Source organism: Pseudomonas putida (assembly GCF_016406145.1).
GTDB lineage: Bacteria > Pseudomonadota > Gammaproteobacteria > Pseudomonadales > Pseudomonadaceae > Aquipseudomonas > Aquipseudomonas putida_E.
Window position 1 is genome coordinate 1 of the sequence record NZ_CP066307.1, and the last position, 52,852, is coordinate 52,852.

The window sequence follows — 52,852 nt, forward strand, 5'->3', positions numbered from 1 at the left end:
TGCTGCGTAACATCGTTGCTGCTCCATAACATCAAACATCGACCCACGGCGTAACGCGCTTGCTGCTTGGATGCCCGAGGCATAGACTGTACAAAAAAACAGTCATAACAAGCCATGAAAACCGCCACTGCGCCGTTACCACCGCTGCGTTCGGTCAAGGTTCTGGACCAGTTGCGTGAGCGCATACGCTACTTGCATTACAGCTTACGAACCGAACAGGCTTATGTCCACTGGGTTCGTGCCTTCATCCGTTTCCACGGTGTGCGTCACCCGGCAACCTTGGGCAGCAGCGAAGTCGAGGCATTTCTGTCCTGGCTGGCGAACGAGCGCAAGGTTTCGGTCTCCACGCATCGTCAGGCATTGGCGGCCTTGCTGTTCTTCTACGGCAAGGTGCTGTGCACGGATCTGCCCTGGCTTCAGGAGATCGGAAGACCTCGGCCGTCGCGGCGCTTGCCGGTGGTGCTGACCCCGGATGAAGTGGTTCGCATCCTCGGTTTTCTGGAAGGCGAGCATCGTTTGTTCGCCCAGCTTCTGTATGGAACGGGCATGCGGATCAGTGAGGGTTTGCAACTGCGGGTCAAGGATCTGGATTTCGATCACGGCACGATCATCGTGCGGGAGGGCAAGGGCTCCAAGGATCGGGCCTTGATGTTACCCGAGAGCTTGGCACCCAGCCTGCGCGAGCAGCTGTCGCGTGCACGGGCATGGTGGCTGAAGGACCAGGCCGAGGGCCGCAGCGGCGTTGCGCTTCCCGACGCCCTTGAGCGGAAGTATCCGCGCGCCGGGCATTCCTGGCCGTGGTTCTGGGTTTTTGCGCAGCACACGCATTCGACCGATCCACGGAGCGGTGTCGTGCGTCGCCATCACATGTATGACCAGACCTTTCAGCGCGCCTTCAAACGTGCCGTAGAACAAGCAGGCATCACGAAGCCCGCCACACCGCACACCCTCCGCCACTCGTTCGCGACGGCCTTGCTCCGCAGCGGTTACGACATTCGAACCGTGCAGGATCTGCTCGGCCATTCCGACGTCTCTACGACGATGATTTACACGCATGTGCTGAAAGTTGGCGGTGCCGGAGTGCGCTCACCGCTTGATGCGCTGCCGCCCCTCACTAGTGAGAGGTAGGGCAGCGCAAGTCAATCCTGGCGGATTCACTACCCCTGCGCGAAGGCCATCGGTGCCGCATCGAACGGCCGGTTGCGGAAAGTCCTCCCTGCGTCCGCTGATGGCCGGCAGCAGCCCGTCGTTGCCTGATGGATCCAACCCCTCCGCTGCTATAGTGCAGTCGGCTTCTGACGTTCAGTGCAGCCGTCTTCTGAAAACGACAATCTTTGCAACGCTCGTTATAACCTTCGTCGGGGCAAGGCAAGGTTATATCGACGCAGCGGAATACCCGGTTGACGGCACTATCGCGCTGATCGTGGCATTCATCTTCGTTGCGGCCGGGAGTCGAGTTGCGCGGGACTTACTCCCAACACCGAAGGACTCTCAATAACGGTCGTTTGCGAGAATCCAAACGCCATGTAGAAATGTCATTTTCAGAAGACGACTGCACCAGTTGATTGGGCGTAATGGCTGTTGTGCAGCCAGCTCCTGACAGTTCAATATCAGAAGTGATCTGCACCAATCTCGACTATGCTCAATACTCGTGTGCACCAAAGCGAGGTGAGCATGGCGACGGAGGCTCTGTTGCAAAGATTGGCGGCAGTCAGAGGTAGGCTGTCGCTCTGCGCCGATCAGGCGGCTGCTGCGAAATGGTGGTTGAGCATGCCCATGGCCTCCGTCAGCGCCGAGGGCCCAATGCCAAAAGCTCTCTCCACAAGGCGCACCTCGCCCCTGATGCCGGGCTGCAGGCACCAGGGGCGAGCCTGTCCTTTGCGCAGGGCTCGCATGACTTCGAATCCCTTGATCGTGGCATAGGCCGTGGGGATCGATTTGAAACCGCGCACCGGCTTGATCAGTATCTTGAGCTTTCCGTGATCGGCCTCGATCACGTTATTGAGATACTTCACCTGCCGGTGGGCCGTCTCCCGGTCCAGCTTTCCTTCGCGCTTCAATTCGGTGATCGCTGCACCATAGCTCGGCGCTTTGTCGGTATTGAGCGTGGCAGGCTTTTCCCGGTGCTTCAGGCCTCGCAGGGCCTTGCCCAGGAACCGCTTCGCTGCCTTGGCGCTGCGGGTCGGCGACAGGTAGAAATCGATCGTGTCGCCCCGCTTGTCGACTGCCCGGTACAGGTAGGTCCACTTGCCCCGCACCTTGACGTAGGTTTCATCCAGGCGCCAGCTCGGATCAAAGCCACGCCGCCAGAACCAGCGCAGCCGCTTCTCCATCTCCGGGGCGTAGCACTGGACCCAGCGATAGATCGTCGTATGGTCGACCGAAATGCCGCGTTCCGCCAGCATTTCCTCAAGGTCGCGATAGCTGATCGGATAGCGACAATACCAGCGCACCGCCCACAGGATCACATCACCCTGGAAATGGCGCCACTTGAAATCCGTCATCGTTCCGTCCGTCCAATCTCCGCCAAGCATGCTCAAGCTTCACGATTTTTGCAACAGAGCCCACACGAGTATTGAGCATAGTCGAGATTGGTGCAGATCACTTCTGATATTGAACTGTCAGGAGCTGGCTGCACAACAGCCATTACGCCCAATCAACTGGTGCAGTCGTCTTCTGAAAATGACATTTGGTATCTCTCATAAACGGATGTTTTTGAGAGAACTATCTTCGGCCTTCACACGCACGAAAGGCGGCGAAGCTCCGCCGTTAATCCGTCCGCCGGAGATCTCGCCCAGGCAGGCTGAAGGCCGAGCAAGCCTGACAGGCCCGAAAAGCCCGGCACGGGCGTCGGCGGCGATGACGGCGGCGGCATTATCCAGGGTTGATGATGGAAGTGGAGGATATCGACAACCTCTCGCGCAACCAAGACATCGCGGTCGGACTGCAAGTGATCTTGAAGCCACGGGCCCGTCCCACCCCGACATGGACCTCGATGCCCGAACGGACGTTAGATTTCGAGTTCTAGGCGTTCTGCGATGAAGGTTGGATCCCAGCCGGGATTGAAAGTGTCGACGTGGGTGAATCCGAGCCGCTCGTATAGGCCACGCAGGTTCGGGTGGCAGTCGAGCCGCAGCTTGGCGCACCCCTGCGTTCGCGCGGCATGGCGGCAAGCCTCGATCAGCGCGGAGCTGACACCCCGGCCCGCATGTGTCCGTCGCACCGCGAGCTTGTGCAGATATGCGGCCTCCCCCTTGAGGGCGTCGGGCCAGAACTCGGGATCCTCGGCCGACAAGGTGCAACAGCCGACGATGCCGTCGCTGCAACTCGCGACTAGGAGCTCGGATCTCAGGACGAAGGTCTCCGCGAATGTCCGGTCGATCCGCGCGACGTCCCAGGCGGGCGTTCCCTTGGCGGACATCCACGCCGCAGCGTCGTGCATCAGCCGCACAACCTCGTCGATATCACCCGAGCAGGCGACCCGAACGTTCGGAGGCTCCTCGCTGTCCATTCGCTCCCCTGGCGCGGTATGAACCGCCGCCTCATAGTGCAGTTTGATCCTGACGAGCCCAGCATGTCTGCGCCCACCTTCGCGGAACCTGACCAGGGTCCGCTAGCGGGCGGCCGGAAGGTGAATGCTAGGCATGATCTAACCCTCGGTCTCTGGCGTCGCGACTGCGAAATTTCGCGAGGGTTTCCGAGAAGGTGATTGCGCTTCGCAGATCTCCAGGCGCGTGGGTGCGGACGTAGTCAGCGCCATTGCCGATCGCGTGAAGTTCCGCCGCAAGGCTCGCTGGACCCAGATCCTTTACAGGAAGGCCAACGGTGGCGCCCAAGAAGGATTTCCGCGACACCGAGACCAATAGCGGAAGCCCCAACGCCGACTTCAGCTTTTGAAGGTTCGACAGCACGTGCAGCGATGTTTCCGGTGCGGGGCTCAAGAAAAATCCCATCCCCGGATCGAGGATGAGCCGGTCGGCAGCGACCCCGCTCCGTCGCAAGGCGGAAACCCGCGCCTCGAAGAACCGCACAATCTCGTCGAGCGCGTCTTCGGGTCGAAGGTGACCGGTGCGGGTGGCGATGCCATCCCGCTGCGCTGAGTGCATAACCACCAGCCTGCAGTCCGCCTCAGCAATATCGGGATAGAGCGCAGGGTCAGGAAATCCTTGGATATCGTTCAGGTAGCCCACGCCGCGCTTGAGCGCATAGCGCTGGGTTTCCGGTTGGAAGCTGTCGATTGAAACACGGTGCATCTGATCGGACAGGGCGTCTAAGAGCGGCGCAATACGTCTGATCTCATCGGCCGGCGATACAGGCCTCGCGTCCGGATGGCTGGCGGCCGGTCCGACATCCACGACGTCTGATCCGACTCGCAGCATTTCGATCGCCGCGGTGACAGCGCCGGCGGGGTCTAGCCGCCGGCTCTCATCGAAGAAGGAGTCCTCGGTGAGATTCAGAATGCCGAACACCGTCACCCAACTTTGTTTTAGGGCGACTGCCCTGCTGCGTAACATCGTTGCTGCTCCATAACATCAAACATCGACCCACGGCGTAACGCGCTTGCTGCTTGGATGCCCGAGGCATAGACTGTACAAAAAAACAGTCATAACAAGCCATGAAAACCGCCACTGCGCCGTTACCACCGCTGCGTTCGGTCAAGGTTCTGGACCAGTTGCGTGAGCGCATACGCTACTTGCATTACAGCTTACGAACCGAACAGGCTTATGTCCACTGGGTTCGTGCCTTCATCCGTTTCCACGGTGTGCGTCACCCGGCAACCTTGGGCAGCAGCGAAGTCGAGGCATTTCTGTCCTGGCTGGCGAACGAGCGCAAGGTTTCGGTCTCCACGCATCGTCAGGCATTGGCGGCCTTGCTGTTCTTCTACGGCAAGGTGCTGTGCACGGATCTGCCCTGGCTTCAGGAGATCGGAAGACCTCGGCCGTCGCGGCGCTTGCCGGTGGTGCTGACCCCGGATGAAGTGGTTCGCATCCTCGGTTTTCTGGAAGGCGAGCATCGTTTGTTCGCCCAGCTTCTGTATGGAACGGGCATGCGGATCAGTGAGGGTTTGCAACTGCGGGTCAAGGATCTGGATTTCGATCACGGCACGATCATCGTGCGGGAGGGCAAGGGCTCCAAGGATCGGGCCTTGATGTTACCCGAGAGCTTGGCACCCAGCCTGCGCGAGCAGCTGTCGCGTGCACGGGCATGGTGGCTGAAGGACCAGGCCGAGGGCCGCAGCGGCGTTGCGCTTCCCGACGCCCTTGAGCGGAAGTATCCGCGCGCCGGGCATTCCTGGCCGTGGTTCTGGGTTTTTGCGCAGCACACGCATTCGACCGATCCACGGAGCGGTGTCGTGCGTCGCCATCACATGTATGACCAGACCTTTCAGCGCGCCTTCAAACGTGCCGTAGAACAAGCAGGCATCACGAAGCCCGCCACACCGCACACCCTCCGCCACTCGTTCGCGACGGCCTTGCTCCGCAGCGGTTACGACATTCGAACCGTGCAGGATCTGCTCGGCCATTCCGACGTCTCTACGACGATGATTTACACGCATGTGCTGAAAGTTGGCGGTGCCGGAGTGCGCTCACCGCTTGATGCGCTGCCGCCCCTCACTAGTGAGAGGTAGGGCAGCGCAAGTCAATCCTGGCGGATTCACTACCCCTGCGCGAAGGCCATCGGTGCCGCATCGAACGGCCGGTTGCGGAAAGTCCTCCCTGCGTCCGCTGATGGCCGGCAGCAGCCCGTCGTTGCCTGATGGATCCAACCCCTCCGCTGCTATAGTGCAGTCGGCTTCTGACGTTCAGTGCAGCCGTCTTCTGAAAACGACAAATCGGCTGGTTAACCTACCTGCGCTACGGTTCAAATAACTGGTACGCTTAATCAAAGTTCAACTATTACTAACGTAGTCGAGTAAACGGTACTTTTGATGAAGATCGGTTATGCGCGGGTGAGCACTCGGGATCAGAACGCCGACCTCCAGGTCGATGCCCTGAAACAGGCCGGGTGCGAACGCATCTATCAAGACATCGCCAGCGGCGCGAAAAGCGCCCGGCCGGAGTTGGACAAGTTGCTAGCCCATGTTCGAGCGGGCGACACCGTGGTGATCTGGAAGCTGGATCGCCTCGGGCGCTCCCTCAAACACCTGGTCGAGCTGGTCGGCGAGCTGGCAGAGCGCAAGGTCGGCTTGCAGAGCCTGAATGACCCAATCGACACCACCCACGCCCAAGGTCGCTTGGTGTTCAACCTGTTTGCCTCGCTGGCCGAGTTCGAGCGCGAGCTGATCCGCGAGCGGACTCAGGCGGGTTTGTCGGCCGCGCGGGCGCGGGGCCGGATCGGTGGCCGTCCCAAGGGCCTCCCAGCCAAGGCCGAGGCCACCTCCATGGCGGCCGAGACGCTGTACCGCGAGGGCCGCCTGAGCGTCAGCGCCATCGGCGAGAAGTTACACATCTCCAAGAGCACGCTGTACAGCTACCTGCGCCATCGTGGTGTTGAGATCGGCGCACACCAGAAGAGCGCCCAGCCGCGAGGTCAGCAACGCAATGTCGCGTCGCCGGCAGAGCCCGCCGCCGAGCAGGTGGCCACCGTCACGCTGCGCCTGGCGGTGGTGAACAACAGCAAGTTCGTTCGCGGCCGGAAACGGGCCAAGGAAAATATCGAGCGCTACTGCTTGGAGCCCTACAGTATGAAACGGCTGGAGTCGGGCAACTACGAACTGGCCATTCCGTATCGGAGCGACGATGAGCTGGACAAGACCGTGCATGACTTGCTGACCGAGATCAGCCAGGAAGCCGACATGCGCAACTGCTTTATCGAAGCCGATGCCTGGGAAGAAGGCTCTGAACGGCGCTGGTAGGGCTTAAGTGCACTTTCTGTTCCATTGCTCCCCAAACCCCAATATCGCTGGCCAAAGCCTTAGCGTAGGATTCCGCCCCTTCCCGCAAACGACCCCACGAGGCCGGCGCGCGGACCCGCGCCACGGCCCACGAGCGGACGCCGCAGCAGGAGCGCCAGAAGGCCGCCAGAGAGGCCGAGCGCGGCCGTGAGGCTTGGACGCTAGGGCAGGGCATGAAAAAGCCCGTAGCGGGCTGCTACGGGCGTCTGACGCGGTGGAAAGGGGGAGGGGATGTTGTCTACATGGCTCTGCTGTAGTGAGTGGGTTGCGCTCCGGCAGCGGTCCTGATCAATCGTCACCCTTTCTCGGTCCTTCAACGTTCCTGACAACGAGCCTCCTTTTCGCCAATCCATCGACAATCACCGCGAGTCCCTGCTCGAACGCTGCGTCCGGACCGGCTTCGTCGAAGGCGTCTATCGCGGCCCGCAACAGCGGCGAGAGCGGAGCCTGTTCAACGGTGCCGCCGCGCTCGCCGGCATCGCTGTCGCCGGCCTGCTCCTCAAGCACGGCCCCAACAGTGAAGTAGCTGATTGTCATCAGCGCATTGACGGCGTCCCCGGCCGAAAAACCCGCCTCGCAGAGGAAGCGAAGCTGCGCGTCGGCCGTTTCCATCTGCGGTGCGCCCGGTCGCGTGCCGGCATGGATGCGCGCGCCATCGCGGTAGGCGAGCAGCGCCTGCCTGAAGCTGCGGGCATTCCCGATCAGAAATGAGCGCCAGTCGTCGTCGGCTCTCGGCACCGAATGCGTATGATTCTCCGCCAGCATGGCTTCGGCCAGTGCGTCGAGCAGCGCCCGCTTGTTCCTGAAGTGCCAGTAAAGCGCCGGCTGCTGAACCCCCAACCGTTCCGCCAGTTTGCGTGTCGTCAGACCGTCTACGCCGACCTCGTTCAACAGGTCCAGGGCGGCACGGATCACTGTATTCGGCTGCAACTTTGTCATGCTTGACACTTTATCACTGATAAACATAATATGTCCACCAACTTATCAGTGATAAAGAATCCGCGCGTTCAATCGGACCAGCGGAGGCTGGTCCGGAGGCCAGACGTGAAACCCAACAGACCCCTGATCGTAATTCTGAGCACTGTCGCGCTCGACGCTGTCGGCATCGGCCTGATTATGCCGGTGCTGCCGGGCCTCCTGCGCGATCTGGTTCACTCGAACGACGTCACCGCCCACTATGGCATTCTGCTGGCGCTGTATGCGTTGGTGCAATTTGCCTGCGCACCTGTGCTGGGCGCGCTGTCGGATCGTTTCGGGCGGCGGCCAATCTTGCTCGTCTCGCTGGCCGGCGCCACTGTCGACTACGCCATCATGGCGACAGCGCCTTTCCTTTGGGTTCTCTATATCGGGCGGATCGTGGCCGGCATCACCGGGGCGACTGGGGCGGTAGCCGGCGCTTATATTGCCGATATCACTGATGGCGATGAGCGCGCGCGGCACTTCGGCTTCATGAGCGCCTGTTTCGGGTTCGGGATGGTCGCGGGACCTGTGCTCGGTGGGCTGATGGGCGGTTTCTCCCCCCACGCTCCGTTCTTCGCCGCGGCAGCCTTGAACGGCCTCAATTTCCTGACGGGCTGTTTCCTTTTGCCGGAGTCGCACAAAGGCGAACGCCGGCCGTTACGCCGGGAGGCTCTCAACCCGCTCGCTTCGTTCCGGTGGGCCCGGGGCATGACCGTCGTCGCCGCCCTGATGGCGGTCTTCTTCATCATGCAACTTGTCGGACAGGTGCCGGCCGCGCTTTGGGTCATTTTCGGCGAGGATCGCTTTCACTGGGACGCGACCACGATCGGCATTTCGCTTGCCGCATTTGGCATTCTGCATTCACTCGCCCAGGCAATGATCACCGGCCCTGTAGCCGCCCGGCTCGGCGAAAGGCGGGCACTCATGCTCGGAATGATTGCCGACGGCACAGGCTACATCCTGCTTGCCTTCGCGACACGGGGATGGATGGCGTTCCCGATCATGGTCCTGCTTGCTTCGGGTGGCATCGGAATGCCGGCGCTGCAAACAATGTTGTCCAGGCAGGTGGATGAGGAACGTCAGGGGCAGCTGCAAGGCTCACTGGCGGCGCTCACCAGCCTGACCTCGATCGTCGGACCCCTCCTCTTCACGGCGATCTATGCGGCTTCTATAACAACGTGGAACGGGTGGGCATGGATTGCAGGCGCTGCCCTCTACTTGCTCTGCCTGCCGGCGCTGCGTCGCGGGCTTTGGAGCGGCGCAGGGCAACGAGCCGATCGCTGATCGTGGAAACGATAGGCCTATGCCATGCGGGTCAAGGCGACTTCCGGCAAGCTATACGCGCCCTAGGAGTGCGGTTGGAACGTTGGCCCAGCCAGATACTCCCGATCACGAGCAGGACGCCGATGATTTGAAGCGCACTCAGCGTCTGATCCAAGAACAACCATCCTAGCAACACGGCGGTCCCCGGGCTGAGAAAGCCCAGTAAGGAAACAACTGTAGGTTCGAGTCGCGAGATCCCCCGGAACCAAAGGAAGTAGGTTAAACCCGCTCCGATCAGGCCGAGCCACGCCAGGCCGAGAACATTGGTTCCTGTAGGCATCGGGATTGGCGGATCAAACACTAAAGCTACTGGAACGAGCAGAAGTCCTCCGGCCGCCAGTTGCCAGGCGGTAAAGGTGAGCAGAGGCACGGGAGGTTGCCACTTGCGGGTCAGCACGGTTCCGAACGCCATGGAAACCGCCCCCGCCAGGCCCGCTGCGACGCCGACAGGATCTAGCGCTGCGTTTGGTGTCAACACCAACAGCGCCACGCCCGCAGTTCCGCAAATAGCCCCCAGGACCGCCATCAATCGTATCGGGCTACCTAGCAGAGCGGCAGAGATGAACACGACCATCAGCGGCTGCACAGCGCCTACCGTCGCCGCGACCCCGCCCGGCAGGCGGTAGACCGAAATAAACAACAAGCTCCAGAATAGCGAAATATTAAGTGCGCCGAGGATGAAGATGCGCATCCACCAGATTCCCGTTGGAATCTGTCGGACGATCATCACGAGCAATAAACCCGCCGGCAACGCCCGCAGCATCGCGACCGTCATCGGTGAGAAGTTCGGCAGGTATTGGGTGGTGACAATGTAGGTGCTGCCCCAAATGGCAGGTGCTATCGCTGTGAACAATAAATCGGGCGTGCGTAATGACATGCGATTACAAGACCTCCGCTACGGCGATGGGTTTTTGAGAGTTGCAGGCGCCGCGATGACCGCACCCTGACTTGGACTGGCCCTGCCTCGCACCAATCCACCTGCGGCTATGGCCGCGATCATGCGAGGCCCGAAAATTACACGACCTGTACACGTCCGCCGAACCCGGAACGCAACAGAGCTTCGTGGGCATCCCGATCCGGGTCGTAGCAGCAGTCCTGGCCGCCACATGAGGCATGTTCCGCGTCCTTGCAATACTGTGTTTACATACAGTCTATCGCTTAGCGGAAAGTTCTTTTACCCTCAGCCGAAATGCCTGCCGTTGCTAGACATTGCCAGCCAGTGCCCGTCACTCCCGTACTAACTGTCACGAACCCCTGCAATAACTGTCACGCGGGGTGTGGACGACGACCAGCGCCGGTTCTTCGTCCGCTTCGGTGTGAGCAAGGCCAACTATGGCGCACCGTTCGCTGATCGGTGGTTCAGGCGGCATGACGGCGGGGTGCTCAAGCCCGCCGTGCTGGAGAGGCAGCGCAAGAGCAAGGGGTGCCCCGTGGTGAAGCCTAAGAACAAGCACAGCCTCAGCCACGTCCGGCACGACCCGGCGCACTGTCTGGCCCCCGGCCTGTTCCGTGCCCTCAAGCGGGGCGAGCGCAAGCGCAGCAAGCTGGACGTGACGTATGACTACGGCGACGGCAAGCGGATCGAGTTCAGCGGCCCGGAGCCGCTGGGCGCTGATGATCTGCGCATCCTGCAAGGGCTGGTGGCCATGGCTGGGCCTAATGGCCTAGTGCTTGGCCCGGAACCCAAGACCGAAGGCGGACGGCAGCTCCGGCTGTTCCTGGAACCCAAGTGGGAGGCCGTCACCGCTGATGCCATGGTGGTCAAAGGTAGCTATCGGGCGCTGGCAAAGGAAATCGGGGCAGAGGTCGATAGTGGTGGGGCGCTCAAGCACATACAGGACTGCATCGAGCGCCTTTGGAAGGTATCCATCATCGCCCAGAATGGCCGCAAGCGGCAGGGGTTTCGGCTGCTGTCGGAGTACGCCAGCGACGAGGCGGACGGGCGCCTGTACGTGGCCCTGAACCCCTTGATCGCGCAGGCCGTCATGGGTGGCGGCCAGCATGTGCGCATCAGCATGGACGAGGTGCGGGCGCTGGACAGCGAAACCGCCCGCCTGCTGCACCAGCGGCTGTGTGGCTGGATCGACCCCGGCAAAACCGGCAAGGCTTCCATAGATACCTTGTGCGGCTATGTCTGGCCGTCAGAGGCCAGTGGTTCGACCATGCGCAAGCGCCGCCAGCGGGTGCGCGAGGCGTTGCCGGAGCTGGTCGCGCTGGGCTGGACGGTAACCGAGTTCGCGGCGGGCAAGTACGACATCACCCGGCCCAAGGCGGCAGGCTGACCCCCCCCACTCTATTGTAAACAAGACATTTTTATCTTTTATATTCAATGGCTTATTTTCCTGCTAATTGGTAATACCATGAAAAATACCATGCTCAGAAAAGGCTTAACAATATTTTGAAAAATTGCCTACTGAGCGCTGCCGCACAGCTCCATAGGCCGCTTTCCTGGCTTTGCTTCCAGATGTATGCTCTTCTGCTCCTGCAGCTAATGGATCACCGCAAACAGGTTACTCGCCTGGGGATTCCCTTTCGACCCGAGCATCCGTATGAGACTCATGCTCGATTATTATTATTATAGAAGCCCCCATGAATAAATCGCTCATCATTTTCGGCATCGTCAACATAACCTCGGACAGTTTCTCCGATGGAGGCCGGTATCTGGCGCCAGACGCAGCCATTGCGCAGGCGCGTAAGCTGATGGCCGAGGGGGCAGATGTGATCGACCTCGGTCCGGCATCCAGCAACCCCGACGCCGCGCCTGTTTCGTCCGACACAGAAATCGAGCGTATCGCGCCGGTGCTGGACGCGCTCAAGGCAGATGGCATTCCCGTCTCGCTCGACAGTTATCAACCCGCGACGCAAGCCTATGCCTTGTCGCGTGGTGTGGCCTATCTCAATGATATTCGCGGTTTTCCAGACGCTGCGTTCTATCCGCAATTGGCGAAATCATCTGCCAAACTCGTCGTTATGCATTCGGTGCAAGACGGGCAGGCAGATCGGCGCGAGGCACCCGCTGGCGACATCATGGATCACATTGCGGCGTTCTTTGACGCGCGCATCGCGGCGCTGACGGGTGCCGGTATCAAACGCAACCGCCTTGTCCTTGATCCCGGCATGGGGTTTTTTCTGGGGGCTGCTCCCGAAACCTCGCTCTCGGTGCTGGCGCGGTTCGATGAATTGCGGCTGCGCTTCGATTTGCCGGTGCTTCTGTCTGTTTCGCGCAAATCCTTTCTGCGCGCGCTCACAGGCCGTGGTCCGGGGGATGTCGGGGCCGCGACACTCGCTGCAGAGCTTGCCGCCGCCGCAGGTGGAGCTGACTTCATCCGCACACACGAGCCGCGCCCCTTGCGCGACGGGCTGGCGGTATTGGCGGCGCTAAAAGAAACCGCAAGAATTCGTTAACTGCACATTCGGGATATTTCTCTATATTCGCGCTTCATCAGAAAACTGAAGGAACCTCCATTGAATCGAACTAATATTTTTTTTGGTGAATCGCATTCTGACTGGTTGCCTGTCAGAGGCGGAGAATCTGGTGATTTTGTTTTTCGACGTGGTGACGGGCATGCCTTGCGAAAATCGCACCTGCTTCCCGCCGCGGTGAGCTCGCTGGAGAGCGTGACCGCCTCATTTGGCTCAAAGGTCGAGGTGTGGCTTGCCCCGAGGTCTGGGGTCGTTTGCGGGAAGGGGCGGAATCCTACGCTAAGGCTTTGGCCAGCGATATTCTCCGGTGAGATTGATGTGTTCCCAGGGGATAGGAGAAGTCGCTTGATATCTAGTATGACGTCTGTCGCACCTGCTTGATCGCGGCCGCGATAGCTAGATCGCGTTGCTCCTCTTCTCCATCCGCGTTCCAAGCTGCGGAAAGGCACCCATAAGCGTACGCCTGGTCGAGCAGGCGACGCGGATCGACGTCCAGCGCACGAGAGAATGCGTCCGCCATCTGTGCAATGCGTCTAGGATCGAGACAAAGGTCGTCTCTGTCAGCCGGATCGTAGAACATATTGGCGGCGCCAAAGCCCACTTCACCGACCAGACCGACGGGATCTATCACCAGCCAGCCGCGACTGGAGAACATGATGTTTTCATGATGCAGATCGCCATGTAGCCCACGCAGTTCCGAGGCATTGCTCATCATTTGATCGGCTATAATCGCCGCGTGGACGTAGTCAGTTTGACAACCTGCGTTTTGATCATCGCGCGCCCGCTGAAACAAAGCTGCAAAGCGATCCCGGATCGGGAGAAGGGCAGAAGGCAGGGGTTCCTCAGATGCGGCATACAGCTTCGCCATTAGTTCCGCTGCAATTTCGGTCGCCTGGTAGTCGCCGTGCTCGGCAACGATGTGAGAGAGCATTCGCTCCCCGGCATATTCGAGCAACATCAGATTGTTCTCACGACCGAGCAACCGGACTGCTCCCCTCCCATTGCGCCATACCAGATAGTCGGCCCCGCGCAGTTCATCAGCAATGTCTTCTATAGGTTTCAATCCCTTGACGATTGCAGGAGTCCCGTCTGGCAATGAAACTTTCCAAACGAGGCTGGAAAAGGTGTCCGCAATGAGAACAGGTTGCGAAACGTGCCAATGAGCAGGAAAAACAGGCGGCATGAACATCAACCCCAAGTCAGAGGGTCCAATCGCAGATAGAAGGCAAGGCGTTCGCGGTCGGGGGCTTCGATCCCCAATACATTGAATAGGACAGCGAAGGCGCGCTCTGCTTCATCTGGCGCTGCCCAGTTCTCTTCGGCGTTAGCAATCATGAGTGCCAAATCGGCATAGCGATCTGCTGTTCCGAGCCGCCCAAGGTCGATCAGACCCGTGCATTGAAGAGTTTTAGGGTCCACCATGAAGTTCGGCATGCAGGGATCACCATGGCAAACAACCATATCGGTGCGCTCTTGGTCGAGCCGCACCGGTAGCTCTCGTTCGACACGAGCCAAAAGATCGAGCTGCGGCGTACTCTTGTCCTCGTCCGGTAAGAAGTCGGGATTGACGGCATTGCGGGACACCACATCAACGGCGCGTCCGAACATTCGCGACAGCCTGCGCTCAAACGGACATTGATCAACCGATAGGCTGTGAACAGCGCCAAGTTGCTGCCCCATTGACGGCCACGCTTTGAGCAAATCCGCTCCAGACAGATCAGCCGCCGGTACTCCCGGAATTGCCGTTATCACCAAGCATGCACCCTCCTGTTCCTCCTGCCAGTTGATCACCTCGGGGCAAGCCACACCTCGACCTTTGAGCCAAATGAGGCGGTCACGCTCTCCAGCGAGCTCACCGCGGCGGGAAGCAGGTGCGATTTTCGCGAAGGCATGCCCGTCACCACGTCGAAAAACAAAATCACCAGATTCTCCGCCTCTGACAGGCAACCAGTCAGAATGCGATTCACCAAAAAAAATATTAGTTCGATTCAATGGAGGTTCCTTCAGTTTTCTGATGAAGCGCGGAGGTGGCTCAACCTGCGAAAAGAAACGAGTTGCTACGTAAGTCCGAGAACATGCTTTCCATGGTCTCTGAGCTCGCCTTTGGGACCGACATATCGGTAGAGAGTGACGCGCTCGATGCCGAGTTCCTTGCAGAGATCGGAAACTGAAGTATCGCGCTGGGCCATGGCGGCTTGCGCGAGACGCACCTGAGCTTTGGTGAGCGCGAATTTTCGTCCGCCCTTGCGACCGCGCGCTCTCGCGGAGGCGAGACCCGCCATGGTGCGCTCTCGGATCAGATCCCGCTCGAACTCGGCCAAGGTGGCGAAGATTCCGAACACCATGCGACCGGACGCAGTCGTGGTGTCGATCTGAGCGGGCACTGTTGCAAAGTTAGCGATGAGGCAGCCTTTTGTCTTATTCAAAGGCCTTACATTTCAAAAACTCTGCTTACCAGGCGCATTTCGCCCAGGGGATCACCATAATAAAATGCTGAGGCCTGGCCTTTGCGTAGTGCACGCATCACCTCAATACCTTTGATGGTGGCGTAAGCCGTCTTCATGGATTTAAATCCCAGCGTGGCGCCGATTATCCGTTTCAGTTTGCCATGATCGCATTCAATCACGTTGTTCCGGTACTTAATCTGTCGGTGTTCAACGTCAGACGGGCACCGGCCTTCGCGTTTGAGCAGAGCAAGCGCGCGACCATAGGCGGGCGCTTTATCCGTGTTGATGAATCGCGGGATCTGCCACTTCTTCACGTTGTTGAGGATTTTACCCAGAAACCGGTATGCAGCTTTGCTGTTACGACGGGAGGAGAGATAAAAATCGACAGTGCGGCCCCGGCTGTCGACGGCCCGGTACAGATACGCCCAGCGGCCATTGACCTTCACGTAGGTTTCATCCATGTGCCACGGGCAAAGATCGGAAGGGTTACGCCAGTACCAGCGCAGCCGTTTTTCCATTTCAGGCGCATAACGCTGAACCCAGCGGTAAATCGTGGAGTGATCGACATTCACTCCGCGTTCAGCCAGCATCTCCTGCAGCTCACGGTAACTGATGCCGTATTTGCAGTACCAGCGTACGGCCCACAGAATGATGTCACGCTGAAAATGCCGGCCTTTGAATGGGTTCATGTGCAGCTCCATCAGCAAAAGGGGATGATAAGTTTATCACCACCGACTATTTGCAACAGTGCCCCGTCCGGATACTGCCAGATATCGGCGTCCAGGGAGATGTCCTGAAGCGCGGTGTCCGGAATTTCAGGTTTGTGTCTCTACAAAGACTAACTATCAGAAAAACTCATCGAGCATCAAATGAAACTGCAATTTATTCATATCAGGATTATCAATACCATATTTTTGAAAAAGCCGTTTCTGTAATGAAGGAGAAAACTCACCGAGGCAGTTCCATAGGATGGCAAGATCCTGGTATCGGTCTGCGATTCCGACTCGTCCAACATCAATACAACCTATTAATTTCCCCTCGTCAAAAATAAGGTTATCAAGTGAGAAATCACCATGAGTGACGACTGAATCCGGTGAGAATGGCAAAAGCTTATGCATTTCTTTCCAGACTTGTTCAACAGGCCAGCCATTACGCTCGTCATCAAAATCACTAGCATCAACCAAACCGTTATTCATTCGTGATTGCGCCTGAGCGAGACGAAATACGCGATCGCTGTTAAAAGGACAATTACAAACAGGAATCGAATGCAACCGGCGCAGGAACACTGCCAGCGCATCAACAATATTTTCACCTGAATCAGGATATTCTTCTAATACCTGGAATGCTGTTTTCCCGGGGATCGCAGTGGTGAGTAACCATGCATCATCAGGAGTACGGATAAAATGCTTGATGGTCGGAAGAGGCATAAATGCCGTCAGCCAGTTTAGTCTGACCATCTCATCTGTAACATCATTGGCAACGCTACCTTTGCCATGTTTCAGAAACAACTCTGGCGCATTGGGCTTCCCATACAATCGATAGATTGTCGCACCTGATTGCCCGACATTATCGCGAGCCCATCTATACCCATATAAATCAGCATCCAGGTTGGAATTTAATCGCGGCCTCGAGCAAGACGTTTCCCGTTGAATATGGCTCATAACACCCCTTGTATTACTGTTTATGTAAGCAGACAGTTTTATTGTTCATGATGATATATTTTTATCTTGTGCAATATAACATGGGTTGGCACTGTTGCAAATAGTCGGTGGTGATAAACTTATCATCCCCTTTTGCTGATGGAGCTGCACATGAACCCATTCAAAGGCCGGCATTTTCAGCGTGACATCATTCTGTGGGCCGTACGCTGGTACTGCAAATACGGCATCAGTTACCGTGAGCTGCAGGAGATGCTGGCTGAACGCGGAGTGAATGTCGATCACTCCACGATTTACCGCTGGGTTCAGCGTTATGCGCCTGAAATGGGGTTGTAAGCCGGAAACCCAGAAATTTCCGTCAGCCGATCAACATGGCTTGTCTCGCGCTTGGTCGATGAGTTCCTGCATCGCCCGCATGACTTCTTCGTGGGTGTACGACTTGGCGTTGGGGTCGTCGGCCTCTCGGAGAGCTTCCTCGACCTCGCGGGTCATCCGCGCATATTCTTCCGGCCACAGCGCTTGCTCCATGCGCAGCGACGCCTGCCCAAGCAGGTGCAGCAGGCCGAACAGCCGCATGTCATTGGTGGCGACGACGTGCTCTCGAATCCGCTCCTGGATCACCTCGCAGGCCCGATGCGCCTCTGGCGTCGCCGTGCCCTCGTAGCCGGCTGGGAGTTCTGCTTCTTCAGCGATTCGCGCCCAAGCGATAGCCGGTGGACAGGTTCATTTGCTCATCCACTTGCGCAGCAGACGCTTTTTCAGGGAGGCGCGCTCTTGCGGATTGCGTCCCTTGTGGTTGGCAATGCGATCCGCCGTGGCGGCCTGGCGCTTGATGGGCCAGTAGGAGCGGCCATCCTTACCCATCGACCAGACGTTGCTGACCTGGTTTTCCAGTAGAGGCAGATGGGCGCATAGAGCTTCCGGCGACGCGCTGGCCAGCGCGGTGCGCTCGTGAGTTCGCCAGCGCTGATGCCAGAGTTTCTTGTCCTCGCGCTCGCTACGGCAGGTCGTGTGCCCAACGATGGGCGTTTTGCGGCGGCTGCGGCTCATGATGTGGTTGTCTCCAAGAACATTCAGGACAGGCTTTCTGGGTAGAGCGCCGTCAACCGGGACAGGGTTTCTTGCACTTGTTCCAGCGAGGTCATCAGATGATCAACCTGATCCTGAAGATCCACGGCGAGATCAAATAGCTCAGCCACTCGGCTGCGTGATCCCTCGTTGAACGCGGCCATTGCCAGTTGATGCAGCTTCAACAGGTCGGTGCGCAGTTGCGGAGGTGCGCCGTCTGCGCTGTCATTCAAATCGCCGCGCAGCACGTCCACGGCATCGACTGCACGCAGCAGTGCCGTGGTATCGAAATTCTCGGGAGTCAGTTCGTCCCATTCGTCGTCGGTGATGCGGGCTGCCATCAGGAGGGCTCCGATTAAGCGGTTGCGAGCGTTAGATGCCCGATCGGCTCGGCTGCTGGCCGTACCTTGATTTCGATGTCGTAGCCGAGGCGATTCAGACAATCCATCAGCTTGCGTTCGGATAGATTGGTGAAGTCGCCGCGCATCATGCCCGACACCTTCGGTTGCGGGATGCCCATGCGTTTGGCCGCCGCTTGTTGAGTCAGCCCAAGGGCGCGCATGGCCCTCCTGATCTCGACCACCAGGCCGGTCTTGATCTTGAGCTTTTCAGCGTCAGGCAGTCCAAGGTCGGCAAAGACGTTGCCCGAGCTGCGCTGAACCTCGACGCCTTCAATGATTCGTTTTTGCATTTCGTAGCTCCTGTGCCAATACCTCGGCCACCTTCAGCCGAGCGCGGATGATGTCCATGTCGGCCTTTGGCGTGGCGATTCCGCTCTTGCTCTTCTTCTGGAAGCAGTGCAGGACGAACACCGCTTCCGCAAACTTGACCGTGTATACCGCTCGATAGGTGCCGCCGGCATCGTCTTCGACGACCTCCAGCACGCCGGCACCACCGAACCCCTTGAGCACCTTTGCTGCGTCATCCTGATCGCCTATCTGCGCCAACGAGAGCGCGTAACCGAAACGGCGACGCACGTCGGACGGCAACGCCATCAAATCCTTGTGGCTGCTCGCGATCCATTCGAGCGGTTTTTCTTTGTTTGTCATGACGGAATTTTATACCTGTTCAGGTAATGATGTAAACGCGGCAACCTCAAGGAGGTGTCGTAAAACATTTGTTTTGCGACAGGCTGTCAGCCGCCGCTGTGCTACCTGTGCAACACCCCCTCAAAAATGTACGGAAAACTCTATCGCTATTCACTATTATGCGGAAACCTGTTTTTGATGGTTATCCGCCTATGTTGGTTGGCTACATGCGCGTGTCGTCGGACTCCGACCGCCAGAGCACGGACTTGCAGCGCGACGCGCTGCTCGCCGCCGGCGTCGATCCGCGTCACCTGTTTGAGGATCGTGCCTCTGGCGCGAAGGATGACCGTGCCGGCTTGGCGCGGGCGCTTGAGTTCGTTCGAGCCGGCGATGTGCTGGTGGTGTGGAAACTCGACCGGCTCGGTCGCTCGCTGTCGCACCTGCTCGCCATTGTGACTTCGCTCAAGGACAAGCGGGTGGCGTTCCGCTCGCTGACAGAGAACCTGGACACTACGACGCCCTCGGGCGAATTCCTGTTCCAGGTGTTCGGTGCGCTCGCGCAGTACGAGCGCGCCTTGATTCAGGAGCGCGTCGTCGCGGGCTTGGCCGCCGCACGCAAACGCGGCCGGATCGGCGGCCGGCCGCAGGCGATCACTGGTGAGAAGCTGGACGCCATCGTCGCCGCGCTCGATGGCGGCATGTCTAAGGCGGCGGTGTGCCGCAACTTCAATGTCAAGCGCACTACGTTGATCGAAACATTGACGCGAGCAGGTTGGCGTGGTGCGGGAAGGACGGTCGATGAGCAACAAGAATAAGCTACTCACCGTCTTTTCTGACGCAGAGCAGGAAGCCTTGTACGGCCTACCGGACTTCGACGATGCTCAGCGGCTGGAATACCTGGCGTTGACCGAATCTGAACTGGCGTTCGCCAGCAGCCGGCCTAGCCTGCAGGCCCAAGTCTATTGCGTCTTGCAGATCGGCTACTTCAAGGCCAAGCATGCTTTCTTCCGCTTCGATTGGCATGAGGTCGAGGACGATTGCGCCTTCGTGCTGAGTCGCTATTTCCACGGCGAAGCGTTCGAACGCAAGGCGATCACCAAGCATGAGCACTACAGCCAGAGGGGTCAGATCGCCGAACTGTTCGGCTACCGGTCGTGGGCGGCTAGCTTCCTGCCGCAACTGGCACAGCAGGCTGAACAGATCGTGCGGCGCGACGTAATGCCAGGATTCGTGGCCGCCGAACTGATCGTTTGGCTCAGCGAGCACAAAATCATCCGGCCCGGCCACACCACCTTACAAGAGCTGGTCAGTGAAGCCCTGTCCACCGAACGCAGGCGCTTGGGCGGCTTGCTGGCAGAAGTGTTGGACGAATCGGCCAAAGCTGCGCTGGGCCAGCTCCTGGTGCGTGACGACACCCTGTCTCAACTGGCAGCGCTCAAGCAGGACGCTAAAGATTTCGGCTGGCGTCAGATGGCAGGGGAGCGCGAGAAGCGCGCCACGCTGAAGTCCTTGCACGGGATCGCCAAGGCGCTGCTGCCCAAGCTCGGCATCTCGCAGCAGAACCTGCTGTACTACGCGAGCCTGGCGAACTTCTATACCGTCCATGACCTGCGCCACCTGAAGGCGGAGCAGACCCGGCTCTACCTGCTGTGCTATGCCTGGGTACGTTACCGGCAGCTCACCGACAACCTGGTCGACGCGATGGCCTTCCACATGAAAAAACTTGAGGACGAGAGCCGCACGGGTGCGAAACAGTCCTTTGTCGCCGAACAGCTGCGACGCCATCAGGAAACGCCGCAGGTTGGCCGCCTGCTGTCGCTGTACGTGGACGACAGCGTGGCCGATCCGACGCCGTTCGGCGAGGTGCGCCAACGCGCCTACAAAATCATGTCCAGGGAATTGCTGCAAAACACGGCGCAGCGCATGAGCGTCAAGCCACTGAACAAACTGGCGCTGCACTGGCAGGCGGTGGACGGCCTGGCCGAACGCATTCGACGCCATCTACGGCCGCTGTACGTCGCGCTCGACTTCGCCGGCACGGCCCCCGATAACCCATGGCTCGCGGCGCTGACTTGGGCCAAGAGCGTGTTCGCCAAGCAGCAGCGCCTATCACAACGGCCACTCGACGAATGTCCGGCGGCAACGCTGCCGAAACGCTTGCGTCCGTACCTGCTGATGTTCGATGCCGAAGGCACGCCGACAGGCCTGCATGCCGATCGTTACGAATTCTGGCTTTACCGTCAGGTCAGGAAACGCTTCCAGGCGGGCGAGCTCTACATTGACGACAGCTTGCAGCACCGGCATTTGTCCGACGAGTTGGTTTCGATGGACGAGAAAGCCGCCGTGCTCGCGCAGATGGACATCCCCTTCCTGCGGCAGCCGGTCAGTGCCCAGCTCGATGCACTGGCGGCCGAGTTGCGTGCGCAATGGGTGGCGTTCAATCGCGAGCTGAAACAGGGCAAGCTGACGCACCTGGAATACGACAAGGACACGCAGAGACTGACCTGGCGCAAGCCCAAGGGGGAGAACCAGAAGGCGCGCGAGCAAGCTCTCTACGAGCAACTGCCATACTGCGATGTCGCCGACGTGTTTCGCTTCGTCAACGGCCAGTGCCAGTTCCTGTCGGCGCTGACACCATTGCAGCCACGCTATGCGAAGAAGGTAGCCGACGCCGACAGTCTGATGGCGGTGATCATTGCCCAAGCCATGAACCACGGCAACCAGGTTATGGCACGTACCAGCGACATCCCGTACCACGTCCTGGAGAGTACCTACCAGCAGTACCTGCGCCAGGCGACGCTACATGTGGCCAACGATTGCATCAGCAACGCCATCGCCGCACTGCCGATCTTCCCGCATTACTCGTTCGACCTCGATTCGTTGTACGGTGCCGTTGATGGGCAGAAATTCGGCGTCGAGCGACCAACTGTGAAGGCGCGCTACTCGCGCAAATATTTCGGCCGCGGCAAGGGCGTCGTCGCCTACACGCTGCTGTGCAATCACGTGCCGTTGAACGGCTACCTGATAGGCGCACACGAGTACGAGGCTCACCACGTGTTCGACATCTGGTACCGCAACACGTCGGACATCGTGCCGAGCGCGATCACCGGCGACATGCACAGCATCAACAAGGCCAACTTCGCCATCCTGCACTGGTTCGGACTTCGTTTCGAGCCGCGCTTCACCGACCTCGACGACCAGTTGCAGGAGCTGTATTGCGCCGATGATCTGGCATTGTACGAGAAATGCCTGATCCGGCCGGCTGGCCAGATCGACCGGCAACTCATCGTCGGTGAGAAGGCGAACATCGACCGAATCGTCGCCACACTGGGCCTGAAGGAAATGACGCAGGGCACGCTGATCCGCAAGCTGTGCACCTATACGGCGCCGAACCCGACGCGGCGCGCAATCTTCGAGTTCGACAAGCTCATCCGCAGTATCTACACACTGCGCTACCTGCGCGACCCGCAACTGGAGCGTAATGTTCACCGCTCGCAGAACCGCATTGAGTCCTATCACCAGCTACGCTCGACCATCGCCCAAGTCGGTGGGAAGAAGGAATTGACCGGCCGCACCGACATCGAAATCGAGATCAGCAACCAGTGCGCCAGGCTGATCGGCAACGCGATCATCTTCTACAACTCGGCGATCCTGTCCCTGCTGCTGACGAAGTACGAGGCAGCTGGCAATGCCAAGGCGCTGGCGTTGATCACGCAGATGTCGCCAGCGGCCTGGCGGCACATCCTGCTGAACGGGCATTACACCTTCCAGACTGACGGCAAGTTCATCGACCTGGATGCGCTCGTGGCGGGACTGGAGCTGGGCTGACGGAAATTTCTGGGATTCCGGCGTACAACCCCTGGAAGCGAAGGCAAACCGCCCTGCCCCAGCTCCTGCCCGTGGCTGCCTGCTGGGCGGTCAGATCTACTCACCAGGCGCAGTAGTCGCGGGTCGGATTTGCGAAGACACACGCGGTATTCGCATCAGCGATCAACCACCAGTGTACGGCTGGGGCCTGCACACCAACCCACGGCGATAAGCCTCCACAGAAGCCCGCGCAAGCGGGCTTTTTCTTGCCCATGCGAAACCTTGGCCACGGCTTTCCTACTGCGCACCTGGCCCGCCAGGCGCTGCGCGCTCCGCTTGCCCTCCGGCCTGTCGGCCTGCGCGGCGGCCTGCTGGCCACCTTGCCGCCCCTGCGCGTCCTGGGTGTGCTCATCACCCTCCGGCTGGCCGCTATCAGCCCTATTCGCCTACCCTCCGCTGGGCCTATGCCGTCAAGGGGCTTTCGCGGCATATGCTCACTCCCTCCGGTCGCTCCGCTATTCCACGGTCCCCATGACGGCGGCCCAGCTCCGGGTAGTCGGGGCTTACCGCGACCAACCGAAGGCTGACGAGCAGATCCACCGGGGGAGACTTACGCTCCAGGGCAAAAGCGGGGCTGCACCCGCTTCGCGGGCGCGCTTTATGTTTACCTCCCGCTCCCACCTCGGCATCTAAGCAGCTCCGAAAAGCGCGCCGCGTCAAGTCAATTATTCGTCAAAGATTATTTGACCAACAGTTGACGACAGGGCCGCGATTTGAGATACTAACCACGTCGAAGCAATACCGCTTCAACACCCCGGAAACCAGCGGCGGCAACCGCTCCGGGGAATCTGCGAAGGAGTTTCCATGAGCGCTTATATCCTGAATCGTTTTCACATCTCCGCCATTCTCATGTTCACCTGCACCGGCAAGCCGGATGCGACCACCTACCAGATCCTTGCGGATCAAGGCCAGCAACTGCTTGACGAAAACATTCGCTCCGTGCGCACCCGCTACCCTGGCGAAACCTTCAAGGGCGAGCTGTTCGGCCTGGATGAAACTGTGCGCAAACCTACCCCGCTCGAAGCCCTCAAACTCATCCAGTGCTTGGAGTATCAGTCCAACCAAAACCCCGACTATTACGCTACCCAGGCATTCCGCACCCTGCATGAAATTCGCCGCATAGCTCAGTCCAAGCTGCCGGGCTGGGACCAGACAAGTTGGGATTTTGTCTGATGGCTGCGAATGCCCATCACGTAGCGCCGCCCATGTGGCGCTACTCCCTTCGATGGTGCCTGCCGCACCAGCCCTGCCCTGGCGACTTTGAGTTGCTGGTGATCGAGGCCCCAGCGGGGACGCGGATGCCGGAAGAAATGCACCAGGCATGGCAGCGCCGCCCCGTGGGTTACGGTGTTTGCCTGGACTTCCCCCAGTCCCGCGCCGTCAAGCGCTGGAGTGCCGAGGCCAAAGACCGGGTACGCAAGCAGAAGATGGCCAAGCGCATCGAGAAGGCCGCGCCGCTGTTCGCTGACGAGTTGATCGCCCGCGAGCTGGAGCAGCGCCCCGACTACTTCAAGGGGGAGTGAACCATGCTCAGTACGCAGATCCGCCCAGCACAGCCTGGGCTATTCACCGCCCAGGCCCTGGGCGTTGACGACTTCGAGCTAAGCCAGATCACCGCCGAGTTCAGCGCCATTAGCTCGGGCGAGCTGGAGCACCACTTGTTCGACGCGCCTAGGCCGTCCGAGATCGTGCGCCTGGCCGACAAGGTGGCCCGCCACACCCGGTCACACGGCTGGCTTGACCAGGCCGCCGCCCAAGCCCGCATTGCCGAATGGAAGCGCCACGCCTTCGCCCAGGGCGAAGGGCGGGCCAATGCCGACAAGGTAGTGCTGTCGCTGTTCGACCATACCGGGCAGTGGTCGCAGCCGTGGGAGGATGCCGGCTACCAGGTCCTGCGCTTCGACATACAGGACAACCCCGTTACCGGCGACGTAAACGAGTTCGGCGCCGGCTTCTTCGGTGACTGGTTTGGCGATTTCGACGGCCTGGATATCTACGCCATCCTCGCCGCGTGCCCGTGCACAGAATTCGCCACCAGTGGCGCCCGACACTTCGCAGCCAAAGATGCAGACGGGCGCACGGTTGCCGCCGTGCAGCTCGTTCACCAGACATTGCGCACCATTGAATATTTCCGGCCTGCCGTATGGGCCATCGAGAACCCGGTAGGTCGGATCGAAAAGCTGGGCGGCCTGCCGCCGTGGCGCCTAGCCTTCGACCCGCACCACCTGGGCGACCCGTACACGAAGAAAACCCTGCTTTGGGGCCGCTTCAATGCAAACCTGCCCATTGCCCCGGTCGAGGCCTCGGACGGCTCGAAGATGCACCGCAAGTTCGGCGGCAACCGCCTCGCCACCAAGAACGCCCGCAGCGCAACCCCGGAAGGGTTTTCCTACGGGTTCTTCATGGCCAACAACGCCCAGGACAACCCGGCGCTGGCCATAGCCTACAAATACGACCGACTCGACGCCGGCCTGCTACGCGCCGCGCTCGATGCTAATGTGAGCGCCCGCGAGATCGACGAGCTGGTGGCGGATGCTTACTACATGGACATGGACGATAGCGCTGCCGAGTCAGCGCTACGCCAAGCGATCTCTACACAGAACCCACCTACATAGGACTGCCGTTATGCCGAAACCGAAGCGCCCAAATATGACCCTGCGCGAGCAGGAGGATGCAGCCAAGATCCAGTGTTACGACTGGAACGCCCAGTACAAAGAAGGCGTGACAGTGACCTATGAAGAGTTGCTTGGCTCGGGCGAGTCGATCCAGACCAAAACCTGCGGTCGAGCATTCGTCATGTGCTGCGAACCGGTCATCATGGTGGAGGATGTTTCGGGCGCAGTGTCCCTGGACCACTGCACCGTTGTCGCAGAGGAAGCCGCGTAGATCCCGGCAAATGCCTGTGCAGTAAACGGTGGTTTTCTGGACAGGTCTGCAGGGTTTCGCTTTTGTCATTTTCAGAAGACGACTGCACCAGTTGATTGGGCGTAATGGCTGTTGTGCAGCCAGCTCCTGACAGTTCAATATCAGAAGTGATCTGCACCAATCTCGACTATGCTCAATACTCGTGTGCACCAAAGCGAGGTGAGCATGGCGACGGACACCCCACGGATTCCAGAACAAGGCGTGGCCACTCTGCCTGATGAGGCTTGGGAGCGTGCGCGCCGTCGTGCGGAGATCATCAGTCCGTTGGCGCAGTCGGAGACGGTCGGGCACGAAGCGGCCGATATGGCGGCTCAGGCGCTGGGCTTGTCTCGGCGCCAGGTATACGTTCTGATCCGGCGTGCCCGGCAAGGCAGCGGCCTCGTGACGGATCTGGTGCCCGGCCAGTCCGGTGGAGGTAAAGGTAAGGGGCGCTTGCCGGAACCGGTCGAGCGCGTCATCCACGAGCTACTGCAAAAGCGGTTCCTGACCAAGCAGAAGCGCAGCCTAGCGGCCTTTCACCGCGAAGTCACTCAGGTGTGCAAGGCTCAAAAACTGCGAGTGCCGGCGCGCAATACCGTGGCCTTACGGATCGCTAGCCTTGACCCGCGCAAGGTCATCCGCCGGCGGGAAGGCCAGGATGCCGCTCGTGACCTACAAGGTGTGGGCGGCGAGCCTCCTGCCGTGACCGCGCCGCTGGAGCAGGTGCAGATAGACCATACGGTCATCGACCTGATCGTGGTCGATGACCGCGACCGGCAACCTATTGGCCGCCCGTACCTGACCCTCGCCATCGACGTGTTCACCCGCTGCGTGCTCGGCATGGTCGTCACGCTGGAAGCGCCGTCTGCCGTTTCGGTTGGCCTGTGCCTCGTGCATGTCGCCTGCGACAAGCGCCCTTGGCTGGAAGGACTGAACGTGGAAATGGATTGGCAGATGAGCGGCAAGCCCTTGCTGCTCTACCTAGACAACGCGGCCGAGTTCAAGAGCGAGGCCCTGCGCCGGGGTTGCGAGCAGCATGGCATCCGGCTGGACTATCGCCCGCTGGGACAGCCGCACTATGGCGGCATCGTGGAACGGATCATCGGCACGGCGATGCAGATGATTCACGACGAACTGCCGGGAACGACCTTCTCCAACCCTGACCAGCGCGGCGACTACGATTCCGAAAACAAGGCCGCCCTGACGCTGCGCGAGCTAGAGCGCTGGCTCACATTGGCGGTCGGCACCTACCACGGTTCGGTGCACAACGGCCTGCTCCAACCGCCGGCCGCGCGCTGGGCCGAGGCCGTGGCGCGTGTCGGCGTACCGGCCGTCGTCACACGCGCTACTTCGTTCCTGGTCGATTTTCTGCCGATCCTCCGGCGCACGCTGACCCGCACCGGCTTTGTCATCGACCACATCCACTACTACGCCGATGCGCTCAAGCCGTGGATTGCGCGGCGTGAACGCTGGCCGTCCTTTCTGATCCGGCGCGATCCGCGCGACATCAGCCGTATCTGGGTCCTGGAACCGGAGGGACAGCATTACCTGGAAATTCCCTACCGTACCTTGTCGCATCCGGCTGTCACCCTCTGGGAACAACGGCAGGCGCTGGCGAAACTGCGGCAGCAAGGGCGCGAACAGGTGGATGAGTCGGCGCTGTTCCGCATGATCGGCCAGATGCGTGAGATTGTGACCAGCGCGCAGAAGGCCACACGCAAGGCGCGGCGTGACGCGGATCGCCGCCAGCACCTCAAGACATCAGCTCGGCCGGACAAGCCCGTTCCGCCGGATACGGATATTGCCGACCCGCAGGCAGACAACTTGCCACCCGCCAAACCGTTCGACCAGATTGAGGAGTGGTAGCCGTGGACGAATATCCCATCATCGACCTGTCCCACCTGCTGCCGGCGGCCCAGGGCTTGGCCCGTCTTCCGGCGGACGAGCGCATCCAGCGCCTTCGCGCCGACCGCTGGATCGGCTATCCGCGCGCAGTCGAGGCGCTGAACCGGCTGGAAGCCCTTTATGCGTGGCCAAACAAGCAACGCATGCCCAACCTGCTGCTGGTTGGCCCGACCAACAATGGCAAGTCGATGATCGTCGAGAAGTTCCGCCGCACCCACCCGGCCAGCTCCGACGCCGACCAGGAGCACATCCCGGTGTTGGTCGTGCAGATGCCGTCCGAGCCGTCCGTGATCCGCTTCTACGTCGCGCTGCTCGCCGCGATGGGCGCGCCGCTGCGCCCACGCCCACGGTTGCCGGAAATGGAGCAACTGGCTCTGGCACTGCTGCGCAAGGTCGGCGTGCGCATGCTGGTGATCGACGAGCTGCACAACGTGCTGGCCGGCAACAGCGTCAACCGCCGGGAATTCCTCAACCTGCTGCGCTTCCTCGGCAACGAACTGCGCATCCCGTTGGTTGGGGTAGGCACGCGCGACGCCTACCTAGCCATCCGCTCCGATGACCAGTTGGAAAATCGCTTCGAGCCGATGATGCTGCCGGTATGGGAGGCCAACGACGATTGCTGCTCACTGCTGGCCAGCTTCGCCGCTTCGCTCCCGCTGCGCCGGCCTTCCCCAATTGCCACGCTGGACATGGCTCGCTACCTGCTCACACGCAGCGAGGGCACCATAGGGGAACTGGCGCACTTGCTGATGGCGGCGGCCATCGTCGCCGTGGAGAGCGGCGAGGAAGCGATCAACCATCGCACACTCAGCATATCGACAACCTCTCGCGCAACCAAGACATCGCGGTCGGACTGCAAGTGATCTTGAAGCCACGGGCCCGTCCCACCCCGACATGGACCTCGATGCCCGAACGGACGTTAGATTTCGAGTTCTAGGCGTTCTGCGATGAAGGTTGGATCCCAGCCGGGATTGAAAGTGTCGACGTGGGTGAATCCGAGCCGCTCGTATAGGCCACGCAGGTTCGGGTGGCAGTCGAGCCGCAGCTTGGCGCACCCCTGCGTTCGCGCGGCATGGCGGCAAGCCTCGATCAGCGCGGAGCTGACACCCCGGCCCGCATGTGTCCGTCGCACCGCGAGCTTGTGCAGATATGCGGCCTCCCCCTTGAGGGCGTCGGGCCAGAACTCGGGATCCTCGGCCGACAAGGTGCAACAGCCGACGATGCCGTCGCTGCAACTCGCGACTAGGAGCTCGGATCTCAGGACGAAGGTCTCCGCGAATGTCCGGTCGATCCGCGCGACGTCCCAGGCGGGCGTTCCCTTGGCGGACATCCACGCCGCAGCGTCGTGCATCAGCCGCACAACCTCGTCGATATCACCCGAGCAGGCGACCCGAACGTTCGGAGGCTCCTCGCTGTCCATTCGCTCCCCTGGCGCGGTATGAACCGCCGCCTCATAGTGCAGTTTGATCCTGACGAGCCCAGCATGTCTGCGCCCACCTTCGCGGAACCTGACCAGGGTCCGCTAGCGGGCGGCCGGAAGGTGAATGCTAGGCATGATCTAACCCTCGGTCTCTGGCGTCGCGACTGCGAAATTTCGCGAGGGTTTCCGAGAAGGTGATTGCGCTTCGCAGATCTCCAGGCGCGTGGGTGCGGACGTAGTCAGCGCCATTGCCGATCGCGTGAAGTTCCGCCGCAAGGCTCGCTGGACCCAGATCCTTTACAGGAAGGCCAACGGTGGCGCCCAAGAAGGATTTCCGCGACACCGAGACCAATAGCGGAAGCCCCAACGCCGACTTCAGCTTTTGAAGGTTCGACAGCACGTGCAGCGATGTTTCCGGTGCGGGGCTCAAGAAAAATCCCATCCCCGGATCGAGGATGAGCCGGTCGGCAGCGACCCCGCTCCGTCGCAAGGCGGAAACCCGCGCCTCGAAGAACCGCACAATCTCGTCGAGCGCGTCTTCGGGTCGAAGGTGACCGGTGCGGGTGGCGATGCCATCCCGCTGCGCTGAGTGCATAACCACCAGCCTGCAGTCCGCCTCAGCAATATCGGGATAGAGCGCAGGGTCAGGAAATCCTTGGATATCGTTCAGGTAGCCCACGCCGCGCTTGAGCGCATAGCGCTGGGTTTCCGGTTGGAAGCTGTCGATTGAAACACGGTGCATCTGATCGGACAGGGCGTCTAAGAGCGGCGCAATACGTCTGATCTCATCGGCCGGCGATACAGGCCTCGCGTCCGGATGGCTGGCGGCCGGTCCGACATCCACGACGTCTGATCCGACTCGCAGCATTTCGATCGCCGCGGTGACAGCGCCGGCGGGGTCTAGCCGCCGGCTCTCATCGAAGAAGGAGTCCTCGGTGAGATTCAGAATGCCGAACACCGTCACCATGGCGTCGGCCTCCGCAGCGACTTCCACGATGGGGATCGGGCGAGCAAAAAGGCAGCAATTATGAGCCCCATACCTACAAAGCCCCACGCATCAAGCTTTTGCCCATGAAGCAACCAGGCAATGGCTGTAATTATGACGACGCCGAGTCCCGACCAGACTGCATAAGCAACACCGACAGGGATGGATTTCAGAACCAGAGAAAGAAAATAAAATGCGATGCCATAACCGATTATGACAACGGCGGAAGGGGCAAGCTTAGTAAAGCCCTCGCTAGATTTTAATGCGGATGTTGCGATTACTTCGCCAACTATTGCGATAACAAGAAAAAGCCAGCCTTTCATGATATATCTCCCAATTTGTGTAGGGCTTATTATGCACGCTTAAAAATAATAAAAGCAGACTTGACCTGATAGTTTGGCTGTGAGCAATTATGTGCTTAGTGCATCTAACGCCTGAGCTCAGCCGACCGAAACCGCGTAGCGGTTTTGGGTCGGCTGCAGCGATTTGTTGGGCGATAGCTTGCCACATTCTCTCAACGATTGGGATTTGATGTACTTTCCGCACTTTGTAGCGCGACCACATCATGCTCCCCCTGGCCGCGAGAGCCCTTCACTCGGGAAACACAAGACAGACCGAGCACGACTGTTGCAAGGGTCAAACAGTACACGACAACCGGCCAAGCCGTGTTGCGCGGCAACAGCGAAATGATCAACGTTCCGATGCTTCCTAGCAGTACACCGCCCAAGCAGAAGTAGACTGCCGTGACCGTTCCAGCAACATGGTCGAATCCTCGAAGAGCGCCATTGGGCGACACAGATACCGCTGTGGCGACACCAATACCCACTAGCCACATTGGAGCAATAAAGCCTAACACGGACTGCGAAGCCCATATTTCGGTGATGGCAAGCAATACTGCTCCAGCTATCAGGCATCCCATTCCCATTCGCAAGACACTTGGGCTGCCCCACTTGGGTATCACACGCCCCATAAAACGAGCCGTAAACACCATGGCAATTGCCACTGTGGCGAACAGCAGGCTGAAGCCAAGCTGAGACACACCTTGCCTGCCCATCATTAGTCCGGGCGCAATGGAGAAAAAGACGAAGAAGCTACCCATTCCAGCGGCGTAACACAACGTGTACAACCAGAAGTTCAGGCACTTAACGGGGAGTAGCAGCTGCGACCATTGCAAGCCCGCAACTCGTTGCACCCGGGTTTCAGGCCAGAATCGCCACGCTGCTGCAGATGCAGCGATCATGCCCAAACCTAGAAACGCAAAGATAGCCCGCCACCCAAGCCACATGTCGACGAGCGCTCCGAGCAATGGGCCTACCGCCGGGACCATGGCCAGCATGGATCCGAGTATGCCGTAAATGACATTACTTTCCTCGCGACCTGCGTAAATGTCACGTACTGTTGCAAATGTGGAAACAAGGCACGCCGAGGCACCACAAGCCTGAAGAATCCGAAGCCCCAGAAAGACTTCAGCCGATGACGTAAGAGCGAGGCCCATTGACGCCACAACGTAGGCGAGGCCACCTCCCAGTAGAACGGGGCGGCGCCCCAGTCGGTCCGATAGCGGTCCAAACAAGAGCTGACCGGCACCAATCATGACCAAGTACGTTGTCAGCGTAAGCTGAATTGTGCTCGCTGTCGTACCAAGCGCGTTTGGCATAAACGGCACTGCTGGCAAGTACATGTCCATGCCGAGTGATGCCAATAAATCGAACGGTGATAACAACAACACCGTGGCGGCAAGGGAGTACCGCCAACTAAAGTTTTTTGAGCGCACGAAACCATCTCCTTGAACAAAGGATTTGGCGGCGCTCCCGTAGAGCAAAAGGATTCATGAGAACGCCGCAACAACCGAAAAATGAAGGTTGCTGCGGCTTACTTGTCTGCGTTCTTGGAAGTGCTCATCTGCTGACTATCTCATGATTGAATTTGAATCGTAACAACTTTCAAGCAACTCTGCGAGGAGCCTTATTGTGCGCCCAACGCTTGAGTTAGACATTATTTGCCGACTACCTTGGTGATCTCGCCTTTCACGTAGTGAACAAATTCTTCCAACTGATCTGCGCGCGAGGCCAAGCGATCTTCTTCTTGTCCAAGATAAGCCTGTCTAGCTTCAAGTATGACGGGCTGATACTGGGCCGGCAGGCGCTCCATTGCCCAGTCGGCAGCGACATCCTTCGGCGCGATTCTGCCGGTTACTGCGCTGTACCAAATGCGGGACAACGTAAGCACTACATTTCGCTCATCGCCAGCCCAGTCGGGCGGCGAGTTCCATAGCGTTAAGGTTTCATTTAGCGCCTCAAATAGATCCTGTTCAGGAACCGGATCAAAGAGTTCCTCCGCCGCTGGACCTACCAAGGCAACGCTATGTTCTCTTGCTTTTGTCAGCAAGATAGCCAGATCAATGTCGATCGTGGCTGGCTCGAAGATACCTGCAAGAATGTCATTGCGCTGCCATTCTCCAAATTGCAGTTCGCGCTTAGCTGGATAACGCCACGGAATGATGTCGTCGTGCACAACAATGGTGACTTCTACAGCGCGGAGAATCTCGCTCTCTCCAGGGGAAGCCGAAGTTTCCAAAAGGTCGTTGATCAAAGCTCGCCGCGTTGTTTCATCAAGCCTTACGGTCACCGTAACCAGCAAATCAATATCACTGTGTGGCTTCAGGCCGCCATCCACTGCGGAGCCGTACAAATGTACGGCCAGCAACGTCGGTTCGAGATGGCGCTCGATGACGCCAACTACCTCTGATAGTTGAGTCGATACTTCGGCGATCACCGCTTCCCTCATGATGTTTAACGTTTGACATGAGGGGCGGCCAAGGGCGCCAGCCCTTGGACGTCCCCCTCGATGGAAGGGTTAGGCATCACTGCGTGTTCGCTCGAATGCCTGGCGTGTTTGAACCATGTACACGGCTGGACCATCTGGGGTGGTTACGGTACCTTGCCTCTCAAACCCCGCTTTCTCGTAGCATCGGATCGCTCGCAAGTTGCTCGGCGACGGGTCCGTTTGGATCTTGGTGACCTCGGGATCATTGAACAGCAACTCAACCAGTGCTCGAACCAGCTTGGTTCCCAAGCCTTTGCCCAGTTGTGATGCATTCGCCAGTGACTGGTCTATTCCGCGTACTCCTGGATCGGTTTCTTCTTCCCACCATCCGTCCCCGCTTCCAAGAGCAACGTACGACTGGGCATACCCAATCGGCTCTCCATTCAGCATTGCAATGTATGGAGTGACGGACTCTTGCGCTAAAACGCTTGGCAAGTACTGTTCCTGTACGTCAGCAAGTGTCGGGCGTGCTTCTTCTCCGCCCCACCACTCGACGATATGAGATCGATTTAGCCACTCATAGAGCATCGCAAGGTCATGCTCAGTCATGAGGCGCAGTGTGACGGAATCGTTGCTGTTGGTCACGATGCTGTACTTTGTGATGCCTAACGCCTGAGTTGAGGGGCTTTTGCGGAGTAGGCGCAGCCTGCGTAGCAAAAGTCCCGCTCCAACGATTTGTTATGCCGCATCTGCTACTCGGCGACTGAGCGATTTTTGTGTGCTTTGACAACGTTCGCTGTGTGCTGGAGCAAGTCTAGACCGCCCGGTAGACCGTGCCCGGGAATGACGACCTCTGCTTCCGGGTAGTGTTTTTGAATCCGCTCAACGGAGGTGGGCCATTCAGCCAGATCGGCATCGGCCACGTTCCCCGCAGACGTGCTTGACAACTCATGAACGGCACAACCACCGTATAGCACGTTCGCTGACGGGACGTATACAACCAGATTGTCGGTCGAATGCGCAGCACCAGGATAGAAGAGCTCTACTGGACCGAAGCGCACTGCGTCCCCGCTCGATGAGAGTCCTTCTAGAGAATGCGTGGGAATCTCGTTCCCCTCTGCCTCGGCTAGCCGGCGTGTCGACGGTGATGCGTACGTTGCCACCCCAGCCGCCCGAAGGACATCAACGCCGCCGACGCGGTCGTCATGAAAGTGCGTGGAGACTGCACGCGTTACGGGAAGTCCAATTTGCTTTTCAATCTCCGCGAGAAGTGCCGCTGTGTTTTTCGCACCCCACGCTGTATCAATCAAAAGCAACTCATCACCATCACGGACAATGAGACCATTGGACGGGTAGACCGCGCCATCAAACGACTGCGTTGCGATATGCGACCAAACACCATCGGCAATCTGGTAAAGTCGGACCTCTCCGACCGGAATTTCGTTGACTGTCGGATACTCACCACTCGGCTCCCCGGAATGGGCTAACGGACTTGCGACAGCCATGACAGACGCGGTCATGTAGACCAATAAACTACTAATAACTTTTAACATCAAGACTCCATAGGGGTGGGTGCGGCATAACTTTGTTTTAGGGCGACTGCCCTGCTGCGTAACATCGTTGCTGCTCCATAACATCAAACATCGACCCACGGCGTAACGCGCTTGCTGCTTGGATGCCCGAGGCATAGACTGTACAAAAAAACAGTCATAACAAGCCATGAAAACCGCCACTGCGCCGTTACCACCGCTGCGTTCGGTCAAGGTTCTGGACCAGTTGCGTGAGCGCATACGCTACTTGCATTACAGCTTACGAACCGAACAGGCTTATGTCCACTGGGTTCGTGCCTTCATCCGTTTCCACGGTGTGCGTCACCCGGCAACCTTGGGCAGCAGCGAAGTCGAGGCATTTCTGTCCTGGCTGGCGAACGAGCGCAAGGTTTCGGTCTCCACGCATCGTCAGGCATTGGCGGCCTTGCTGTTCTTCTACGGCAAGGTGCTGTGCACGGATCTGCCCTGGCTTCAGGAGATCGGAAGACCTCGGCCGTCGCGGCGCTTGCCGGTGGTGCTGACCCCGGATGAAGTGGTTCGCATCCTCGGTTTTCTGGAAGGCGAGCATCGTTTGTTCGCCCAGCTTCTGTATGGAACGGGCATGCGGATCAGTGAGGGTTTGCAACTGCGGGTCAAGGATCTGGATTTCGATCACGGCACGATCATCGTGCGGGAGGGCAAGGGCTCCAAGGATCGGGCCTTGATGTTACCCGAGAGCTTGGCACCCAGCCTGCGCGAGCAGCTGTCGCGTGCACGGGCATGGTGGCTGAAGGACCAGGCCGAGGGCCGCAGCGGCGTTGCGCTTCCCGACGCCCTTGAGCGGAAGTATCCGCGCGCCGGGCATTCCTGGCCGTGGTTCTGGGTTTTTGCGCAGCACACGCATTCGACCGATCCACGGAGCGGTGTCGTGCGTCGCCATCACATGTATGACCAGACCTTTCAGCGCGCCTTCAAACGTGCCGTAGAACAAGCAGGCATCACGAAGCCCGCCACACCGCACACCCTCCGCCACTCGTTCGCGACGGCCTTGCTCCGCAGCGGTTACGACATTCGAACCGTGCAGGATCTGCTCGGCCATTCCGACGTCTCTACGACGATGATTTACACGCATGTGCTGAAAGTTGGCGGTGCCGGAGTGCGCTCACCGCTTGATGCGCTGCCGCCCCTCACTAGTGAGAGGTAGGGCAGCGCAAGTCAATCCTGGCGGATTCACTACCCCTGCGCGAAGGCCATCGGTGCCGCATCGAACGGCCGGTTGCGGAAAGTCCTCCCTGCGTCCGCTGATGGCCGGCAGCAGCCCGTCGTTGCCTGATGGATCCAACCCCTCCGCTGCTATAGTGCAGTCGGCTTCTGACGTTCAGTGCAGCCGTCTTCTGAAAACGACATGTCGCACAAGTCCTAAGTTACGCGACAGGCTGCCGCTGTCGTTTTCAGAAGGCGACTGCACCAGTTCACTGGGCTGGCCGCCGTGTGTGCATAGAACTTCTGACCGGGAACGGTCAGAAGTTCTATGCACGAAGCGCCGCGAGAGATCGGAATTGCTCAGAACTCTTGTGCACGGCGCGACAAAGCCGGAACCGCCGAAAATTCCGGCGATCAACCGGCAAGCTGCTTGATGCGCTCGGCCAGGCGGCCGAAAGCCTCGTTCACGTATTCCAGCACCTTGGGTTCTGCGCCCTGCGTGCGCAGCGAGTCTTTGAAGGCTTCCAGGTCGGACAGCCATTGCCGATGCAGGCGGCCCAGCTCGTCGAGCTGAGGCCGGAAGTCTTGGAGACTGCCGCTCGCACGAAACGCCTGGTAGCCACGCTCAAGCGTGGCCGCCGTGGTCAGCAGTTGCGCGCCCATTTGCTTGTGCTGTTCGGAGAACTCGGCCATGCCGTCATAGGGCCGCGAAGCCTTGCGGCGCTCGGCTTCGGATGCCTCTTCCATGATGCGGGCGTAGCGGTAGAACCCTGGGAACTCGCGGGACAGCGCCATGAGCTGCTGATCGGATGTGCCGACCCAAATCCTGTGCAGGTCAGGCCCGTACCCCATCATGCGATTGATGATGGCATGGGCCTCGCTGACACCCTGGGCGGCAAGCTGCTGCATGTGTTGGTCGATCTTCGCGGCCAGTCGGCGGAATTCGTTCATGCTCATGTCCGTCACAAAAGGCGCGTTGATTGCCCTTGCGCCGTGAGAAGTGCCACCGCCTTCTTATCGAAGGAAACGAAGGTTTCCCCGCCAAGCCAGTTGCCTTCGTAGGCAATGACGCCATCGGCAAAGTCTCCGCCCGCGTCGAGCACCAGCAAGCCAGCCTCCACGGCAGGCCGGTTCACTTCCACATTCGCGGCGGCCAGTAGTGCCCGGATCGCGCTGGCCGCGTCGGCTTGCTGGAAGCCGTAGACACGCAGCAGCACCCAAACAAATTCGCATAGGCACGGCAGCGCGACCGCGATCAACTCGGCGTCGGTCAAGACTGCGGCGGCAACGTCCGCTTGTGCGGGATCGTCACGCACAACCGCACGCACAAGGACGTTGGTATCGACTGCGACCTTCATTGCTTACCTGCCCAGCCTTGCGCCGCCGCCTCGTTGATTTCTTCGATGGTGGCAACCTTCTGCGTCTTGCCCGCGAGCAGGCCGACAAAGCTGGCTATCGTCCCTGCGGGCCGTGCCGCCTTGAGCACGCCCCGACCGTCTGGCAACAAGTCCAGCTCGATCTTGTCGCCTGGCCTGATGCCGAGGTGTTGCAGTACGTCCTTCCGAAACGTCACTTGTCCCCGTGCGGTAACGGTCAATGTGGTCATGGTGGTTTGCCCTCGCAATCAAGGTTGATGCTTCACATAGTAATGCAAAAATGCCTTACCGTCAATGTCCGTCAAACGATCATTAGTCGGCCATGCCGGACACTGTCCAGCAAAGTTATTGCACAACGGGTTGTCGGACATTAAGATAGGCGGACGGAATGACGGACAAGAGAGGCGGCAAATGGCACTGATCGGCTATGCGCGGGTATCGACGGCGGAACAGGACACCGCCTTGCAGACGGATGCGCTACGCAAGGCAGGCTGCGAGCGCGTTTTCGAGGACACGGCTTCCGGGGCCAAGGCCGACCGCCCCGGCTTGGCTGATGCGCTGGCCTACCTGCGCGACGGCGACGTGCTGGCCGTCTGGCGGCTGGATCGGCTCGGGCGCTCTATGCCGCACCTAATCGAAACGATAGGCGCGCTGGAAGCGCGAGGCGTCGGCTTCCGTTCTCTGACGGAAGCCATCGACACCACCACGCCAGGCGGGCGGCTCATCTTCCACGTGTTCGGCGCGCTGGGCCAGTTCGAGCGCGACTTGATCCGCGAGCGCACCAAGGCCGGGTTGACTGCCGCCGCCGCTCGTGGGAGGAAGGGCGGGCGAAAGCCGGTTGTCACCGCCGACAAGTTGCAGCGAGCGCGGGAGCACATCGCCAACGGGCTTAATGTCCGAGAGGCCGCTACACGGCTCAAGGTGAGCAAGACGGCCCTGTACACCGCGCTGCAATCCACCAGTGCAGCCGACTCCTGATATTCCGTGCAGTCGTCTTCTGAAAATGACAATAACTGTTAACTTTCTCGTAAACTTTTCAGTGTCTACATTAGGTGTACGGAAATTGCCATGATGAGCAAACCCATCCCGACCACGCTGTACGTGTACCGTTGCACCGCATGCGGCCATGCTGGCCAGCTACACCTGGCCGAAACCGCTGCCGAGTTGACGACCGCTTGTACATGTTGCGGGGCCGAGGTCGTGGCCGAGTGGGATGGCGGCGTGGTGCTATCGACCGACAAACCAGGCCAACCACATGGAGGTGACCATGCGTAACGGCAAAGACTCTTCAACCCTGGACATATTGACCGGAGGCCTGCGCATTGGGTACGCCCGAACCAGCAAGCAGGACCAGAACCTGGACCTACAGCGAGACGCGCTTGTCGCCGCTGGTTGTACGCGGATCTATGAGGAACAGATCAGCGGGGCCAGGGCCAACCGGCCCGAGCTGGAGCAGATGCTAAAAGCACTCCGCCCAGGGGATACCGTTGTCGTGTGGCAGCTTTCCCGCTTCGGTCGCAGCCTCTCCCACCTGCTCCAGCTCATGGCGCAACTGGAAGCCATGCAGGTTCGCTTTGAATCGCTCACCGAGCACATCGACACCAGCACGGCGGGCGGACGGATGCAGTTGAACGTCTTCGCCACCCTGGCGGAGTACGAACGCGAGCTAAACCGCGAACGGACCATGGCCGGCCTGGAGGCCGCCCGCGCACGTGGGCGCAAAGGGGGTCGCAAGCCGACGCTTGGAGCGAAGGAGATCCGCGATATCAAGATCCTGCTGGCCGATCCCTTGACGACCGTCAGCGACGTGGCCGCCAGGTTCAAAGTCAGCAGAACCACCATCTACAAGTATCTGAGCAAGGAGGCCCAGCATGTCGTCCAATGAGTTGTTTGATATCGATCCCGACCTGGCCACCTCGCCACTGCCGAAACGTCGCTCTGCGGCCAAAGCCCCCTTGGTCGGGCAGGACGCAATCAACATCGACAAGTGGCGCAAGCGCATTGAGGCCGAAGCCCGGCCAGGCGAAACCTACCAGCAGGCGGCGGAGCGGCTGAAACGCGAAGAGGCGAAGCAGCCGAAGGACAAGACACCAGGGCGCGAGGCGGTGAAGGCCTCAGCGGGCCGCAAGCAAGTTGTGGTGCTCGAAACGCAGCTCGATTTCTGGATTGCGACCGGCCTGCCGGCGATCCCCAAGGACGAGCGGCCTACAATGGAGCACCCGATCTACGCCGTGGAAGACGGAGACACCAGGCAGATCACCTACGAGCACAACGGGAACAAGATCGAGATCATTCCCAGCGTTGCCGGTCGGGCGACCCAGCATGACAAGGATATCGTGCTGTTTTGCGTGTCGAAGCTGGTGGCCGCGATCAACGCCGGCATAGCCGTATCACCGACTATCGAGACGACCGCTCACGAACTGTTGAGCTTCACGCGCAGCAGTACCAGCGAGCGCGGCTATGAGCTGCTTAGCAAGGCGTTCGACAGGCTCACCGGTACTCGCATGCGGGCCACCTTTGAATCGACGAAAGACCGTGACGGTAGCCGGCGCTGGGTGGGCCTGCTCGATGACGTGGAGATCATCACCAGGGGCGCCAAGAACCGCATGTGCGCCATTCGGATCAAGGTATCCGACACCACATTTAACGCTGCGAAAGCCATGGATGTGTTGACCATTCCGGGCGACTATTTCGGGCTACGCAGCGCCATCGCCAAACGCATCTATGAGCTTTGCCGAAAGCATTGCGGCGGCCAGGGCCAATGGAAGATCGGCCTGACTCTGCTGCAAAAGAAGGTCGGAAGCGCCCAGGCGGAAAAGAAGTTTCGCGCCAAGGTCAAGGAGCTGGCCGAGGCCGGCAGCTTGCTCGACTACTACATGACCTACCTGCCCGACGAAGACGCGGTGTTGTTCTTCAACAAGTCCGACGCCGGCAAAGCGGCCTTGCTCAAAGCCACGCGCAACGGTATCAAGACGCCACGCAAAGCAAAGGCCGCACCCGCTGCATGAGTCATGGCAATTCGTCACTCCAGGGACCGGAAGGGGTCAATCCACTGATGTGTAAGGGTTTTTCTCTATTGATTCATGCGTTCTTGAGCTGTACCGCAGCCCCTTCGGGGGCTTTATCTGCGCATTCGTCACTCCAGGGACCGCGCCCAATTTCGCGGCCTAGCCGGTTCGTCACTCCAGGGACCGCGATTCGTCACTCTAGGGACCGCCGATTCGTCACTTCGGGGACTGGGGTTCGTCACTCCAGGGACCGCCTATTTCGTCACTCCGGGGACCAGAACCACCCGCCAGCCCAGGTAAATCAAGGCCTCGCAAAACGCTAACAACGCGCGCGCGTATTAACCTTTTAACTTAAACCTTTAACGGCTCTGATTTGACTGAGCTTGTGGATAACTCACGGATAGCGTTCGACACCGGCACCGTGCACGCGCCACGGGATCACTCCGGGTTGTCCTGATTGCCCCACTGGTACTCCCACACCAGTCCAGCGCGGCGTTGCTCATAGTCAAACGGCTTGATGATCCCCGAAACGAACAGGGCCGACAGCAAGCCCTGCGCCATGCCGTAGTAGACCGTGCGGTCGTGGCTCATGCCGTCCGGGCAGTCATTCTTAGGAGGCAACGGTGCGAAGGGTGGCTGGTCGTCATACATGGCAGCAACTCCTATGGAGGCGGGGCATTGAAGTATAGGAGGGTGGAATCGAACGGCTGCTGCGCTCTGGTGCGGTGGCTCGCCCGCCGCGCTGGAGCGGAGCCAACAAGGCCAACTGGCCGCGTTAGGCTGTATTGTATTTTGTAGTATGTTGTATAATACTACACGCTACAACATACAAAGGAGCACGCCCCATGGCACTCACCAAGGAAATGATCTGGAAGGCCGCCGACGAACTGGACGCTGACGGCACTAAGCCCACCCTGGCCAACGTGCGCAAGCGCCTGGGTGGCGTCGGCAGCTTTACGACCATTCAGGAGGCCATGAGCGAGTGGAAGAACCGCAAGCAGCAAGAGGCCCAGCCACTCATCGACCCACCACCACCTGCCCTGGCCCAGTTGCTGGAGAACTTCGGCGCCGATATCTGGAACCTGGCCCGTGTTGCTGCCGACCAGGCCCTGGACGGAAAGCGCCGAGTGATCGAAGAGAATGCCGCGCAGATCCGCGAGCAGGCCGAGGAAGCGATTGCCCTAGCTGATAGCATGGATGCAGAGCTGCACGACCTGCGCGCCAAGATCGCGGGCCTGGAGGAAACCGCAGCGCTGTACCGCGAGCTACAGGCCAACTATCACGCCCTGGAAGAACGTGCCGAGCTGGAGTTGAAGCACCAGAAGGACCACAGCGCCCAGGAGATCCACCGGGCTGTCACCAGGGCCAACGAAAAGGACTCCGAAGCTATCGAGGCACGCAAGAGCGAACGCCAGGCCCTGGACCGCGCAGCACGCGCCGAAGGTCAGGTAGAGGCTCTGGAAAAACAGCTTGGCCTGGCTAAGAAGGGCAAGTAACCCACAAACGAAAGGGAGATCAATCACATGGATAGCACTAATCTGGATTGGCTTTGCCGCGTGGCTGGCTTATCACGGCCCCATGCAAGAGACGGGCTTCGATTGGCTACTGTTCGCCTTTGTCGTAGTCATTCCCAAAGGCTTTCGGGGCGCTCTGTACGCCTCGACGGCGCCTCAAAACAGATTCAGCGAGGGTTACAGCGCCAAGGATAAGCGCCTGCCATTGTACTGGGTTTTAACCCTGCTCTTGTTCGCTATCAACCTGGGCCGAACCATCACCGACTTAATGAGTTGATCGGTATCAGCACTTCCCCAAGCCCGCGATGCGGGCTTTTTCTTGCCTGCCGGCAGCCGCCCGCCACTCGCACCGGACAGACTCGGGCAAGCCTCGCTAGTCAGCCACACGCACCAGGCTCTACGAAGATTCAGGGATTCTTGGGGAGGGATTACAGGAGGGCCAGAAATGGCGAAGCCCGCTGCACAGCAATGCAAAACGGGCTTCTAGTGCTCTGCGAAGGAGCGCATGCCCGCAGTATAACGACGCACCCCAGCGCGCTCAATTGCTCAATTGACATATGCTTGCCATATGCTAGGATTCTCTTGGAGATTGAAGGAGGTTCCGATGCTCAACCGCTGCTTACCTGCGTTGCTTTTGGGGGCCGTGCTCACCACACCGGCTTATAGCGATGATTGCCGGTTGTCGTTCCAGAATGGCGCGACACTCGACCTACCCGTGGCCACCACCGAAGCCGCACAGGCGCAGGGCCTCGCCGGGCGGCCAGATCCAGGGCGAGGCATGCTGTTTCTCTGGACTACGCCGGCAGTGCGATTTGTGTGGATGAAGAACACCCCTGCCCCATTAGACGCGGCTTGGATCGGAGCAGATGGGGTTATCCAGAGCGTACAAGAGCTGGAGCCACACACAACCGCCAAGCATTCATCATTGCGGCCCGCCCTCGGCATTATCGAGGTGCCACGCGGCCAGCTTGCAAACCTGGGCATCGAGCGCGGCAGCACCATCACCGCCTCAACGTGTTTCAACTTGTAGGAGGTTCCCATGCGTACCGTTTCCATTTTCATGAACAGCCGAAACCAGGCGATCCGCATCCCTCGGGATATGGAGTACCAGGGCGTTTCCGAGCTGGAGATTATCCGCGACGGCGAAACGCTGATCCTGCGCCCTGTGCGCCCCTCCTGGGCATCGTTGCGCGACGTGGCGGCCGCAGATCCTGACTTTCTGACCGAGCGAAAGGATGTGATCGAGGAAGACCGTTTCCTGGGTGACTTCACATGAGCAAAAAGACGTACATGCTCGATACGAACATCTGTTCGTTCATCATGCGCGAGCGCCCCGACGCGGTGCTGGCCAAGCTGGAACAGGCAGTCACTAATCAGCACCGGATTGTCGTTTCGGCCATCACCTACTCCGAAATGCGTTTCGGGGCCGCCAACCCCAAGGCATCGCCCAAGGTTGCAGCGATGGTCGATGCCTTCATCCAGCGCCTGGACGCCATCCTGTCCTGGGACGCCGCCGCCGTAGATCAAACAACGCAGATCCGCACCGCCCTCGCCCGCCTGGGTACGCCCATTGGCAACAACGATGCAGCGATAGCCGGCCATGCCCTGGCCGCTGGGTGTGTTCTGGTCACGAACAACACTCGCGAATTTGCTCGCGTTCCTGGCCTAGTCCTTGAGGACTGGACCCAACCCGCCATTACCAAGAGTTGATACGCCATGACCGAACTGGAACAAGCCATCATTGATTGCGCCCAACTGCACCTCACTCAGTTGAAAGGTGCGCTTACCCTGCCCAATGGCCCCGAACGTAGCGACGGCTTTACCTCAGCCTGGTGGCAGCTCACCGGCCTGGCCCAGCTTGCCGACCCGAGCACATGAACCGCACTTACACCAAGCAACAGCACGCCTTGGCAGCGGTCGGCGCGATGTTTGATGCGGTGGACGAGTGGAACAAGGTTATGGCCGAAGTGCGCCAGGTCGTCGGCGAAAACTGAGGGAGGCCGGTATGCGAAACGAACAGGAGTTGATGCCTGGCCTGATCCTGCCGCCGAGCTATCAGGTTGTATTGCGCAGGCGCCTGGCCGAAGTGAACACCGCCACCAGCGCGGCGAATTGCTTGATTTCCCAGGCCCGCGCCGAGGGCATGGTGGAGGCCCTGGAATTGTTGAAAGCGCTGGAACAACAGCAGGTTGAGCGCCTGTATTTGTTGATCGAGCAGGCTGCCACAGCGCGCTTGCTGGAGCTGGAGCAGGGTGCCGGCGAGTGATCGCCCTGCCGTCATCCGAGGCATAGCGCGAGGCCTGCGGCCCGGGCTTTCGTGCTACGCATCGAGCCACAGCTACGCCGCGTCTCGCCCCTTCGGGCTTCAATCCCTCTCGCCTGCGCACCTGGCCCGCCAGGCGCTGCGCGCTCCGCTTGCCCTCCGGCCTGCCGGCCTGCGCGGCGGCCTGCTGGCCACCTTGCCGCCCCTGCGCGTCCTGGGTGTGCTCATCACCCTCCGGCTGGCCGCTATCAGCCCTAATCGCCTACCCTCCGCTGGGCCTATGCCGTCAAGGGGCTTTCGCGGCATATGCTCACTCCCTTCGGTCGCTCCGCTATTCCACGGTCCCCATGACGGCGGCCCAGCTCCGGGTAGTCGGGGCTTACCGCGACCAACCGAAGGCTGACGAGCAGATCCACCGGGGGAGATTCACGCTCCAGGGCAAAAGCGGGGCTGCACCCGCTTCGCGGGCGCGCTTTATGTTTACCTCCCGCTCCCACCTCGGCATCTAAGCAGCTCCGAAAAGCGCGCCGCGTCAAGTCAATTATTAGTCAAAGATTGTTTGACCAACAGTTGACGACAGCGCCCCGATTTGAGATACTAACCACGTCGAAGCAATACCGCCTCGACACCCCGGACACCAGCGGCAGCAACCGCTCCGGGGAATCTGCGAAGGAGATACAAAAATGCGTCTTTCCAGCAACTTCCGTAATCCGTGCATGATCCGCAGCGATGCCCCTCTGACCAATGACGAGATTGCCCGCGTGGCGCCCTCGATCTTTGCCGAGGAAGCGCACGACAGCCGTTCGGAACGTTACCTGTACATTCCAACCGTCAAGGTGCTCGATGCGCTGCGCACAGAAGGTTTTCAGCCGTTCATGGCGTGCCAGACCCGCGTCCGCAACACCGACAAACGCGAGCACACCAAGCACATGATTCGCCTGCGCCATGCCAGCAACATCATGAGCAAGGAAGCGAACGAAATCATTCTGCTGAACAGCCACGACGGCAGCAGCAGCTACCAGATGATGGCCGGCAAGTTCCGTTTCGTGTGCGCTAACGGGCTGGTCCTGGGCGACATGGCGATGGATCAGAAAGTGCGCCACAGCGGCCGCATTGACGTTGTTAACGACGTTATCGAAGGTGCCTATGAGGTGCTGGGCCAGTTCGAGCAGATCGACGCCAACCTTGACGACATGCAGCACTACCACTTGCGCCAGGAAGAGCAAGAAGCGTTCGCCATGGCGGCCCTGGCCTACCGCTACGACCCATCCGAAGGCCCTGCCCCGGTCACGCCGTCGCAACTGCTGATGCCGCGCCGTGCCGAAGACCGCGCAAGCGATCTCTGGACCACGTTCAACCGCGTGCAGGAAAACACCATCAAGGGCGGCTTGCGTGGCCGCAACAAGCAAGGACGCCGGACAACTACCCGCGCCGTTAACGGCATTGACCAAGACGTGAAACTCAATCGCGCCTTGTGGGTACTGGCCCAGGCCCTGCGCAGCGGTCAAGCCGCCGCGTAACTGGCGAGCCGGGCGTTAAACGCCCGGCTTTCCCCCGCCCTTGGAGGATCGAACCATGTGCAAAGTCTTCTATGTCCCTGGCCATACCGCGATCATCGACTATGCCCGCCAGATCGGGCCAAACATGTGGATGGCCCAGCATTCCGGGCTGATGCTGCCCGAGCTGCGCGTGCGTTACCCCGGCGCCATCCTGGGCGACGAAGAGGCGTTTTTGATCGATCAAGAACGCGCCTATGGCACGCCACCGGCACGCACGACCGCCGCCCGTTTCGAGTTCAACCTTTCGCAGCGCCCCGTCATCGACTACCACGCCGACGAGCTGGGCGCGTCGTTCAAGCTGGCCGACCTGGACCACGGCAACATGACGACCATTTTTGCCCAGTGGGGCGGGCGCTACTGGACCTTGACGGGCCTGGCCACCCTGCCCCACCTGCTCATCATGCGCCGCATCGCTACCCACTCCCTGGCCGTGGCCAAGGCCTAAGATCGAGGAACCGACCATGACTTACGAACGCACGTTGGAAGCCTACCGATCGTTACTCAAGGCCAACCCTGGGCATGGCCTGCTCATCCCTGGGGATTGCGTGGCGTTTCTGCTCGACTCTGACCAGCTTTACGCCTGCCAGGTGCAGGACGGTCGGCCACTTCTGGCGTGGATGTTTCCGATCACCGCCGAAGCCTGGGACGATGACGACGAAGCGTGGTTGTGCGATGCGGGCGGCCTGGAGACAGCCGACGCGATCAACGACCCGCAGTTTGTGCCCCTGCTGATATGGGACCGCCAGACACTGGAAAGCGAAACCGTGGCGGCAGTCGCCGCCAAGGTTGGTACCAGTGACCAGGGCGTTGCCATTAGTATCGAGCGCAACAACGAGGGGACGTTTTACGTCATCTGGAAAGCCACCGCCCAGGGCGTCAAACGGCACCGGCTCCATGCCGGTTCCACAGATGCCCGCCGCCTGGAAGCGCATGCGCGGGGCTTCATCGAGCAAATGAACCAGTAGCACGCTTGACCCGTAGCCCTGCCGGTAGCAGGGCATTCAGCCAACAGTAAGGAACCGCGAATGCAGCCCACCCAGCCGAAATACACCGCCGAACAATGGACCGCTTCCCTGCCTGCGCTCCGGGGCATGTCCACCAAGACCCTGGACATTGCCAGGGCGGTGCTGGTGGAGGGCAAGGAACCTATCGAGGTGGCCAACAACATCGGCCAGTCGCGGCAGCTTGTACACGCTGCAATCAAGCGCGTAACCGCCGTGCTGGAACGCCAGACCGTCGGCCTTGTGCCCGTCATGGTCTGGCTCACCCCCGAGGAAGCCGAGCAGGTCAAGCAGATGGCCGCCAAACATGAGCAGCCAAAGGAGGCCCAACCAGGGACCACAAAGAAGACACCTAACCGACAGAAAAAGGCCTAGATGGCGCCTTTCTGTCACGGACAGTTTGACTGCTGAGGGATTTGCAGATGCTTACACCAACAGAGGAAAAGGGCGTGCTCGATTACCTGGCCTGCCTTGAATGGGTCGCCAGCGCCGAGGTTGCAGAGATCCGCCAGCGCCTGGAAACAGCGACCGGCCAAGTCCGCGAGGATCTGGTGACTGCGATCAAGCAACAAATGGGCGGGGGCCGTCCCGAATTGGCCTGGTACTTCCACCACCTGGCCAGCGAGAAAATCTAGTGCGAGGCCTGCGGCCCGGGCTTTCGTGCTACGCATCGAGCCACAGCTGCGCCGTGTCTCGCCCCTTCGGGCTTCAATCCCTCTCGCCTGCGCACCTGGCCCGCCAGGCGCTGCGCGCTCCGCTTGCCCTCCGGCCTGTCGGCCTGCGCGGCGGCCTGCTGGCCACCTTGCCGCCCCTGCGCGTCCTGGGTGTGCTCATCACCCTCCGGCTGGCCGCTATCAGCCCTATTCGCCTACCCTCCGCTGGGCCTATGCCGTCAAGGGGCTTTCGCGGCATATGCTCACTCCCTCCGGTCGCTCCGCTATTCCACGGTCCCCATGACGGCGGCCCAGCTCCGGGTAGTCGGGGCTTACCGCGACCAACCGAAGGCTGACGAGCAGATCCACCGGGGGAGACTTACGCTCCAGGGCAAAAGCGGGGCTGCACCCGCTTCGCGGGCGCGCTTTATGTTTACCTCCCGCTCCCACCTCGGCATCTAAGCAGCTCCGAAAAGCGCGCCGCGTCAAGTCAATTATTCGTCAAAGATTGTTTGACCAACAGTTGACGACAGCGCCACGATTTGAGATACTAACCACGTCGAAGCAATACCGCCTCGACACCCCGGACACCAGCGGCGGCAACCGCTCCGGGGCAATCTGCGAAAGGAGATTCAACCCATGACTATCGAAACCCACATCCTGTATTTCAGCGAAGCCGAGGCCCTGCGCGAGTTCAGCGGCTTCACCGTTGAAGTGTCCCATCAGGCTCGCCCGAACCAGACCCCATCCAACGTCACCATGTACATGATCGTTGCCCAGCGTGGCGGCATCGGTCGCCGCGAGGTGATCGCGGAGTTCCCGCTGGAAATGCACGCCACGATCTTCCGTGACATGTGCGAAGGCTTTGTGCGCAGCGAGCGCCTGACCAAGTAAACCAACCCCGGCCCGGATACCAGCGGCGGCAACCGCTCCGGGCCTTCCTCTGCGAAAAAAGGAGTTACCTATGGCTACTCAAGCCCTTCCCTCGTTCCGTGTCTTCCTGGCCCGCCTGGCCGCTTCTGCGCGCCGCGCAGCGGCCCCAGCTCGCCCGGTGCCGTCCATGCAGCAACTGGCCGAGCGCGGCCAGTTAATGGAGGCCGCCGACCTTCTGACCCTCGCACGGGCTGTTAAACGGGCCTAACCCCACTACCCAACCGAGCGCCGCGGCTTCGCCCCGGCGCTCCCCGCTGGAGAACAGGATATGTACGGACACCAGACCACGCCGACCAAGGCCGCCAGGACGTGCCAGGCGCTTGCCGCCGCTGCGCGCAAGGCCGAGCTGCAACACGATTGGGAAGTGGCCGCAGAGTTCTACGAGGCCGCCGCAACGTTCATCACCAAACCGGGCGAACTGGCGCACCGCGATAGCGCCGGCTTGCTGCGTAAGGCCGCCGCCTGCTGGGAAGCTGGGGATCGAGGCCAAGGCGCAGGACCTGGCCACCGTTGAAAATGTGGATTGCGCAATCCAAAAGGCCCGCTTACGCGGGCCTTTGTCATCGTGCGACCGGCTGGAATGGCGCCCCGGCGCAATGCTCGCCGCCGCACAGAATCGCCAGCTCAGGCTTGCCCCATACCTGCGTTGCGCACTTCGGGCACCGGTACTTGACCCGGTTTGACCGGTTCGGCGGCACCTCGGGCGGCAGCTCCACCAACTCACCGAGCGGCCCCAGGTCATCACCGCCTTGATCCACGCCTAGCGCCTGCCCTTCGTCCTCACCGTCCACGTCATCGACAAACCCGCGACCGTTCGAGCCGGTCGGCGGATCAATTTGCGGTCGCTCCGGAGGAAAACGGTCGTACCACGACAGGGAGAAGTCCCGCGTCAGCAGCTCCGCGCAGCTCACGTCAAAGCGGCCGCCTGGAATGATGTAATGATCCATTTGTTCGCCCAGGCGCTTACCACCAGGTGCGCCGGTATTGCTGGGCATCAGGCCCAGGGCTTCCATGCGGGCGGCCCATTCTTTGTTGTGGTAGCCACGCCGGCCTGGCGCGCCAAAGTGGAACTGCCACAGGTGCACCATTTCATGGGCCAGCACCGACAGCGTTTTACGCAATGAGCGAATCGCGAAGTAGCCGGGGTTCATGGCGATTTCATCGGTCATTTCACCGCTACGACGGGCGAAGCGCTTGCGCGAGAAGTAGCCGTAGGTTCGGCGTTCACGCTGGAGGGTGATAAGGCAGTCCGGTAGCTGGCCGTCGAACAGCTGGACGTTGAAGTGTTCGTACGCCAGTTGCAGCTCGGCATAGACCTCATGAGTCGGCAGTAGCGACATGGTGACGATCCTGTCTTGTGGATTGTGCAATCCAGTTTAATAGAAGTGGATTGCGCAATCCAGAGCGAGGCCTTCGGCGCGGGCTGTCGTGCTGCGCATCGAGCCACAGCTGCGCCGCGTCTCGCCCCTTCGGGCTTCCATCCCTCTCGCCTCCGCGCCTGGTTCCCAGGCGCTGCGCGCTCCGCTTACCGCACGGGAGCGCCTGCGGCGACTCCCACAAACGGCGAGGCCGCCTTGCGGCGGCCTCAGCGTATGTCACACCCCGGCGCTAGCCGGCAACCAGGCGGTAGAAGAGCAGGGCACCGCCCAGGCCTCCGGCCAGGCCGGCGATGCCAGCGCAGATCGCCGCCACCCACACCGTGCGGCGCTGGGTCGCGGCCAACAAGCTTTTGGCTTGGCGGTCCAGCTTCTCCAGGGCCTTGTCATGCCGGGACTCGGTTTCCCGAATCGCGGCAGTCAGCTCCCGGTGAGCCGTGACCAGCTCGGCACGCGCATCCTCGACCGTGGAGGCCAGGCTTGCGCCGGCCTCCTGCATCGACTGGTGCACCTCGCGGGCCGCCGCAACCGCGCCTTGGAGATCGGACACAATCTCCCTAGAGTCGCCCAGGAACCACTCAATTAATACTTCTTCTCTCGGTTTCCTAGAATCCATTACTGGTACTCCGGTCGCTTAGGCCGTCAAGGCGGCGTAGCATTCGTCCAAGTTTTGACGAATAGGTTTTGCATAACTTGTCCAACGATAGAGGCTTACATACTTGCTGCGCTGTGTTTCATCAGCTTCGGCCCGTGCCAGCGCCTTGTAATCGGTATCGTCACCGATCAACTGATCGAACGACATTTTGTTAGCGGCCAAATAACCATATACGTCACTGTCAAACAGGAACGCGCCTGGCTTGATGGTGGCCTTCTTGGTTTTCTTTACATAGTTGTAGATCGACGGAATTTCGGCCTCGGGGTTATCTTGAATGCGGTTCGGCAGCAGAATAATGCGATCAGCCGAAACACCCATGGTCGCCAGCGCTTCTACAGTCTTCAAACTTTCCTGCCACGCTTTTTGCTCCGGCGTGACCGGGACAATGAATTGTTCGATTTCATCTATGAAGCCGTGGTAGCGCGAACCGGCCTCAAAGAACGACTCGATGTTCGACGCGCCAATGTCAATAATCGCCACGTCCTCAAGTACCAGTTCCTCAATCAAATCGCCTACTTCACGACCGCGCATGGTCTTGACCTCGGCAATGCCCAGGTCCAAAGCAGACTGGTTGATCGACTCGATGGCAAAGAATGCCGAACTTGGCATGCGAGGGTAGAGCAGGTGCGCTGCAATAGTGGTTTTGCCGATGCTGCCGCTGTAGTTCAAGATCGCTCGTTTCATACGCTATTTCCTTTTGCCCGTATATTTATCATCAAGATCCGAGAAGTCCATGGAGTGGACTTTCTCAAAATCGCTACTGGTGACGATGCGACCCTTTAAGGGCGCCTCGGGTGGCGTGGGTTCATCGTTCTGGATTGCGCAATCCACTTCCTTTCCCTGACCATTGTTCCCCGGTCGGGGTAGCGGTGGAGTGGTCGCCGCTGGTGTTCCAGCTCGCTCCTGCCTGGCGGCCCTCGCTCGCATCAGCGCCTTGCAAAATCCGTTAAACCCGATGGTCATCCCGTGCTCATTTTTGAGCGTTTCCCATACATCCTCCCGTGAGGCTCCGGCTGTCAGTGCGGCCTCGATCTCGCCGAGCATGTTCCGCACCAGGGCCGAATCGCTCCGTGGTTTTAGTCGCGACAGTGGCATCGCTTACCCCTCGTTATCGACCTCGGGCACTTTTGTCCCCTGTTTGTCTCTGATCCGTACTCTAAACGTCCCTTTTGGGTCTGGCAAGTCCCTTTTTTGTCTCTTCGTTGTCCTCACTCCGTCTCTCGGTTGTCTCTAAAGCGTACCCAGTGGCACCCCTGGGCCGAGAAAAGCCCCTCACGCTGCGCGTGAGGGATCAGGAGGACGCTTTTTTGCGGCCTCCGAGGGGTGCAGACGGCTGTTTTCTCCCTTAAAAGCAGAGCGGTATTTTCCCTTAACGAGCTATACACCATACGCAACGCTTCGCGTAGCTAAGTCGTTGAAAAATAAAGCATTTTCAACGACTTGCGGAAAAGCGTAATACCTGCGTAAGACAAAAGTACGCGCAGGCCCTGATTTTGCTGTATTTTGTGTCTTACACACGTCAGACAAGGAGGCCATCCGTGCCCACAGTGAGCTTTCGATGCACCGAAACACAGAAAATCGAGCTGGAAGAGCGGTCGCAAGGCGACATTTCGGAGTATGTTCGCCGGCAGCTTTTCCGGCAGATGGAGCAGGAGGACACGCTAGAAATGATCCTCCAGCGCCTCGAACAACGACCTGGCGGCGACGGTCAGCCAGGTGCAGGAATCGACCGGCAGTCGATGGCCATCTTGATCGAGCTGCTGTTGCTTCTGCGCACCGCGTCCAAACCGGATGCTAAGAGGGAAGCCCAGGCCGAGGTCGAACGCCTGGGCTTCGACGTATGGGATTCATCTAAGAGGGATAGCTGATGAACGAGCGCCAACGATCTCAAATCTGCCTTGCCGTCATGGTACTGGTGCCCCTGTTCGCGTGGTTCTTTACCGCCAAACTGATGTATGGAATTGAAAAACAAGGCGCCCGCGACAGGGTATTTTACCTGGCGAAAAATACGTTCACCTTGTGGCCGCTTGCGGTTGCGTTAGTTGGTGGATTGATACTGGCGATTGCGCTGTGCGTGCTTATTGTGAAGTTGAGCAAGACCACTTTTGCCGGCGCCCACTTCGACAAGTATTTTCGTGGTAGCCAACTTGTATCCCAGCGTGAACTTAAACGACTAACCAAGGAAAAAGAGGAACAAATAACTATTGCCGGAGTGCCTGTTCCTATTGCTGCCGAAGCAACACACTTTTCAGTTGGCGGCGCAACGGGTACAGGTAAGAGTACGATTTTCCGCGAAATGATGTATGGCTGTATGCAGCGGAAAGACCGCATGGTGATCCTCGATCCCGATGGAGAGTTCCTATCTACCTTCTACCGCAAGGGCGATAAAATCCTAAATCCCTACGATGCCAGGACGGAAGGCTGGAACTTCTATAACGAAATCCGTAGTCACTACGATTTCGAGCGCTACGCAAAATCCATTATTCAGGTGTCGGACAGTAACGACTCGGAAGAATGGAACCAGTATGGACGCCTGTTGTTCGCGGAAGTTGCCAAAAAGCTGTACAACACCACGCGAAATCCTGGCATGAGGAATGTGTTTAAATGGACTAACGAGTGCAGTTCGGAAGCGCTACAAGGTTTTGTAAAAGGCACTCGCGCCGTCTCCCTGTTCACTGAAAACGAACGCGCTACCGGCAGCGTCCGTTTTGTCCTCAGTAATAAACTGCCTGCACATTTTGACATGCCGCCAGGCAACTTTTCGTTGCGTCAGTGGTGCGAAGATCCTAACGGTGGCAACTTGTTTATCACCTGGGACGAGAACATGCGCGAAGCGCTGCGCCCACTGATTAGTTGCTGGGTTGATACCATTTTCACCAGCATCCTTGGGATGAAATCCAACCCCAAGCGCCGAATCTGGACGTACCTCGACGAGCTGGAGTCGCTGCAACGGTTGCCCACCCTGGGCGACATGCTGACGCGGGGCCGGAAGAAGGGCGGTTGCGTGGTATCGGGCTACCAGTCCTACACTCAGCTCGAATCCGTGTATGGCGAGAAGCTGGCCGAAACCATGCTGGCCAACCACCGGACGATGGTCGCTTTGGCCGTTGGCCGCATGGGTACAGCCACCGCC

General features: G+C 59.7%; 64 protein-coding genes and 8 pseudogenes (1 of these 72 cut by a window edge). 40 read left to right on the top strand and 32 right to left on the bottom strand.

Annotated elements, in window-relative coordinates:
• The first annotated feature begins 114 nt into the window (after window positions 1-114).
• Window positions 115-1,128: a class 1 integron integrase IntI1 gene (intI1, locus tag JET17_RS26645; RefSeq protein ID WP_000845048.1), complete on the top strand. Its 1,014-nt coding sequence runs from the start codon at window positions 115-117 to the stop codon at window positions 1,126-1,128.
• 403 nt (window positions 1,129-1,531) lie between these two features.
• Window positions 1,532-1,600: pseudogene (locus tag JET17_RS27465) on the top strand (hypothetical protein); the annotation flags it as partial.
• 139 nt (window positions 1,601-1,739) lie between these two features.
• On the opposite strand, the gene JET17_RS26650 reads toward JET17_RS27465, so the two are convergent.
• The 4 genes and pseudogenes from JET17_RS26650 to sul1 (JET17_RS26660) form a co-directional block, all read right to left on the bottom strand.
• A complete protein-coding gene (locus JET17_RS26650; RefSeq protein WP_043936525.1) occupies window positions 1,740-2,504 on the bottom strand; it encodes an IS6-like element IS6100 family transposase in 765 nt (254 codons plus the stop codon).
• 117 nt (window positions 2,505-2,621) lie between these two features.
• A pseudogene (locus JET17_RS27470) lies at window positions 2,622-2,690 on the bottom strand (hypothetical protein); the annotation flags it as partial.
• Window positions 2,691-3,010: 320 nt separating this feature from the next.
• Window positions 3,011-3,511, bottom strand: a complete 501-nt coding sequence (locus JET17_RS26655; protein ID WP_000376623.1) for a GNAT family N-acetyltransferase — start codon at window positions 3,509-3,511, stop codon at window positions 3,011-3,013.
• A gap of 127 nt (window positions 3,512-3,638) precedes the next feature.
• A complete protein-coding gene (gene sul1, locus JET17_RS26660; RefSeq protein ID WP_015272384.1) occupies window positions 3,639-4,514 on the bottom strand; it encodes a sulfonamide-resistant dihydropteroate synthase Sul1 in 876 nt (291 codons plus the stop codon).
• A 101-nt stretch (window positions 4,515-4,615) separates the two neighbouring features.
• On the opposite strand from sul1 (JET17_RS26660), the gene intI1 (JET17_RS26665) reads away from it, so the two are divergent.
• The 3 genes and pseudogenes from intI1 (JET17_RS26665) to JET17_RS26675 all read left to right on the top strand — a co-directional run.
• Window positions 4,616-5,629: a class 1 integron integrase IntI1 gene (intI1, locus tag JET17_RS26665; RefSeq protein WP_000845048.1), complete on the top strand. Its 1,014-nt coding sequence runs from the start codon at window positions 4,616-4,618 to the stop codon at window positions 5,627-5,629.
• A gap of 300 nt (window positions 5,630-5,929) precedes the next feature.
• The gene (locus tag JET17_RS26670; RefSeq protein ID WP_004574516.1) at window positions 5,930-6,856 is read left to right on the top strand and encodes a recombinase family protein; all 927 of its coding nucleotides are present in this window, start codon (window positions 5,930-5,932) and stop codon (window positions 6,854-6,856) included.
• 86 nt (window positions 6,857-6,942) lie between these two features.
• Window positions 6,943-7,152, top strand: a pseudogene (locus tag JET17_RS26675) (relaxase); the annotation flags it as partial.
• Between the two features lie 31 nt (window positions 7,153-7,183).
• On the opposite strand, the gene tetR(A) reads toward JET17_RS26675, so the two are convergent.
• Entirely contained in the window at window positions 7,184-7,834 is a 651-nt protein-coding gene (gene tetR(A) / locus JET17_RS26680; RefSeq protein ID WP_000164043.1) for a tetracycline resistance transcriptional repressor TetR(A), read from the bottom strand.
• A 105-nt stretch (window positions 7,835-7,939) separates the two neighbouring features.
• Between tetR(A) and tet(A) the strand changes: the two genes are divergently transcribed.
• Window positions 7,940-9,139 carry a tetracycline efflux MFS transporter Tet(A) gene (gene tet(A), locus JET17_RS26685; RefSeq protein WP_001973670.1) on the top strand — a complete coding sequence of 400 codons (1,200 nt, stop codon included), beginning with the start codon at window positions 7,940-7,942 and terminating at the stop codon, window positions 9,137-9,139.
• A gap of 31 nt (window positions 9,140-9,170) precedes the next feature.
• On the opposite strand, the gene JET17_RS26690 is transcribed toward tet(A), so the two are convergent.
• Both JET17_RS26690 and JET17_RS27610 read right to left on the bottom strand, forming a co-directional pair.
• On the bottom strand, window positions 9,171-10,055 hold the full coding sequence (locus JET17_RS26690; protein WP_000058717.1) for a DMT family transporter: 885 nt from the start codon (window positions 10,053-10,055) through the stop codon (window positions 9,171-9,173).
• 137 nt (window positions 10,056-10,192) lie between these two features.
• Window positions 10,193-10,279: pseudogene (locus JET17_RS27610) on the bottom strand (cysteine hydrolase); the annotation flags it as partial.
• 329 nt (window positions 10,280-10,608) lie between these two features.
• Between JET17_RS27610 and repC the strand changes: the two are divergent.
• The 3 genes and pseudogenes from repC to JET17_RS26705 form a co-directional block, all read left to right on the top strand.
• Window positions 10,609-11,460, top strand: coding sequence for a replication protein C, IncQ-type (repC, locus tag JET17_RS26695; RefSeq protein WP_000240536.1), 852 nt, complete (start codon window positions 10,609-10,611; stop codon window positions 11,458-11,460).
• A 307-nt stretch (window positions 11,461-11,767) separates the two neighbouring features.
• Window positions 11,768-12,583, top strand: a complete 816-nt coding sequence (gene sul2, locus JET17_RS26700) for a sulfonamide-resistant dihydropteroate synthase Sul2 (protein ID WP_001043265.1) — start codon at window positions 11,768-11,770, stop codon at window positions 12,581-12,583.
• A gap of 60 nt (window positions 12,584-12,643) precedes the next feature.
• Window positions 12,644-12,870: pseudogene (locus tag JET17_RS26705) on the top strand (APH(3'') family aminoglycoside O-phosphotransferase); the annotation flags it as partial.
• Window positions 12,871-12,953: 83 nt separating this feature from the next.
• Here the strand turns inward: JET17_RS26705 and JET17_RS26710 are convergent.
• The 5 genes and pseudogenes from JET17_RS26710 to JET17_RS26730 all read right to left on the bottom strand — a co-directional run bounded on the left by JET17_RS26710 (window position 12,954) and on the right by JET17_RS26730 (window position 16,709).
• On the bottom strand, window positions 12,954-13,790 hold the full coding sequence (locus JET17_RS26710; RefSeq protein WP_000480968.1) for an aminoglycoside O-phosphotransferase APH(6)-Id: 837 nt from the start codon (window positions 13,788-13,790) through the stop codon (window positions 12,954-12,956).
• The gene (gene aph(3'')-Ib / locus JET17_RS26715) at window positions 13,790-14,593 is read right to left on the bottom strand and encodes an aminoglycoside O-phosphotransferase APH(3'')-Ib (protein ID WP_001082319.1); all 804 of its coding nucleotides are present in this window, start codon (window positions 14,591-14,593) and stop codon (window positions 13,790-13,792) included. Before aph(3'')-Ib ends, JET17_RS26710 begins: the two co-directional genes overlap by 1 nt.
• 65 nt (window positions 14,594-14,658) lie before the next feature.
• Window positions 14,659-14,979: pseudogene (locus JET17_RS26720) on the bottom strand (recombinase family protein); the annotation flags it as partial.
• Between the two features lie 53 nt (window positions 14,980-15,032).
• The gene (locus tag JET17_RS26725; RefSeq protein ID WP_001067855.1) at window positions 15,033-15,737 is read right to left on the bottom strand and encodes an IS6-like element IS26 family transposase; all 705 of its coding nucleotides are present in this window, start codon (window positions 15,735-15,737) and stop codon (window positions 15,033-15,035) included.
• Window positions 15,738-15,893: 156 nt separating this feature from the next.
• The gene (locus tag JET17_RS26730) at window positions 15,894-16,709 is read right to left on the bottom strand and encodes an aminoglycoside O-phosphotransferase APH(3')-Ia (RefSeq protein WP_000018326.1); all 816 of its coding nucleotides are present in this window, start codon (window positions 16,707-16,709) and stop codon (window positions 15,894-15,896) included.
• Between the two features lie 150 nt (window positions 16,710-16,859).
• Between JET17_RS26730 and JET17_RS26735 the strand changes: the two are divergent.
• Window positions 16,860-17,033 (top strand): annotated as a pseudogene (locus JET17_RS26735) (IS6 family transposase); the annotation flags it as partial.
• Between the two features lie 39 nt (window positions 17,034-17,072).
• Here the strand turns inward: JET17_RS26735 and JET17_RS26740 are convergent.
• The 5 genes from JET17_RS26740 to JET17_RS26760 are packed head-to-tail and all read right to left on the bottom strand — an operon-like array spanning window position 17,073 to window position 18,823.
• A complete protein-coding gene (locus JET17_RS26740) occupies window positions 17,073-17,414 on the bottom strand; it encodes a hypothetical protein (RefSeq protein WP_025999701.1) in 342 nt (113 codons plus the stop codon).
• 15 nt (window positions 17,415-17,429) lie between these two features.
• Window positions 17,430-17,756 (bottom strand): hypothetical protein, encoded by a 327-nt coding sequence (locus JET17_RS26745; RefSeq protein WP_000091614.1) that lies wholly within the window; start codon window positions 17,754-17,756, stop codon window positions 17,430-17,432.
• 23 nt (window positions 17,757-17,779) lie between these two features.
• Window positions 17,780-18,115 carry a hypothetical protein gene (locus JET17_RS26750; RefSeq protein WP_000741275.1) on the bottom strand — a complete coding sequence of 112 codons (336 nt, stop codon included), beginning with the start codon at window positions 18,113-18,115 and terminating at the stop codon, window positions 17,780-17,782.
• 14 nt (window positions 18,116-18,129) lie between these two features.
• Complete coding sequence (locus tag JET17_RS26755) at window positions 18,130-18,465, bottom strand: helix-turn-helix domain-containing protein (protein WP_001172026.1); 336 nt, start codon at window positions 18,463-18,465, stop codon at window positions 18,130-18,132.
• Window positions 18,446-18,823 carry a type II toxin-antitoxin system RelE/ParE family toxin gene (locus tag JET17_RS26760; protein ID WP_003151133.1) on the bottom strand — a complete coding sequence of 126 codons (378 nt, stop codon included), beginning with the start codon at window positions 18,821-18,823 and terminating at the stop codon, window positions 18,446-18,448. The genes JET17_RS26755 and JET17_RS26760 overlap by 20 nt, the downstream gene beginning before the upstream one ends.
• Window positions 18,824-19,014: 191 nt before the next feature.
• On the opposite strand from JET17_RS26760, the gene JET17_RS26765 reads away from it, so the two are divergent.
• The 9 genes and pseudogenes from JET17_RS26765 to JET17_RS26800 all read left to right on the top strand — a co-directional run bounded on the left by JET17_RS26765 (window position 19,015) and on the right by JET17_RS26800 (window position 28,341).
• Complete coding sequence (locus tag JET17_RS26765) at window positions 19,015-19,617, top strand: recombinase family protein (RefSeq protein WP_010465829.1); 603 nt, start codon at window positions 19,015-19,017, stop codon at window positions 19,615-19,617.
• Entirely contained in the window at window positions 19,601-22,630 is a 3,030-nt protein-coding gene (locus JET17_RS26770; protein ID WP_010799689.1) for a Tn3 family transposase, read from the top strand. Before JET17_RS26765 ends, JET17_RS26770 begins: the two co-directional genes overlap by 17 nt.
• 843 nt (window positions 22,631-23,473) lie before the next feature.
• The gene (locus JET17_RS26775; protein WP_015272386.1) at window positions 23,474-23,842 is read left to right on the top strand and encodes a hypothetical protein; all 369 of its coding nucleotides are present in this window, start codon (window positions 23,474-23,476) and stop codon (window positions 23,840-23,842) included.
• The gene (locus JET17_RS26780) at window positions 23,842-24,192 is read left to right on the top strand and encodes a hypothetical protein (protein ID WP_019692581.1); all 351 of its coding nucleotides are present in this window, start codon (window positions 23,842-23,844) and stop codon (window positions 24,190-24,192) included. Before JET17_RS26775 ends, JET17_RS26780 begins: the two co-directional genes overlap by 1 nt.
• Window positions 24,193-24,195: 3 nt before the next feature.
• The gene (locus JET17_RS26785) at window positions 24,196-25,284 is read left to right on the top strand and encodes a DNA cytosine methyltransferase (protein ID WP_015272388.1); all 1,089 of its coding nucleotides are present in this window, start codon (window positions 24,196-24,198) and stop codon (window positions 25,282-25,284) included.
• Between the two features lie 10 nt (window positions 25,285-25,294).
• Entirely contained in the window at window positions 25,295-25,555 is a 261-nt protein-coding gene (locus JET17_RS26790; protein ID WP_015272389.1) for a hypothetical protein, read from the top strand.
• Between the two features lie 64 nt (window positions 25,556-25,619).
• Window positions 25,620-25,685: pseudogene (locus JET17_RS27480) on the top strand (hypothetical protein); the annotation flags it as partial.
• Window positions 25,686-25,759: 74 nt separating this feature from the next.
• Entirely contained in the window at window positions 25,760-27,439 is a 1,680-nt protein-coding gene (locus JET17_RS26795; RefSeq protein ID WP_000179844.1) for a Mu transposase C-terminal domain-containing protein, read from the top strand.
• A 2-nt stretch (window positions 27,440-27,441) separates the two neighbouring features.
• Window positions 27,442-28,341: a TniB family NTP-binding protein gene (locus tag JET17_RS26800; protein WP_011899345.1), complete on the top strand. Its 900-nt coding sequence runs from the start codon at window positions 27,442-27,444 to the stop codon at window positions 28,339-28,341.
• 56 nt (window positions 28,342-28,397) lie between these two features.
• Here JET17_RS26800 and JET17_RS26805 read toward each other — a convergent pair whose 3' ends face one another.
• The 7 genes from JET17_RS26805 to JET17_RS26835 all read right to left on the bottom strand — a co-directional run bounded on the left by JET17_RS26805 (window position 28,398) and on the right by JET17_RS26835 (window position 34,202).
• Window positions 28,398-28,898 carry a GNAT family N-acetyltransferase gene (locus tag JET17_RS26805; protein WP_000376623.1) on the bottom strand — a complete coding sequence of 167 codons (501 nt, stop codon included), beginning with the start codon at window positions 28,896-28,898 and terminating at the stop codon, window positions 28,398-28,400.
• 127 nt (window positions 28,899-29,025) lie between these two features.
• On the bottom strand, window positions 29,026-29,865 hold the full coding sequence (sul1, locus tag JET17_RS26810; protein ID WP_000259031.1) for a sulfonamide-resistant dihydropteroate synthase Sul1: 840 nt from the start codon (window positions 29,863-29,865) through the stop codon (window positions 29,026-29,028).
• On the bottom strand, window positions 29,859-30,206 hold the full coding sequence (locus JET17_RS26815) for a quaternary ammonium compound efflux SMR transporter QacE delta 1 (protein WP_000679427.1): 348 nt from the start codon (window positions 30,204-30,206) through the stop codon (window positions 29,859-29,861). The genes sul1 (JET17_RS26810) and JET17_RS26815 overlap by 7 nt, the downstream gene beginning before the upstream one ends.
• Window positions 30,207-30,397: 191 nt before the next feature.
• Window positions 30,398-31,657, bottom strand: coding sequence for a chloramphenicol efflux MFS transporter CmlA5 (locus JET17_RS26820; RefSeq protein WP_012300772.1), 1,260 nt, complete (start codon window positions 31,655-31,657; stop codon window positions 30,398-30,400).
• Between the two features lie 221 nt (window positions 31,658-31,878).
• Window positions 31,879-32,670, bottom strand: a complete 792-nt coding sequence (gene aadA1 / locus JET17_RS26825; protein ID WP_001206317.1) for an ANT(3'')-Ia family aminoglycoside nucleotidyltransferase AadA1 — start codon at window positions 32,668-32,670, stop codon at window positions 31,879-31,881.
• 69 nt (window positions 32,671-32,739) lie between these two features.
• The gene (locus tag JET17_RS26830; protein ID WP_003159191.1) at window positions 32,740-33,294 is read right to left on the bottom strand and encodes an aminoglycoside N-acetyltransferase AAC(6')-Ib4; all 555 of its coding nucleotides are present in this window, start codon (window positions 33,292-33,294) and stop codon (window positions 32,740-32,742) included.
• A gap of 107 nt (window positions 33,295-33,401) precedes the next feature.
• The gene (locus tag JET17_RS26835; protein WP_013263789.1) at window positions 33,402-34,202 is read right to left on the bottom strand and encodes a subclass B1 metallo-beta-lactamase VIM-1; all 801 of its coding nucleotides are present in this window, start codon (window positions 34,200-34,202) and stop codon (window positions 33,402-33,404) included.
• Window positions 34,203-34,368: 166 nt separating this feature from the next.
• Between JET17_RS26835 and intI1 (JET17_RS26840) the strand changes: the two genes are divergently transcribed.
• A complete protein-coding gene (gene intI1 / locus JET17_RS26840) occupies window positions 34,369-35,382 on the top strand; it encodes a class 1 integron integrase IntI1 (RefSeq protein ID WP_000845048.1) in 1,014 nt (337 codons plus the stop codon).
• A gap of 413 nt (window positions 35,383-35,795) precedes the next feature.
• Here intI1 (JET17_RS26840) and JET17_RS27485 read toward each other — a convergent pair whose 3' ends face one another.
• The 3 genes from JET17_RS27485 to JET17_RS26855 are packed head-to-tail and all read right to left on the bottom strand — an operon-like array spanning window position 35,796 to window position 36,987.
• A complete protein-coding gene (locus tag JET17_RS27485; RefSeq protein ID WP_003159187.1) occupies window positions 35,796-36,332 on the bottom strand; it encodes a hypothetical protein in 537 nt (178 codons plus the stop codon).
• A gap of 11 nt (window positions 36,333-36,343) precedes the next feature.
• Window positions 36,344-36,739 carry a type II toxin-antitoxin system VapC family toxin gene (locus JET17_RS26850; RefSeq protein WP_003159186.1) on the bottom strand — a complete coding sequence of 132 codons (396 nt, stop codon included), beginning with the start codon at window positions 36,737-36,739 and terminating at the stop codon, window positions 36,344-36,346.
• On the bottom strand, window positions 36,736-36,987 hold the full coding sequence (locus tag JET17_RS26855; RefSeq protein ID WP_003108276.1) for an AbrB/MazE/SpoVT family DNA-binding domain-containing protein: 252 nt from the start codon (window positions 36,985-36,987) through the stop codon (window positions 36,736-36,738). The genes JET17_RS26850 and JET17_RS26855 overlap by 4 nt, the downstream gene beginning before the upstream one ends.
• Before the next feature lie 181 nt (window positions 36,988-37,168).
• Between JET17_RS26855 and JET17_RS26860 the strand changes: the two genes are divergently transcribed.
• The 4 genes from JET17_RS26860 (at window position 37,169) to JET17_RS26875 (ending at window position 39,765) form a co-directional block, all read left to right on the top strand.
• Window positions 37,169-37,735, top strand: a complete 567-nt coding sequence (locus JET17_RS26860) for a recombinase family protein (RefSeq protein ID WP_003159185.1) — start codon at window positions 37,169-37,171, stop codon at window positions 37,733-37,735.
• A gap of 90 nt (window positions 37,736-37,825) precedes the next feature.
• The gene (locus JET17_RS26865) at window positions 37,826-38,032 is read left to right on the top strand and encodes a zinc ribbon domain-containing protein (protein WP_015272391.1); all 207 of its coding nucleotides are present in this window, start codon (window positions 37,826-37,828) and stop codon (window positions 38,030-38,032) included.
• Window positions 38,025-38,642 (top strand): recombinase family protein, encoded by a 618-nt coding sequence (locus tag JET17_RS26870; protein ID WP_015272392.1) that lies wholly within the window; start codon window positions 38,025-38,027, stop codon window positions 38,640-38,642. The genes JET17_RS26865 and JET17_RS26870 overlap by 8 nt, the downstream gene beginning before the upstream one ends.
• Window positions 38,629-39,765 carry a replication initiator protein A gene (locus JET17_RS26875; RefSeq protein ID WP_015272393.1) on the top strand — a complete coding sequence of 379 codons (1,137 nt, stop codon included), beginning with the start codon at window positions 38,629-38,631 and terminating at the stop codon, window positions 39,763-39,765. Before JET17_RS26870 ends, JET17_RS26875 begins: the two co-directional genes overlap by 14 nt.
• Before the next feature lie 438 nt (window positions 39,766-40,203).
• Here JET17_RS26875 and JET17_RS26880 read toward each other — a convergent pair whose 3' ends face one another.
• Complete coding sequence (locus JET17_RS26880) at window positions 40,204-40,416, bottom strand: hypothetical protein (protein WP_015272394.1); 213 nt, start codon at window positions 40,414-40,416, stop codon at window positions 40,204-40,206.
• 194 nt (window positions 40,417-40,610) lie between these two features.
• Between JET17_RS26880 and JET17_RS26885 the strand changes: the two genes are divergently transcribed.
• The 14 genes from JET17_RS26885 to JET17_RS26950 all read left to right on the top strand — a co-directional run bounded on the left by JET17_RS26885 (window position 40,611) and on the right by JET17_RS26950 (window position 48,202).
• Window positions 40,611-41,261, top strand: a complete 651-nt coding sequence (locus JET17_RS26885; protein ID WP_015272395.1) for a DNA-binding protein — start codon at window positions 40,611-40,613, stop codon at window positions 41,259-41,261.
• A gap of 622 nt (window positions 41,262-41,883) precedes the next feature.
• Window positions 41,884-42,309, top strand: a complete 426-nt coding sequence (locus tag JET17_RS26890) for a DUF192 domain-containing protein (protein ID WP_015272397.1) — start codon at window positions 41,884-41,886, stop codon at window positions 42,307-42,309.
• A gap of 9 nt (window positions 42,310-42,318) precedes the next feature.
• Complete coding sequence (gene vapB, locus JET17_RS26895; RefSeq protein ID WP_012477631.1) at window positions 42,319-42,555, top strand: type II toxin-antitoxin system VapB family antitoxin; 237 nt, start codon at window positions 42,319-42,321, stop codon at window positions 42,553-42,555.
• Window positions 42,552-42,989, top strand: coding sequence for a type II toxin-antitoxin system VapC family toxin (locus JET17_RS26900; protein WP_012477632.1), 438 nt, complete (start codon window positions 42,552-42,554; stop codon window positions 42,987-42,989). Before vapB ends, JET17_RS26900 begins: the two co-directional genes overlap by 4 nt.
• Window positions 42,990-42,995: 6 nt before the next feature.
• Entirely contained in the window at window positions 42,996-43,157 is a 162-nt protein-coding gene (locus JET17_RS26905) for a hypothetical protein (RefSeq protein WP_015272398.1), read from the top strand.
• 127 nt (window positions 43,158-43,284) lie between these two features.
• Entirely contained in the window at window positions 43,285-43,545 is a 261-nt protein-coding gene (locus JET17_RS26910) for a hypothetical protein (protein WP_015272399.1), read from the top strand.
• Between the two features lie 680 nt (window positions 43,546-44,225).
• Window positions 44,226-45,062 carry a DUF932 domain-containing protein gene (locus JET17_RS26915; RefSeq protein ID WP_015272400.1) on the top strand — a complete coding sequence of 279 codons (837 nt, stop codon included), beginning with the start codon at window positions 44,226-44,228 and terminating at the stop codon, window positions 45,060-45,062.
• Between the two features lie 55 nt (window positions 45,063-45,117).
• The gene (locus JET17_RS26920; RefSeq protein ID WP_015272401.1) at window positions 45,118-45,546 is read left to right on the top strand and encodes a hypothetical protein; all 429 of its coding nucleotides are present in this window, start codon (window positions 45,118-45,120) and stop codon (window positions 45,544-45,546) included.
• 16 nt (window positions 45,547-45,562) lie between these two features.
• The gene (locus JET17_RS26925; protein ID WP_015272402.1) at window positions 45,563-46,066 is read left to right on the top strand and encodes a hypothetical protein; all 504 of its coding nucleotides are present in this window, start codon (window positions 45,563-45,565) and stop codon (window positions 46,064-46,066) included.
• Between the two features lie 60 nt (window positions 46,067-46,126).
• Window positions 46,127-46,477: a TrfB-related DNA-binding protein gene (locus JET17_RS26930; RefSeq protein WP_015272403.1), complete on the top strand. Its 351-nt coding sequence runs from the start codon at window positions 46,127-46,129 to the stop codon at window positions 46,475-46,477.
• A gap of 47 nt (window positions 46,478-46,524) precedes the next feature.
• The gene (locus JET17_RS26935; RefSeq protein ID WP_153334493.1) at window positions 46,525-46,737 is read left to right on the top strand and encodes a hypothetical protein; all 213 of its coding nucleotides are present in this window, start codon (window positions 46,525-46,527) and stop codon (window positions 46,735-46,737) included.
• A gap of 657 nt (window positions 46,738-47,394) precedes the next feature.
• Window positions 47,395-47,649 carry a hypothetical protein gene (locus JET17_RS26940; protein ID WP_015272405.1) on the top strand — a complete coding sequence of 85 codons (255 nt, stop codon included), beginning with the start codon at window positions 47,395-47,397 and terminating at the stop codon, window positions 47,647-47,649.
• 70 nt (window positions 47,650-47,719) lie between these two features.
• Entirely contained in the window at window positions 47,720-47,896 is a 177-nt protein-coding gene (locus JET17_RS26945) for a hypothetical protein (RefSeq protein WP_019692578.1), read from the top strand.
• Between the two features lie 60 nt (window positions 47,897-47,956).
• Window positions 47,957-48,202, top strand: coding sequence for a hypothetical protein (locus JET17_RS26950; protein ID WP_015272406.1), 246 nt, complete (start codon window positions 47,957-47,959; stop codon window positions 48,200-48,202).
• A 46-nt stretch (window positions 48,203-48,248) separates the two neighbouring features.
• Here the strand turns inward: JET17_RS26950 and JET17_RS26955 are convergent, their stop codons facing one another.
• From JET17_RS26955 to JET17_RS26970, 4 genes are all read right to left on the bottom strand, one after another.
• Window positions 48,249-49,028: a SprT-like domain-containing protein gene (locus JET17_RS26955; RefSeq protein WP_015272407.1), complete on the bottom strand. Its 780-nt coding sequence runs from the start codon at window positions 49,026-49,028 to the stop codon at window positions 48,249-48,251.
• Window positions 49,029-49,296: 268 nt separating this feature from the next.
• Window positions 49,297-49,680, bottom strand: a complete 384-nt coding sequence (gene stbC / locus JET17_RS26960) for a plasmid stabilization protein StbC (protein WP_254362158.1) — start codon at window positions 49,678-49,680, stop codon at window positions 49,297-49,299.
• A gap of 18 nt (window positions 49,681-49,698) precedes the next feature.
• Window positions 49,699-50,403, bottom strand: coding sequence for a StbB family protein (stbB, locus tag JET17_RS26965; RefSeq protein WP_015272409.1), 705 nt, complete (start codon window positions 50,401-50,403; stop codon window positions 49,699-49,701).
• A 3-nt stretch (window positions 50,404-50,406) separates the two neighbouring features.
• The gene (locus tag JET17_RS26970) at window positions 50,407-50,763 is read right to left on the bottom strand and encodes a hypothetical protein (RefSeq protein ID WP_015272410.1); all 357 of its coding nucleotides are present in this window, start codon (window positions 50,761-50,763) and stop codon (window positions 50,407-50,409) included.
• A 494-nt stretch (window positions 50,764-51,257) separates the two neighbouring features.
• Between JET17_RS26970 and JET17_RS26975 the strand changes: the two genes are divergently transcribed.
• Together JET17_RS26975 and JET17_RS26980 are read left to right on the top strand one after the other, a co-directional pair.
• Complete coding sequence (locus JET17_RS26975) at window positions 51,258-51,587, top strand: hypothetical protein (protein ID WP_015272411.1); 330 nt, start codon at window positions 51,258-51,260, stop codon at window positions 51,585-51,587.
• A protein-coding gene (locus JET17_RS26980; RefSeq protein ID WP_015272412.1) for a type IV secretion system DNA-binding domain-containing protein crosses the window boundary here: on the top strand, window positions 51,587-52,852 show its 5' portion. 273 nt of this gene lie beyond the right edge of the window; 1,266 of the gene's 1,539 nt are visible here — the first part of the coding sequence; the start codon lies at window positions 51,587-51,589; its stop codon lies off the right edge, out of view. Before JET17_RS26975 ends, JET17_RS26980 begins: the two co-directional genes overlap by 1 nt.

What these genes read in the sequence shown, in the direction of transcription:
- JET17_RS26805 (WP_000376623.1), bottom strand. Translation starts at nt 28,898, where the DNA reads ATGGACAGCGAGGAGCCTCCGAACGTTCGGGTCGCCTGCTCGGGTGAT.
- JET17_RS26870 (WP_015272392.1), top strand. Translation starts at nt 38,025, where the DNA reads ATGCGTAACGGCAAAGACTCTTCAACCCTGGACATATTGACCGGAGGC.
- JET17_RS26730 (WP_000018326.1), bottom strand. Translation starts at nt 16,709, where the DNA reads ATGAGCCATATTCAACGGGAAACGTCTTGCTCGAGGCCGCGATTAAAT.
- JET17_RS26855 (WP_003108276.1), bottom strand. Translation starts at nt 36,987, where the DNA reads ATGACCACATTGACCGTTACCGCACGGGGACAAGTGACGTTTCGGAAG.
- aadA1 (WP_001206317.1), bottom strand. Translation starts at nt 32,670, where the DNA reads ATGAGGGAAGCGGTGATCGCCGAAGTATCGACTCAACTATCAGAGGTA.
- JET17_RS26745 (WP_000091614.1), bottom strand. Translation starts at nt 17,756, where the DNA reads ATGAGCCGCAGCCGCCGCAAAACGCCCATCGTTGGGCACACGACCTGC.
- JET17_RS26670 (WP_004574516.1), top strand. Translation starts at nt 5,930, where the DNA reads ATGAAGATCGGTTATGCGCGGGTGAGCACTCGGGATCAGAACGCCGAC.
- JET17_RS26850 (WP_003159186.1), bottom strand. Translation starts at nt 36,739, where the DNA reads ATGAAGGTCGCAGTCGATACCAACGTCCTTGTGCGTGCGGTTGTGCGT.
- JET17_RS26915 (WP_015272400.1), top strand. Translation starts at nt 44,226, where the DNA reads ATGCGTCTTTCCAGCAACTTCCGTAATCCGTGCATGATCCGCAGCGAT.
- JET17_RS26780 (WP_019692581.1), top strand. Translation starts at nt 23,842, where the DNA reads ATGGCTGCGAATGCCCATCACGTAGCGCCGCCCATGTGGCGCTACTCC.
- JET17_RS26860 (WP_003159185.1), top strand. Translation starts at nt 37,169, where the DNA reads ATGGCACTGATCGGCTATGCGCGGGTATCGACGGCGGAACAGGACACC.
- JET17_RS26755 (WP_001172026.1), bottom strand. Translation starts at nt 18,465, where the DNA reads ATGCAAAAACGAATCATTGAAGGCGTCGAGGTTCAGCGCAGCTCGGGC.
- JET17_RS26835 (WP_013263789.1), bottom strand. Translation starts at nt 34,202, where the DNA reads ATGTTAAAAGTTATTAGTAGTTTATTGGTCTACATGACCGCGTCTGTC.
- JET17_RS26925 (WP_015272402.1), top strand. Translation starts at nt 45,563, where the DNA reads ATGACTTACGAACGCACGTTGGAAGCCTACCGATCGTTACTCAAGGCC.
- JET17_RS26910 (WP_015272399.1), top strand. Translation starts at nt 43,285, where the DNA reads ATGCGAAACGAACAGGAGTTGATGCCTGGCCTGATCCTGCCGCCGAGC.
- JET17_RS26935 (WP_153334493.1), top strand. Translation starts at nt 46,525, where the DNA reads ATGCTTACACCAACAGAGGAAAAGGGCGTGCTCGATTACCTGGCCTGC.
- intI1 (WP_000845048.1), top strand. Translation starts at nt 115, where the DNA reads ATGAAAACCGCCACTGCGCCGTTACCACCGCTGCGTTCGGTCAAGGTT.
- JET17_RS26940 (WP_015272405.1), top strand. Translation starts at nt 47,395, where the DNA reads ATGACTATCGAAACCCACATCCTGTATTTCAGCGAAGCCGAGGCCCTG.
- JET17_RS26750 (WP_000741275.1), bottom strand. Translation starts at nt 18,115, where the DNA reads ATGGCAGCCCGCATCACCGACGACGAATGGGACGAACTGACTCCCGAG.
- JET17_RS26690 (WP_000058717.1), bottom strand. Translation starts at nt 10,055, where the DNA reads ATGTCATTACGCACGCCCGATTTATTGTTCACAGCGATAGCACCTGCC.
- JET17_RS26865 (WP_015272391.1), top strand. Translation starts at nt 37,826, where the DNA reads ATGATGAGCAAACCCATCCCGACCACGCTGTACGTGTACCGTTGCACC.
- JET17_RS26775 (WP_015272386.1), top strand. Translation starts at nt 23,474, where the DNA reads ATGAGCGCTTATATCCTGAATCGTTTTCACATCTCCGCCATTCTCATG.
- JET17_RS26815 (WP_000679427.1), bottom strand. Translation starts at nt 30,206, where the DNA reads ATGAAAGGCTGGCTTTTTCTTGTTATCGCAATAGTTGGCGAAGTAATC.
- JET17_RS26650 (WP_043936525.1), bottom strand. Translation starts at nt 2,504, where the DNA reads ATGACGGATTTCAAGTGGCGCCATTTCCAGGGTGATGTGATCCTGTGG.
- JET17_RS26900 (WP_012477632.1), top strand. Translation starts at nt 42,552, where the DNA reads ATGAGCAAAAAGACGTACATGCTCGATACGAACATCTGTTCGTTCATC.
- stbB (WP_015272409.1), bottom strand. Translation starts at nt 50,403, where the DNA reads ATGAAACGAGCGATCTTGAACTACAGCGGCAGCATCGGCAAAACCACT.
- JET17_RS27485 (WP_003159187.1), bottom strand. Translation starts at nt 36,332, where the DNA reads ATGAACGAATTCCGCCGACTGGCCGCGAAGATCGACCAACACATGCAG.
- JET17_RS26950 (WP_015272406.1), top strand. Translation starts at nt 47,957, where the DNA reads ATGTACGGACACCAGACCACGCCGACCAAGGCCGCCAGGACGTGCCAG.
- JET17_RS26785 (WP_015272388.1), top strand. Translation starts at nt 24,196, where the DNA reads ATGCTCAGTACGCAGATCCGCCCAGCACAGCCTGGGCTATTCACCGCC.
- JET17_RS26955 (WP_015272407.1), bottom strand. Translation starts at nt 49,028, where the DNA reads ATGTCGCTACTGCCGACTCATGAGGTCTATGCCGAGCTGCAACTGGCG.
- JET17_RS26795 (WP_000179844.1), top strand. Translation starts at nt 25,760, where the DNA reads ATGGCGACGGACACCCCACGGATTCCAGAACAAGGCGTGGCCACTCTG.
- JET17_RS26920 (WP_015272401.1), top strand. Translation starts at nt 45,118, where the DNA reads ATGTGCAAAGTCTTCTATGTCCCTGGCCATACCGCGATCATCGACTAT.
- JET17_RS26905 (WP_015272398.1), top strand. Translation starts at nt 42,996, where the DNA reads ATGACCGAACTGGAACAAGCCATCATTGATTGCGCCCAACTGCACCTC.
- JET17_RS26655 (WP_000376623.1), bottom strand. Translation starts at nt 3,511, where the DNA reads ATGGACAGCGAGGAGCCTCCGAACGTTCGGGTCGCCTGCTCGGGTGAT.
- JET17_RS26945 (WP_019692578.1), top strand. Translation starts at nt 47,720, where the DNA reads ATGGCTACTCAAGCCCTTCCCTCGTTCCGTGTCTTCCTGGCCCGCCTG.
- intI1 (WP_000845048.1), top strand. Translation starts at nt 4,616, where the DNA reads ATGAAAACCGCCACTGCGCCGTTACCACCGCTGCGTTCGGTCAAGGTT.
- JET17_RS26875 (WP_015272393.1), top strand. Translation starts at nt 38,629, where the DNA reads ATGTCGTCCAATGAGTTGTTTGATATCGATCCCGACCTGGCCACCTCG.
- JET17_RS26885 (WP_015272395.1), top strand. Translation starts at nt 40,611, where the DNA reads ATGGCACTCACCAAGGAAATGATCTGGAAGGCCGCCGACGAACTGGAC.
- JET17_RS26970 (WP_015272410.1), bottom strand. Translation starts at nt 50,763, where the DNA reads ATGCTCGGCGAGATCGAGGCCGCACTGACAGCCGGAGCCTCACGGGAG.
- JET17_RS26930 (WP_015272403.1), top strand. Translation starts at nt 46,127, where the DNA reads ATGCAGCCCACCCAGCCGAAATACACCGCCGAACAATGGACCGCTTCC.
- JET17_RS26765 (WP_010465829.1), top strand. Translation starts at nt 19,015, where the DNA reads ATGTTGGTTGGCTACATGCGCGTGTCGTCGGACTCCGACCGCCAGAGC.
- JET17_RS26760 (WP_003151133.1), bottom strand. Translation starts at nt 18,823, where the DNA reads ATGACAAACAAAGAAAAACCGCTCGAATGGATCGCGAGCAGCCACAAG.
- JET17_RS26710 (WP_000480968.1), bottom strand. Translation starts at nt 13,790, where the DNA reads ATGTTCATGCCGCCTGTTTTTCCTGCTCATTGGCACGTTTCGCAACCT.
- stbC (WP_254362158.1), bottom strand. Translation starts at nt 49,680, where the DNA reads ATGGATTCTAGGAAACCGAGAGAAGAAGTATTAATTGAGTGGTTCCTG.
- sul2 (WP_001043265.1), top strand. Translation starts at nt 11,768, where the DNA reads ATGAATAAATCGCTCATCATTTTCGGCATCGTCAACATAACCTCGGAC.
- sul1 (WP_000259031.1), bottom strand. Translation starts at nt 29,865, where the DNA reads ATGGTGACGGTGTTCGGCATTCTGAATCTCACCGAGGACTCCTTCTTC.
- intI1 (WP_000845048.1), top strand. Translation starts at nt 34,369, where the DNA reads ATGAAAACCGCCACTGCGCCGTTACCACCGCTGCGTTCGGTCAAGGTT.
- vapB (WP_012477631.1), top strand. Translation starts at nt 42,319, where the DNA reads ATGCGTACCGTTTCCATTTTCATGAACAGCCGAAACCAGGCGATCCGC.
- sul1 (WP_015272384.1), bottom strand. Translation starts at nt 4,514, where the DNA reads ATGTTACGCAGCAGGGCAGTCGCCCTAAAACAAAGTTGGGTGACGGTG.
- JET17_RS26890 (WP_015272397.1), top strand. Translation starts at nt 41,884, where the DNA reads ATGCTCAACCGCTGCTTACCTGCGTTGCTTTTGGGGGCCGTGCTCACC.
- JET17_RS26880 (WP_015272394.1), bottom strand. Translation starts at nt 40,416, where the DNA reads ATGTATGACGACCAGCCACCCTTCGCACCGTTGCCTCCTAAGAATGAC.
- JET17_RS26770 (WP_010799689.1), top strand. Translation starts at nt 19,601, where the DNA reads ATGAGCAACAAGAATAAGCTACTCACCGTCTTTTCTGACGCAGAGCAG.
- JET17_RS26790 (WP_015272389.1), top strand. Translation starts at nt 25,295, where the DNA reads ATGCCGAAACCGAAGCGCCCAAATATGACCCTGCGCGAGCAGGAGGAT.
- JET17_RS26725 (WP_001067855.1), bottom strand. Translation starts at nt 15,737, where the DNA reads ATGAACCCATTCAAAGGCCGGCATTTTCAGCGTGACATCATTCTGTGG.